The organism is Micromonospora sp. NPDC048894 (genome assembly GCF_040649765.1).
Classification (GTDB): domain Bacteria; phylum Actinomycetota; class Actinomycetes; order Mycobacteriales; family Micromonosporaceae; genus Micromonospora; species Micromonospora antibiotica.
Genome location: NZ_JBEZFY010000002.1, coordinates 628,056 through 685,726, shown reverse-complemented (window position 1 = coordinate 685,726; position 57,671 = coordinate 628,056). Strand labels below are relative to the sequence as shown.

At 74.5% G+C, this 57,671-nt stretch carries 40 protein-coding genes (2 of these 40 cut by a window edge); 27 read left to right on the top strand and 13 right to left on the bottom strand.

The window, feature by feature from the left end; translation table 11 throughout:
• Positions 1–416, bottom strand: the 5' portion of a protein-coding gene (locus AB0C22_RS06905) for an SDR family oxidoreductase (protein ID WP_219460842.1). Its footprint begins 328 nt before the window's first position; the window shows 416 of its 744 coding nt (coding positions 1–416); the start codon lies at positions 414–416; its stop codon lies beyond the left edge, outside the window.
• Positions 417–752: 336 nt separating this feature from the next.
• Here AB0C22_RS06905 and AB0C22_RS06900 point away from each other — a divergent pair, with 336 nt between their 5' ends.
• From AB0C22_RS06900 to AB0C22_RS06875, 6 genes are all read left to right on the top strand, one after another.
• The gene (locus tag AB0C22_RS06900; RefSeq protein ID WP_357533917.1) at positions 753–1,547 is read left to right on the top strand and encodes a dienelactone hydrolase family protein; all 795 of its coding nucleotides are present in this window, start codon (positions 753–755) and stop codon (positions 1,545–1,547) included.
• A 102-nt stretch (positions 1,548–1,649) separates the two neighbouring features.
• On the top strand, positions 1,650–1,919 hold the full coding sequence (locus AB0C22_RS06895; protein WP_357533916.1) for a GlsB/YeaQ/YmgE family stress response membrane protein: 270 nt from the start codon (positions 1,650–1,652) through the stop codon (positions 1,917–1,919).
• A 113-nt stretch (positions 1,920–2,032) separates the two neighbouring features.
• Positions 2,033–2,302 carry a metal-sensitive transcriptional regulator gene (locus AB0C22_RS06890; protein ID WP_204926517.1) on the top strand — a complete coding sequence of 90 codons (270 nt, stop codon included), beginning with the start codon at positions 2,033–2,035 and terminating at the stop codon, positions 2,300–2,302.
• Between the two features lie 126 nt (positions 2,303–2,428).
• The gene (locus tag AB0C22_RS06885) at positions 2,429–3,829 is read left to right on the top strand and encodes an MBL fold metallo-hydrolase (RefSeq protein ID WP_357533914.1); all 1,401 of its coding nucleotides are present in this window, start codon (positions 2,429–2,431) and stop codon (positions 3,827–3,829) included.
• A 28-nt stretch (positions 3,830–3,857) separates the two neighbouring features.
• Positions 3,858–4,457, top strand: a complete 600-nt coding sequence (locus tag AB0C22_RS06880; RefSeq protein ID WP_357017947.1) for a rhodanese-like domain-containing protein — start codon at positions 3,858–3,860, stop codon at positions 4,455–4,457.
• Entirely contained in the window at positions 4,454–5,350 is an 897-nt protein-coding gene (locus tag AB0C22_RS06875; protein ID WP_357533912.1) for a sulfite exporter TauE/SafE family protein, read from the top strand. The genes AB0C22_RS06880 and AB0C22_RS06875 overlap by 4 nt, the downstream gene beginning before the upstream one ends.
• A 25-nt stretch (positions 5,351–5,375) precedes the next feature.
• Here the strand turns inward: AB0C22_RS06875 and AB0C22_RS06870 are convergent, their stop codons facing one another.
• From AB0C22_RS06870 to AB0C22_RS06860, 3 genes are all read right to left on the bottom strand, one after another.
• Entirely contained in the window at positions 5,376–10,169 is a 4,794-nt protein-coding gene (locus AB0C22_RS06870; RefSeq protein ID WP_357533910.1) for a caspase family protein, read from the bottom strand.
• The gene (locus AB0C22_RS06865) at positions 10,166–10,525 is read right to left on the bottom strand and encodes a hypothetical protein (RefSeq protein ID WP_208566394.1); all 360 of its coding nucleotides are present in this window, start codon (positions 10,523–10,525) and stop codon (positions 10,166–10,168) included. The genes AB0C22_RS06870 and AB0C22_RS06865 overlap by 4 nt, the downstream gene beginning before the upstream one ends.
• Before the next feature lie 162 nt (positions 10,526–10,687).
• Positions 10,688–11,974 carry a helix-turn-helix domain-containing protein gene (locus AB0C22_RS06860; protein ID WP_357533908.1) on the bottom strand — a complete coding sequence of 429 codons (1,287 nt, stop codon included), beginning with the start codon at positions 11,972–11,974 and terminating at the stop codon, positions 10,688–10,690.
• An 83-nt stretch (positions 11,975–12,057) separates the two neighbouring features.
• Between AB0C22_RS06860 and AB0C22_RS06855 the strand changes: the two genes are divergently transcribed.
• On the top strand, positions 12,058–13,149 hold the full coding sequence (locus tag AB0C22_RS06855; RefSeq protein WP_357533906.1) for a ferredoxin reductase: 1,092 nt from the start codon (positions 12,058–12,060) through the stop codon (positions 13,147–13,149).
• Positions 13,150–13,163: 14 nt separating this feature from the next.
• Positions 13,164–14,309 (top strand): acyl-CoA desaturase, encoded by a 1,146-nt coding sequence (locus tag AB0C22_RS06850; protein WP_357533904.1) that lies wholly within the window; start codon positions 13,164–13,166, stop codon positions 14,307–14,309.
• A 211-nt stretch (positions 14,310–14,520) separates the two neighbouring features.
• On the opposite strand, the gene AB0C22_RS06845 is transcribed toward AB0C22_RS06850, so the two are convergent.
• Positions 14,521–15,537 carry a hypothetical protein gene (locus AB0C22_RS06845; RefSeq protein WP_357533902.1) on the bottom strand — a complete coding sequence of 339 codons (1,017 nt, stop codon included), beginning with the start codon at positions 15,535–15,537 and terminating at the stop codon, positions 14,521–14,523.
• A gap of 277 nt (positions 15,538–15,814) precedes the next feature.
• Here AB0C22_RS06845 and AB0C22_RS06840 point away from each other — a divergent pair, with 277 nt between their 5' ends.
• Positions 15,815–16,135 (top strand): multidrug efflux SMR transporter, encoded by a 321-nt coding sequence (locus AB0C22_RS06840; protein WP_208566389.1) that lies wholly within the window; start codon positions 15,815–15,817, stop codon positions 16,133–16,135.
• 208 nt (positions 16,136–16,343) lie between these two features.
• Here the strand turns inward: AB0C22_RS06840 and AB0C22_RS06835 are convergent, their stop codons facing one another.
• Both AB0C22_RS06835 and AB0C22_RS06830 read right to left on the bottom strand, forming a co-directional pair.
• A complete protein-coding gene (locus tag AB0C22_RS06835) occupies positions 16,344–16,523 on the bottom strand; it encodes a hypothetical protein (protein ID WP_208566388.1) in 180 nt (59 codons plus the stop codon).
• Between the two features lie 204 nt (positions 16,524–16,727).
• Positions 16,728–17,441: a spermidine synthase gene (locus tag AB0C22_RS06830; protein ID WP_357533900.1), complete on the bottom strand. Its 714-nt coding sequence runs from the start codon at positions 17,439–17,441 to the stop codon at positions 16,728–16,730.
• Positions 17,442–17,635: 194 nt separating this feature from the next.
• Between AB0C22_RS06830 and eccB the strand changes: the two genes are divergently transcribed.
• Positions 17,636–19,021 carry a type VII secretion protein EccB gene (gene eccB / locus AB0C22_RS06825; protein WP_357533898.1) on the top strand — a complete coding sequence of 462 codons (1,386 nt, stop codon included), beginning with the start codon at positions 17,636–17,638 and terminating at the stop codon, positions 19,019–19,021.
• A gap of 24 nt (positions 19,022–19,045) precedes the next feature.
• Here the strand turns inward: eccB and AB0C22_RS06820 are convergent, their stop codons facing one another.
• Both AB0C22_RS06820 and AB0C22_RS06815 read right to left on the bottom strand, forming a co-directional pair.
• Positions 19,046–19,651, bottom strand: coding sequence for a class I SAM-dependent methyltransferase (locus tag AB0C22_RS06820; protein ID WP_219460876.1), 606 nt, complete (start codon positions 19,649–19,651; stop codon positions 19,046–19,048).
• Positions 19,652–19,801: 150 nt separating this feature from the next.
• On the bottom strand, positions 19,802–20,416 hold the full coding sequence (locus AB0C22_RS06815) for a class I SAM-dependent methyltransferase (protein WP_091239114.1): 615 nt from the start codon (positions 20,414–20,416) through the stop codon (positions 19,802–19,804).
• A gap of 632 nt (positions 20,417–21,048) precedes the next feature.
• Between AB0C22_RS06815 and AB0C22_RS06810 the strand changes: the two genes are divergently transcribed.
• From AB0C22_RS06810 to AB0C22_RS06775, 8 genes are read left to right on the top strand one after another with little or no spacing between them, the layout of a single operon-like run.
• Entirely contained in the window at positions 21,049–24,567 is a 3,519-nt protein-coding gene (locus AB0C22_RS06810) for an AMP-binding protein (RefSeq protein WP_357533895.1), read from the top strand.
• Positions 24,564–27,734: a thioesterase domain-containing protein gene (locus tag AB0C22_RS06805; RefSeq protein WP_357533893.1), complete on the top strand. Its 3,171-nt coding sequence runs from the start codon at positions 24,564–24,566 to the stop codon at positions 27,732–27,734. Before AB0C22_RS06810 ends, AB0C22_RS06805 begins: the two co-directional genes overlap by 4 nt.
• A gap of 58 nt (positions 27,735–27,792) precedes the next feature.
• Positions 27,793–31,347, top strand: coding sequence for an amino acid adenylation domain-containing protein (locus AB0C22_RS06800; protein WP_357533891.1), 3,555 nt, complete (start codon positions 27,793–27,795; stop codon positions 31,345–31,347).
• A gap of 56 nt (positions 31,348–31,403) precedes the next feature.
• Positions 31,404–36,881 carry an SDR family NAD(P)-dependent oxidoreductase gene (locus AB0C22_RS06795; RefSeq protein ID WP_357533890.1) on the top strand — a complete coding sequence of 1,826 codons (5,478 nt, stop codon included), beginning with the start codon at positions 31,404–31,406 and terminating at the stop codon, positions 36,879–36,881.
• A gap of 24 nt (positions 36,882–36,905) precedes the next feature.
• Complete coding sequence (locus AB0C22_RS06790; protein WP_219460903.1) at positions 36,906–37,859, top strand: TauD/TfdA family dioxygenase; 954 nt, start codon at positions 36,906–36,908, stop codon at positions 37,857–37,859.
• Positions 37,859–38,047, top strand: a complete 189-nt coding sequence (locus tag AB0C22_RS06785) for an MbtH family protein (protein ID WP_208566379.1) — start codon at positions 37,859–37,861, stop codon at positions 38,045–38,047. The genes AB0C22_RS06790 and AB0C22_RS06785 overlap by 1 nt, the downstream gene beginning before the upstream one ends.
• Complete coding sequence (locus AB0C22_RS06780) at positions 38,044–41,205, top strand: amino acid adenylation domain-containing protein (RefSeq protein ID WP_357533887.1); 3,162 nt, start codon at positions 38,044–38,046, stop codon at positions 41,203–41,205. The genes AB0C22_RS06785 and AB0C22_RS06780 overlap by 4 nt, the downstream gene beginning before the upstream one ends.
• A complete protein-coding gene (locus AB0C22_RS06775; protein WP_357533885.1) occupies positions 41,202–46,718 on the top strand; it encodes an amino acid adenylation domain-containing protein in 5,517 nt (1,838 codons plus the stop codon). The genes AB0C22_RS06780 and AB0C22_RS06775 overlap by 4 nt, the downstream gene beginning before the upstream one ends.
• A 163-nt stretch (positions 46,719–46,881) precedes the next feature.
• On the opposite strand, the gene AB0C22_RS06770 is transcribed toward AB0C22_RS06775, so the two are convergent.
• Together AB0C22_RS06770 and AB0C22_RS06765 are read right to left on the bottom strand one after the other, a co-directional pair.
• The gene (locus tag AB0C22_RS06770; RefSeq protein ID WP_357533883.1) at positions 46,882–48,255 is read right to left on the bottom strand and encodes a hypothetical protein; all 1,374 of its coding nucleotides are present in this window, start codon (positions 48,253–48,255) and stop codon (positions 46,882–46,884) included.
• A 40-nt stretch (positions 48,256–48,295) separates the two neighbouring features.
• Positions 48,296–48,811, bottom strand: a complete 516-nt coding sequence (locus tag AB0C22_RS06765; protein WP_208566375.1) for an NUDIX domain-containing protein — start codon at positions 48,809–48,811, stop codon at positions 48,296–48,298.
• A gap of 54 nt (positions 48,812–48,865) precedes the next feature.
• Here AB0C22_RS06765 and AB0C22_RS06760 point away from each other — a divergent pair, with 54 nt between their 5' ends.
• The 4 genes from AB0C22_RS06760 to AB0C22_RS06745 all read left to right on the top strand — a co-directional run bounded on the left by AB0C22_RS06760 (position 48,866) and on the right by AB0C22_RS06745 (position 52,076).
• A complete protein-coding gene (locus AB0C22_RS06760; protein ID WP_219460919.1) occupies positions 48,866–49,753 on the top strand; it encodes a class I SAM-dependent methyltransferase in 888 nt (295 codons plus the stop codon).
• A gap of 98 nt (positions 49,754–49,851) precedes the next feature.
• On the top strand, positions 49,852–50,271 hold the full coding sequence (locus AB0C22_RS06755; protein ID WP_219460922.1) for a YciI family protein: 420 nt from the start codon (positions 49,852–49,854) through the stop codon (positions 50,269–50,271).
• A complete protein-coding gene (locus AB0C22_RS06750) occupies positions 50,244–51,551 on the top strand; it encodes an RNA polymerase sigma factor (RefSeq protein ID WP_308290691.1) in 1,308 nt (435 codons plus the stop codon). The genes AB0C22_RS06755 and AB0C22_RS06750 overlap by 28 nt, the downstream gene beginning before the upstream one ends.
• Positions 51,552–51,581: 30 nt before the next feature.
• Positions 51,582–52,076 carry a type II toxin-antitoxin system PemK/MazF family toxin gene (locus AB0C22_RS06745; protein ID WP_208566372.1) on the top strand — a complete coding sequence of 165 codons (495 nt, stop codon included), beginning with the start codon at positions 51,582–51,584 and terminating at the stop codon, positions 52,074–52,076.
• Positions 52,077–52,125: 49 nt separating this feature from the next.
• On the opposite strand, the gene AB0C22_RS06740 is transcribed toward AB0C22_RS06745, so the two are convergent.
• Positions 52,126–52,776: a GGDEF domain-containing protein gene (locus AB0C22_RS06740; protein ID WP_208566371.1), complete on the bottom strand. Its 651-nt coding sequence runs from the start codon at positions 52,774–52,776 to the stop codon at positions 52,126–52,128.
• A gap of 267 nt (positions 52,777–53,043) precedes the next feature.
• Here AB0C22_RS06740 and AB0C22_RS06735 point away from each other — a divergent pair, with 267 nt between their 5' ends.
• The 3 genes from AB0C22_RS06735 to AB0C22_RS06725 all read left to right on the top strand — a co-directional run bounded on the left by AB0C22_RS06735 (position 53,044) and on the right by AB0C22_RS06725 (position 55,258).
• Complete coding sequence (locus AB0C22_RS06735) at positions 53,044–53,283, top strand: DUF397 domain-containing protein (protein ID WP_208566370.1); 240 nt, start codon at positions 53,044–53,046, stop codon at positions 53,281–53,283.
• A gap of 138 nt (positions 53,284–53,421) precedes the next feature.
• Positions 53,422–54,309, top strand: a complete 888-nt coding sequence (locus AB0C22_RS06730) for a helix-turn-helix transcriptional regulator (protein WP_357533880.1) — start codon at positions 53,422–53,424, stop codon at positions 54,307–54,309.
• Positions 54,310–54,403: 94 nt separating this feature from the next.
• Entirely contained in the window at positions 54,404–55,258 is an 855-nt protein-coding gene (locus tag AB0C22_RS06725; RefSeq protein WP_208566368.1) for an SAM-dependent methyltransferase, read from the top strand.
• A gap of 104 nt (positions 55,259–55,362) precedes the next feature.
• On the opposite strand, the gene AB0C22_RS06720 is transcribed toward AB0C22_RS06725, so the two are convergent.
• Entirely contained in the window at positions 55,363–56,181 is an 819-nt protein-coding gene (locus tag AB0C22_RS06720; protein WP_357533878.1) for an MOSC domain-containing protein, read from the bottom strand.
• Positions 56,182–56,253: 72 nt separating this feature from the next.
• Here AB0C22_RS06720 and AB0C22_RS06715 point away from each other — a divergent pair, with 72 nt between their 5' ends.
• Positions 56,254–57,048, top strand: a complete 795-nt coding sequence (locus AB0C22_RS06715) for a DedA family protein (RefSeq protein WP_357533876.1) — start codon at positions 56,254–56,256, stop codon at positions 57,046–57,048.
• Positions 57,049–57,153: 105 nt separating this feature from the next.
• Positions 57,154–57,671, top strand: the 5' portion of a protein-coding gene (locus AB0C22_RS06710; RefSeq protein WP_357533874.1) for a hypothetical protein. 406 nt of this gene lie beyond the right edge of the window; 518 of the gene's 924 nt are visible here — the first part of the coding sequence; the start codon lies at positions 57,154–57,156; its stop codon lies off the right edge, out of view.

Genomic DNA, 57,671 nt, shown 5'->3' with positions numbered 1-57,671 from the left:
GCCGGCACGAACTCGAAGAACTGGGTGGCGCGCACCACCGTCCACGGGATGTCCGCCCCGGCGATCAGCGCCTCCTGCGCCACCTTGGCCCGCATGTAGCCGCTGTCCGGGATGCGGTCGGCGCCGACGATCGACAGCGCCACGTGGTGCCGTACGCCGGCCTTCGCCTCCGCCTCCAGCAGGGTGCGGGTGGACGTCTCGAAGAACGTCAGGACGGCGGTCTCCTCGAACGACGGCGAGTTCGACACGTCCACCACGACGTCGGCGCCGTCGAGCGCCTCGGCCACCCCCGCGCCGGTGAGCGTGTCCACCCCGGTACGGGGGGAGGCGGCCACCGTGTCGTGGCCCTGCTGCCCGAGCAGCGCCACCAGCCTGCTGCCGATCAGTCCGCTGCCCCCGATGACGACGATCTTCATGGTCGGTCCACTCCCTGTCTGCCCGTGGCGGTCCCACCGCCCCTGCACCACCAACGACCGGGCAGACCCCCGATCCGTGACAACTCCGGCCCGGCACGCCGTCCACCTGGCGGTTTGCCTACCGCAGCCGGGCCGCCGACGCCACCCACGCGGGTCGCTGGCCTGCGGTCACCCGTCCGTCGCCGGGCTGCTGCACCGGTCACCCCCGTCCGTCGCCGGGCCACCCCGCCGGGCATCCCGTCCGTCGCGGGGATGCCGTGCTGTGTTCCGTCGGCTGTTCGCGCACCGGGTAGCGTTCCCGCGGTGGGTGCGCCGGCACCCGGGTGAGGAGACACCATGGCGGGCACGACGACGGTGGAGGTTCCGACCAGTGACGGCGCGGCCGAGGCGTACCTGGCCCGGCCGGACGGGGACGGGCCGTTCCCGGCGGTGCTGTTCTTCATGGACGCCTTCGGGTTGCGTCCCCGGCTCGCCGAGATGGCCGAGCGGATCGCCGCGCAGGGGTACCTGGTGCTCGTGCCGAACCTGTTCCACCGCGCCGGTCCGATGCCGCGCGTCGACCTCGCCGACCTGGCCGATCCGCAGCGGCGCGGCGAGCTGTTCGGCCGGATCGTGCCGCTGATCACCGCGCTGACCCCGGAGCTGGTGGCCCGGGACGCCGGGGCCTACCTGGACTTCCTCGCCGCCCGCGACGACGTCGCGGCCGGGCCGGTGGCGATCGTGGGGTACTGCATGGGTGGTACCAACGCGTTGCGCGCGATCGAGGCGCATCCGGACCGGATCGCGGCGCTGGCCAGCTTCCATGCCGGCCGGGTCGTCACCGACGCGCCGGACAGCCCGCACCGGGGAGTCGGCACGGTCACCGGTGAGCTGTACTTCGCCCACGCCGACCGGGACGATTCGATGACCGCCGACGACATCGCGGCGTTGGAGGGGGCGCTCGACGCCGCCGGGGTCGCCTACCGCTCCGAGGTGTACGCCGGAGCCCCGCACGGCTTCACGATGGCCGACACCGCCATGTACGACGAACAGGCCGCCGAGCGGCACTGGACGGCGTTGTTCGACCTGTTGGAACGGACCTTCCGGGGATCGGCGCGGCGTTCGGATGACGGTCCCCACGCGAGCGCATGACAGTCGCGTGACATTTGGTTCGTGGCGTCCCGCCGTGGTTTCACCGCCCGCCCACCCGGGGCAGAGTCCAGGTCGACAGCGACTCGCGGAGGGACGACACACGTGGAAGTACAGGGCTTCTTCACCGCCATCATCATCGGTCTGATCATCGGTGCCCTGGGTCGCCTCGTGGTGCCCGGGAAGCAGAAGATCTCGATCCTGCTGACCCTGGCCATCGGCGTGGTGGCCGCGATCCTCGGCACCCTGCTCGCCGGCGCGCTCGGGGTGGACGACACCGGGGGCATCGACTGGATCGAGCTGTTCCTCCAGGTGGCCTTCGCGGCCGGCGGCGTCGCCGTTCTCGCCGGCACGTACGGCCGACGTCGGCACTGACCCGCACCCCCTCGCGTCGGCCCGCCCTCTCCCCGGGGCGGGCCGACGCGGCCGTTGCGGGCGGGTGGCGGTTCGGGTACCCCCGGGGGTATGTTGGTGGCAGGAGGTGCACCGTGAAACTGCGACCGGAGATGACCGGCGACGCGTTGACCCGGCTCAAGCGGGCCCGGGGTCAGCTCAACGCCGTGATCGAGATGATGGAGAACGGCGAGGACTGCCGGGAGGCGTTGACCCAGCTCGCGGCGGTCTCCAAGGCCATCGACCGGGCCGGTTTCAAGATCATCGCCTCCGGGATGCGGCACTGCGACGCGGCGCGTGGGCGCGGTGAGACTCCCGAGATGACCGAGGCCGAGCTGGAGAAGCTCTTCCTGGCGCTGGCCTGACCCACGAACGGCACCCCGCCCGGCCCGCCTGAGCGCGCTCCGGGCGGGTACTCCGTACCCCGGAACACGAACACCCGTCTGTCCGTTACATACCCCCAGGGGTATAAGTGAAAAGAGAGGTTTGTCATGACTGTTGAGGTGGCGGTGCTCAGCACGTCCTCCCTCGGCGACCGCAGCTACCTGGCCTCCGACGGCCAGGTGGCGGTCGTGGTCGACCCGCAGCGCGACGTCGACCGCATCCTGCGCCTGGCCGGCCAGCGCGACGTCCGGATCACCCACGTGGTGGAGACCCACCTGCACAACGACTACGTCTCCGGCGGCCGGGAACTCGCCCGGCTCACCGGGGCCGAATACCTGGTGGCCGCCGCCGACCAGGTCGGATTCCCCCGGACCCCGGTCGACGACGGCGACGAGGTGCCCGTGTCGGACACCCTGCGGCTGCGGGTGGTCGCCACCCCCGGCCACACCTTCCACCACCTGTCGTACGTCCTGGACACCGCCACCGACGACGGCTGGCAGCCGGTCGGCGTGTTCACCGGCGGCTCCCTGCTGTTCGGCACCACCGGCCGCACCGACCTGCTCGGCCAGCAGCACGCCCACGAACTCGCCCACCGCCAGCACACCTCCGCCCGACGGCTGGCCGACCTGCTGCCCGACGGCACCCAGGTCTGGCCCACCCACGGCTTCGGCAGCTTCTGCTCCGCCACCCAGGCCGACGCCCCCGACTCCACCATCGGCCGGGAACGGCAGGTCAACCCGGTGCTCCGGCTCGCCGCCGACGACTTCGTCACCGACATCCTGGCCGGCCTGGACGCCCACCCGGCGTACTACGCGCACATGGGGGCCATCAACGCCGCCGGTGCGCCGCCGATCGACCTCACCCCGGCGACCCGCGCCGACGCCGGGCAACTGCGCGAACGGATCGCCGCCGGGCAATGGGTGGTCGACCTGCGGCACCGCAAGGCGTACGCCGCCGCGCACCTGGCCGGCACGGTCAGCCTCGGCCTCGACGGGCCGATGTCCACCTGGCTCGGTTGGCTGATCGACTGGGGCACCCCGCTCACCCTGCTCGCCGAGACCCCGGAACAGGTCGCCGAGGCCCAGCGGGAACTGGCCCGCATCGGCATCGACCGGCCTGCCGCCCAGGCCACCGGTGGCCCCGAGCGGTGGGCCGCCGACCCCGGACAGCTCCGCGAGCAGCCCGTCGCCGACTTCGCGGCCCTGGCCGCCGCCCGCGTCGGGAACCCGCCCGCCGGGCTGCCCGCCCCGCAGGTCGTCCTGGACGTGCGGATGACCAACGAGTGGACGGCCGGGCACCTCACCGACGCCGTACACGTCCCGCTGCCCGAACTGTCGGCGCGGCTCGCCGAGATTCCCCCCGGCGTGATCTGGGTGCACTGCGGCTCCGGCTACCGGGCCAGTGCCGCCGCGTCCCTGCTGGCCAACGCCGGCCGGACGGTGGTCGTCGTCGACGACCGGTTCGACCGGGCCGCGCCGGCCGGCCTCACCCTCACCACCCCCGCCTGAGACCCCGGCGAACCCGAAACGAGGAGAGATGGACCCCACCGACCCCACCCGCGAGGCCACCGTCGACACCGACACCCTGCGTGCCCTGGTCGACTCCGGCCGGGCACCCCGGCTGCTGGACGTCCGCACCCCGGCCGAGTTCGAGACCGCGCACATTCCCGGCGCCTACAACGTTCCGCTCGACCTGCTCCGCGAGCACCGCGACGAACTGCGGCGACACCTCGACGAGGAGGTGGTGCTGGTCTGCCGCTCCGGCGCACGGGCCGGCCAGGCCGGTCAGGCGCTCGCCGCCGCCGGGCTACCCCACCTGCGGGTCCTCGACGGCGGCATGCTCGCCTGGGAGAAGACCTCCGCACCGGTCCGGCGGGGCACCCCGCGCTGGGACCTGGAACGGCAGGTACGCCTCGTCGCCGGGTCGATCGTGCTGGTCAGCGTCCTCGGTTCGGTGCTGGTGCCGGGCCTGAAGTGGGTCGCCGCGCTGATCGGCGGCGGGCTCACCGTCGCCGCCCTCACCGACACCTGTGCCATGGGCATGCTGCTGGGCCGGCTGCCGTACAACCGGGGTGCCGGATGCGACCTGGACGGTGTCGTCGCCCAGCTGCGCGGTGACACCGGACGGCAGGGGTGAGCGCCACCCTGCTGCTGACCGTCGGGTTGGCCGTGCTGATCGGGGTCAGCCTCGGCCTGCTGGGCGGCGGCGGCTCCATCCTGGCCGTGCCGCTGCTGGTCTACGTCGCCGACCTGCCCGTACGGGAGGCCATCGCCACCTCCCTGCTCGTCGTCGGTGTCACCAGCCTCGTCGGGGTGCTGCCGCACGCCCGGGCGCACCGGGTCCGCTGGCGTACCGGGCTGGTGTTCGGGCTCGCCGGCATGGCCGGGGCGTACGCCGGTGGGCGGCTTTCCGGTCACCTCCCGCCGACGCTCCTGCTCACCGGCTTCGCGGTGCTGATGCTGGCCACCGCCGCCGCCATGATCCGGGGTCGACGCACCACCGGGAAGACGGCCGGACCGCGCGAGCTGCCCCTGGCCCGGGTGCTCGCCGACGGGGCGGTGGTCGGGCTGGCCACCGGCCTCGTCGGGGCGGGCGGGGGATTCCTCGTGGTGCCCGCGCTGGCCCTGCTCGGCGGCCTGCCCGTGCCGGTCGCGATCGGCACCTCGCTGCTGGTCATCGCGATGAAGTCGTTCGCCGGCCTCGCCGGCTACCTCTGGACCGTCGACATCAACTGGCCGCTGGCGGCCGCCGTCACCGTGGCCGCCGTGCTCGGCAGCCTGCTCGGCGGGCTGCTCACCAGCCGGGTGCCGGCCGACGTGCTGCGCCGGTCGTTCGGCTGGTTCGTGCTGGTCATGGGCGGCTTCGTGCTGGTCCGGCAGATGCCCGGCGGGGTGCGGGCCGACCCGGCGCTCTGGACCGGGCTGGCCGGCCTCACGGTCGGTGCGGTGCTCGCCGCGCTGGCCTGTGCCCGCCGGTCGCCCGGCGCACCGGTCGGCGTCGACCGGGGGTCGACCCGACCCGCCGGCTGACCACCCCGTCCGGGGCGGGCACCGGTCACCGGGGGCGGCGCAGGTTGCGCATCTTCTCCATCCCCTGCCGGGACCGGATGCTCCGCAGCAGCTCCGTGGTCACCTTCCGGAAGTGGCTGCACTGCTTGCCGAACTCACCCACCGACTCGTCCTTGCACGACTGCAGGAGCCGGTCGGCGTACTCCAGCCAGCTCTTGCCCTCCCACGGGCACGGGCCCTCGATCGGGTCGGCGGACTGGGTCAGCTCCGCGGCCAGCAGGATCGCCCGGGCCATCAGGAACCGGGTGACCGGGGTGACCCGGCCGGCGAGGTGGACCTGCTGGAAGACCCGGCACCCGTCGAAGAAGTGGAAGGCCCGGCCGGCCTGCTCGGGCTGCCGGTGCAGCTCGGCCATCCGCAGGTAGACCGCACCGAGGCCGCGCAGGAGCTGGACCTCGGTGAAGTTCTCCCGCAGGAAGTCGGCAATCGTCGAGTGGGCCTCGTCGGTCACCTCCCGGTCGGCCAGCGGATGCACCCGGGGGGAGGTGTCGAAGAGCTGGTGCAGCTGGTCGGCGAACCGGCTGCCCTCGGCGATCCGCCACACCCCCGGATCGGCGAGGCTGGTGACCACGGCGTCGCCGCTCCACCGCCGGTTGAGCATCGCCGCGACACCGGCGGTGTAGCCGTCGCTGCTCATGATCTCGGCGGCGACCTTCTCGACGTCGGCCCAGTCGATCTCCCGGGCCAGCTCCAGGTCGACCCGGGTACGCAGGATCACCAGCTGCTCCAGGAACGGCCCCTCCCGTTCCTCGGCGGCGAGCAGGTCCCCCGCCTCGACCAGCAGCGGACGGGGGTCGGGATCGTTGCGGGGCCAGGAGAACTGGGCGTAACCGACCACCGCCTCCACCATGGCCAGCCCGTGCCGCAACCGTCCCCGACCGTCGGGGGCGGTGACGGTCAACCGTCGGTAGGCCTCGATCGCCCGCCGGTACTCCCAGATGTAGCGGTGGAACTCCGCCCGGACCTCCAGCACCCCCGGGTGGTCCGGCCAACGCTGCTCGGCGGCCCGGATGAGATCCCACACCGCGCTGTTGTCGACGTCGTTGCGTCGGGTCACCCCCTGCTCGTCCCGGTAGGTCTCCAGCACCCCCAGCCACCGCCGGTACTGCCGCTCCAGCCCCACCTCCATCTGCAACAGCTCGATGGAGTGGCTGAACCGCCGCAGGTGACCGTCGAGCTTGTCCCGGCGCACCCGGTAGAGCCGACCGATGTTGGTCAGCCGTTCCTGATGCGGGATGCTGCTGACGTCGCGCCCCTCCGGGGTGGAGGCGGCCAGCAGGTTGCCCTCGTTGCTCCACCGGGCCCGGTGGCACCACAGGTCGAGCACCGCGTGGTGCCAGGTGGTGTGCTCCTGGTCGGCCAGCCAGGACTGCACCTCCCGGATCCGACGCAACAGCTTCTGGTCCCGGACCCGGGTACGGGGTGCGTCGCCGCGTGCCGGCGTGTCCACCTCGGCCCGCCAACCCCCCAACTCGCGTTGGATGCGCAGCTCACGCAGCAGCGACTGGGCGCCCGGCTGGTCGCCGTGCGCCCGTCTGGCGCACTCCAGGGCGGTCTCGGCCTCGGTCGTCGCGTCCCCGAACCGGTTGTTGCGGCGCAGGCAGTGCGCGACGAACAGGTGCACCTCCGCCTCGATGCCCGGCAACAGCGCGAACTCCCCGGCGGTCAGCACCAGGGCCATCGTCTGCTTCGCGGCCTCCAGTTGGCTGACCACGTCCGGGTCGCCGCGGTGCACGGCGTGCAGCAGCCGCCACACGTACATCCGGGTGTCGCTCGGCCACCGGCCCGGCGAACCCCACGACGACGTCAGCGCCTCGACGACCCGCCGGCCCGTCGCCGACTGGTCGGCGAAGGTCGACTGCTCGGCGACCAGCAGCGTCGTCACCCCGCACAGCCGCATGCTCCACAGACCCCGGTCGCTGTCCGACGCGGACAGGGCCAACCCCTCCTCGACCGCGGCCGTCGCCTCGGACAGGGTCGTCACCCGGTCGGCCAGGCGGTGCTGCCCCCGGGCCCGGCCGCACAGCAACCGGTGGCGCATCTGCAACACCGCGAACCGGTCCCGCAGGGTCACCGGTTCGGGCATCAGGTCGAACAGGGCGAAGGCGGTGCCGAGCGCGGCCTGCGAGTCGGTGACCCGTCCCGAGGTCAGCTGGAGGTCGACGGTGTTGAGCAGCCAGGAGATGGCCACGTTGATCAGGTCGGGTCGGCTGCCGCCGGCCGCCCGGGCGCACTCGGCCAGCACCGGCGCGGCCCGCTCCCGGGCCGGCAGCAGGCTGGTCCCCGCCCGCAGCCGACGGCCACCGATGAACAGCGCGGTGTCGATCGACTTCAGCAACCGGTGTGACAACGCGTCCCGGTCGGCCTGCCCGATCGCCTCCGCGACGGCGTCGGCGGCGGCCACGAACGCTTCGCGTACCTGCTGGGTCTGCCCGGTGGCCCGCATCGCCTGGTTGAGCTGGGCGGCACCGGCGACCACCGGATAACCGGAGGCGCGCACCGGCCGCTCGGAGCGGGCCTCCCCGCCGTCCGACGGTGACTCGGCGTCGGCCGGCGTGCCGACCGGGTCGGCGGCGGACGGCGCGGTCGCGGCCTCCAGCAGCACCGGGCTGAACGCCGCGTCGCCGGAGTGCGCGGCAGCGAGCTTGGTCAGCGTCTCCCGCAGCCGGGGATACCCGCCCACGGTCTCGTCGAGGCAGCCGATCGCCCGGTCGATGCCTTTCATGACGTGCCGGTCGGAGTTGGCCGGGTGCCGCTGCCGCTGCGTCAGCACCGCCATGACCAGGGCGAACATCGCCTCGGCGACCGGTTCGTCGAGCTGGTCGGGGGTCAGTTCGGCGCCGTCGACGAGGGCCCGGCCGTAGACGTTGCCGCCGCCGGTGCCGCGCAGGGTGGCGGTCAGCGCGTTGCTCAACGCGTGCCGGGTCGACCGGCCCAGGTCGAGCCAGAGCGTGCCGTCGTGCTCCTGCTGGGTGAGGATGCGCGCCTCGACCAGGTGGTGGGTGGCCATCGCGGTGAGCCCGCACCCCATCGACTCGAGCAGCTCGGAGGACATCCACAGACCGTCGGTGACGGCCCAGGCGGTCAACACGGCCAGCGCGCCCGGTCGACCCCGTCCGCCGTCGGTGCCGGTCCACAGCGCGAAGCAGTCGACGTCCCGCAGACCCGCGCCGACCGTCGCGGCGGAGCGGCGCAGCAGCGCGTCGACCAGGTGCTCGACACCGGCCTGTTCGATCCGCTTGTTGAGTACGTCGTTGGCGAGCTCGTCGATCCCGTTGTGCAGCACCCCCGGCAGCCGGACCAGCTTGTCGTCCAGCTCCGTCCAGAGCCGCCCCTCGGCGAGCCCGGCGATGGTCAGACCGCCGCCGTACACCGGGTCGGAGAGCACCTGGTCGACCAGCGCGGTGGCCTCGTCCTCGCTGAGTTCCCGCAGCTGGATCACCGGCAGGTAACGCAGCCGGCCGTCGCCGCTGACGCTGACCGGTGCCCGGGTCGCCACGATGACCAGCGCCTGGTCGAACACCGGCAGCTCCAGCAGCCGCTCCAGCTCGGCCCGGACCACCTCCGGCGTGGTGCCCAGCCGGGACCCCTCCACGAACAGGATCAGCCGACGCCGGTGCAGCTGCTTCTGCAACTCGTCGACCAGGGTCAGCCGGACCGCCTCCGGGTAGTCCACGCCGTAGTCGGTGACGTCGTCGATGGTCACGTCGAGTTCCCGGGCGAGCACCCCGAGCACCGGCTCGGGCGCACTGCTGTTGGGAATGTCCAGCCGCAGCAGGGCCACGTCGGCGACCCGGTCGGCCTGCTCGGCGAAGCGGGCCAGCACCTCGTCGACGAAGTACCGCTTGCCCGCGTGCCGGGGCCCGACGACCGGCAGGACGGCACCCTGCTTCCCCAGGCTGGCCGCGCCCCGGGCCAGCTCCGGGACCCGGCCCTCGAACGGCACCTGACGCGTCGGCCAGGCACTCTCGAAACCGGCCCGGTCGCTGTGCTCACCGGACGCCCCCGGCGACCGGCGGGGGAACGGCACCGGCCGCTTCTCCGGCGGTCGCCAGGCCACGTTGCGCACCCAGCCCCGGTCGAACTCGGCCGGGCTGCGGGCCGGTCGGGGATAGCCCGCGCCGGCCAGCAGCTCCCCGGCCTCCCGCAGCACGTCCGCGGGCGTCAGCCACTGCGCCGCGTCCGCCCCGCCATGGGCGAGGACGTCCAGCAGCGCCCTGGTGAACGGGGTGTGCAGCTCCTCCGGGCCGGCGTCCAGCGCCGGCCCGCTGCGGACGGCCGCCAGCAACTGCCAGCCGCTGAGTTCCTCGTCCACCCGGAACGGCTCCGCCGGCAGGGCGGCGCTGGCGTTGCCCGCGTGACAACAGTCGAGAATCAGCAGCCGGTGCCGGGCACCGGCCCCCTGCGCGGCGGCCACGAAACCCTCCACCGGGAACTCGGTGCCGGGGTTGTCGGTGGCCTCCCGGGGCAGCAGCCGCATCGACCGGCCCACCCGGACGGCGTGGCCGGCGTAGTAGACCACCAGCACGCCGTCCTCGCCGACCAGTTGCGCCGCGTCCTCGACGTAGCCGGCCAGGTCGTCGGCCGACGGGTCGTGCACCACGTTGATCCGCCGCCTCGGCAGGCCCCACACGGCGGGGTCGGCGAACGCGGTGGCCAACGCCTCGATGTTGTCCCGCGCGGCAGGCACGGTCAGCGCCAGGTGGTCGTACCGGCTGACGCCCAGCAGGACGGCGCGGGACTTCGTCGGGTCGAACCGTGGTTGGTGCGCAGTGGTCACCGCAGGCCCTGCCGGAGCACCGCGATGACGTCCTCGGCCGAGCCGCTCGCCTCGATCTTCACCTCCCGGGTGCCGTCCGGGCTGTCGGTGAGGGTGACCGTGACGGTGGTCTCCGCACCCCGACGGGCGCCACGTCGGGCCTGGAACCAGTCGTACACCGCCTGGATCACCACGGGCAGCAGGACGTCCTGGCCGACGAACTCCAGCACCTCGGCCGCGCCCAGGGTGCCCGGTTCGGGGGCGGTGTGCAGCAGCCGGACCCGGGCGTCACGCAGCTCCGGATCGGCCGCCAACTCGTCGCGAAGGTCGTGCACCGGCGACTCGTCGGAGGCCGAGACGGAGAAAATCAGACGCATGCCGCCATCATGGCCCACGTCCTCGCGCGCTGTCAGCCGCCGGACGCGTTCCTGTCGTCCTGTCGACACAGTCACTCCGACCGTCCACTGCGGCCGGTCCCGGTGACCGAGGTGGTGGGACGCCGGACGGTCCGTAGTGGAGCGCGGTCGCGGCGTCCCGCCTCACGGCCGCCGGGCCTCGGACGAAGGCGGAGGCGCGGTGGCCGGTGGGTGCTCGGCGGGCCCGCCGTCGCCCTCGGCGGGCGGGAACGCCAGCGCCACCGTCAGGTCGAGCACCGTGCCGGGCTCGTTCAGCCGGTCGCCGTACAGCTCGCGCAGCCGACCCATCCGGTAGCGGACCGTCTGCGGGTGCACGAACAGGTCGGCGGCGACGTCGTCGCGGCGGCCCTGGTGCAGCAGCCAGGAGCGCATCGTCTCGGCCAGCCGCGCGGCGGTCGCCGGGGAGAGGTCGGCCAACGGCGCGAGCACCTGGGCGCGCAGGTCGGCCAGCGCCTCCGGGTCGGTGTGCAGCACCAACCGGGCGAGGTGCTGCTCGGTGTCCAGCGCGGTGCCGTCCGCCGGTCGCGGCACACCGAGCACGAGCGCCTTCAACACCCGCTGGTACGACCGGGCCACCGCGACCCAGGGGCGGGCCGGCCCGAGCACCGCGCGGTGCCCGTGCAGCACCGTGCCGAGCTGCCGACGCCGGCTGCCGTGCATGTCGGGTACGAGCAGCAGCGCCTCCTCCTCGGCCCGCTGCGCCCCGGGCAGGTCCTCGCCGCTCTCCAGGGTGTGCGGGGGCAGCACCGCGAGCACCCCGCGCAGGCTGCTGCGGGGCAGCACCACCACGGTCAGGGTCTGCGGCGGGGACCACTCGGCCCGTTCGGCGCTGCGCCGTAGTACCTCCTCCGGATCACCGGCGAGCAGGTGCTGGGTGAGCCGGTCCAGGTCGCGCCGCCGGGCCCGGCCGACGTTGGCCAACTCGTCGGAGTGGCCGGCGACACTGGCGGCGGAGAGTTCGTCGATGTAGGCGAACATCAGCTCGGCGAACTCGGCGACCGTCTCGGCGGACAACCCGCTGCGCACGGTGGTGGTGGAGACCTCCCGCCAGGCCACCCGGGCCCCCACCCGGTACGCGGCCAGCAGCGCGTCCATGCTCCGGCCGGCCCGCGCCTCCCCGGCGCCCAGCGCGTACGCGGCCTCCAGCGCCCGGCTCAGCGGGGTGCTCGGGTCGGCCGTCCCGGCCCGCTCGATGAGCTGGAGGAATGTGCCCAACGCCACCCGTACCGCGTTTTCGATCTTCTCGCGCATCTGGCCGGTGAGGGTGCCGGAGTAGGCGGACACCTCGGCGGTGATGGTGGTGACGGTGTGTGCGGCGACCATCGGCAGCCGGCCGCGTAACCGCTCGGCCACCTGGGCGTCGAGCTCCAGTCGACCGCCGAGCTGACCGGCTGCCCCTGATTCCGGCATGTTGTTCCCTCCGCACAAGTTACCGCATCGGATTCACCTTCCTTGGTCAAGATGTTATGCGGAATAGCGAGCACTCTGGGGTCATGACCACCACCGTCCCGCATCCCCCGGCGAAGACGTCCGTCCGGGACCGGCTCCTGCGGTTGGCCGAGACGGTCACCACCCCGCTGCTGCCGGCGGACTACCTCGACCTGGTCGCGCCGCTGCGCGCCGGGGCCGCCCTGCGCGGGCGGATCGTCGCCGTCGACCCGGAGACCCGGGACGCGGCGACCCTCACCATCCAACCCGGCCGCGACTGGCGTGGCCACCTCCCCGGCCAGTACGTCCGCCTCGGCGTCGACGTCGACGGGGTGCGACAGTGGCGGGCCTACTCGGTGACCTCCGCCCCGGACCGTCCCGACGGCCTGATCAGCGTCACCGTCAAGGCCATCCCCGACGGCCGGGTCAGCAACCACCTGGTCCACCGGACCCGGGTGGGCACCATCGTCCAGCTCGACCAGGCGACGGGCGACTTCGTCCTGCCCGACCCGATCCCGGCCCGGGTGCTCTTCCTCACCGCCGGCAGCGGCATCACCCCGGTGATGGGCATGCTGCGTTCCGGCGTGCCCACCCGGGCCGACGTGGTGGTGGTGCACTCCGCGCCGACCCCGGACGACGTCGTGTTCGGCGGGCAACTGCGTGCGCTGGCCGCCCAGGGCGGTATCCGGCTGGTCGAGCGGTACACCGACCGGGACGGCCTGCTCGGCGTCGACGAGCTGGCCGACCTGGTGCCCGACCACCTCGACCGGCAGACCTGGGCGTGCGGCCCGGTCGGGATGCTCGACGCGGTGCAGGAGCACTGGGCGGCGGCCGGCGTCGCCGACCGGCTGCACACCGAGCGGTTCCGGCCGACGGTCATCGCCCCCGGTGAGGGCGGCACCGTCACCTTCACCCGGGCCGGCCTCACCGTCGCCGCGGACGGCGGCACCCCCATCCTCGACGCCGGTGAGGCAGCCGGGGCGCTGATGCCGTCCGGTTGCCGGATGGGCATCTGCTACGGCTGCGTGCTGCCGCTGCGCCAGGGCGCGGTGCGCGACCTGCGCGACGGGACCCTCACCACCGCCCTGCCCGGCGACGGTGTGCTCATTCAGACCTGCGTGTCGGCGGCGGCCGGTACCTGCGACATCGATCTCTGACCAGGAGGCCGGACGTGACCGTCATCCAGCACAAGCCCGTCAACCCGATCGCCCACCTGAGTGCCGAGGACATCGAGATCCTCGGCAAGGAGCTCGACGCCATCCGGGACCGGGTGCTCGCCGAGCGCGGCGAGAGCGACGCCGCCTACATCCGCAAGGTGATCAAGACGCAGCGGACGCTGGAGATGAGCAGCCGCGCGGTGCTGCTCTTCTCGCTCTTCCCGCCGGCCTGGGTGGTCGGCACCGCCGGCCTGGCGGTGGCCAAGATCCTTGAGAACATGGAGATCGGCCACAACATCCTGCACGGCCAGTACGACTTCATGCGCGACCCGAAGATCCACTCCACCACCTGGGAGTGGGACCACGTCTCCCCGGCCGAGCAGTGGAAGCACTCGCACAACCAGCTGCACCACACGTACACCAACGTGCTGGGCAAGGACAACGACCTCGGGTACGGCATCATGCGGGTCGACGAGGACCAGAAGTGGTACCCGATGCACCTCGGCCAGCCGCTGTGGAACTTCCTCAACGCCTGCTTCTTCGAATACGGCATCGCCGCGTACGACCTGGAGCTGGGCCGCAACCTGCGCAAGGGCCGGCACAAGACCCCCGAGTTCCGGGCCCGGCTGCGCGGGGTCGGCCGCAAGATCCGCCGCCAGGTGCTCAAGGACTACGTCATCCATCCGCTGCTGTCCGGCCCGTCCTTCCTCAGCACCCTGGCCGCCACCTTCACCGCGAACCTGATCCGCAACCTGTGGAGCCACTCCGTGATCATGTGCGGGCACTTCCCCAACGGGGTGGAGACGTTCTCCAAGACCTCGATCGAGGGGGAGACCCGGGGTGAGTGGTACCTGCGGCAGATGCTCGGCTCGGCCAACATCAGCGGCAGCCGGCTGATGCACGTCATGACCGGCAACCTGTCCTTCCAGATCGAGCACCACCTCTTCCCCGACCTGCCCAGCAAGCGCTACCAGGAGATCGCCCCGCAGGTGCGGGCGCTGTTCGACAGGTACGGGCTGTCCTACACCACCGGCTCGCTGCCCAAACAGGTCGCCTCCGCCTGGTGGAAGGTCATCCGGCTGTCCCTGCCCAACCGTGGGGCGGCCCGGCCGACCACCGACGAGCGCCCGGCCCGCGCCCTCGCCACCTCCGGGGTCTGACCCCCGCAGGCGGCGGCCCGACGGCGGCCACGGTGTACACCGTGGCCGCCTGCCGGCACCGGTGCAGGTGGTCTCGAACGCGGCCTGTGGAGCCCCACCGGGCGGGTCCGAGCCGGCGCCGGCCGGGCCGGGCGGACCGTCAGTCGTCCCCGTCGGCCCGGCCCACGCCCCGGCCAGCCCCGCCGCCCGGCCAGCCCCGCCGCCCGGCCCGTCAGCAGCCGGTCCAGCGCACCGGGGTGAGCCGGTCACCCACGGTCCAGCCGACCACCATGCCGTTGTCCGCGATCGCGCCCGCCCGGACAAAGCGGATCTTGTTGGTCACCCCGGGCAGCGGCGTCACCCGGTCACCGTGCCCCACCGCCGACTCGCCGAGCACCACACCGCTGGCCGTCACACCGTAGATCCGCCACCCCACCGCCGGATGGACCGGCGTCGCCGCCCCGGTGCGCAGGTTCCACCGCTGGGGGGTCCCGTCGCCCTCCTCCGGGGTGTCGTCCACCCCACCGGCGGCCCAGTCACCCCGGCCCGCGCTCGCCCAGGCGCGGGGTTTGCCGGGCACGCTGAGCCAGCGGATGCCGCCGTCGGGGCGACGTACCCAGCCCGCGTAGCTCGGCGGTCCGGACGGCCCGACTGAGGTGCCGACGACGCTGCCGTCGTCCAGGACCGCGTTGGCGATCCCGTCGGTCAGCGGCGCGACAGTCTCGACCGCGTCCGGCCGGTCAGCCGGCCACCGCAGCGGGAGCTGGGTCTCGGTGGCCTCCACCGAGCCGTGTCCCACGATGTCGCCGCGTGCGTTGATCCCCTCGGCCCAGACGTTCGAGACGGTCCCCGGGACGGGTAGTTCGGTGAGCAGGCCGTCCTGGTAACGCCAGGGGCGGTACGTCGCGGACATGGACCCGTTGCCGATCACCACGCCGGCCGGGTTGATCCCGGTGACCTCTCCGGCCAGCGGGGTGTCCACGGCGGTGACCCGGTTGCCCTGCCAGATCAGCAGGACCTGCTCCCACACCCCGTCGGTGATCCGGGTGCCGATGCCGGCGACGAACCGGCCCGTCGGGTCCACCGCCTGGGCCTCGCCGTGCGTCACCCCCGCCGGCAGCGGCAGCGGATGCAGCGCGCAGTACCGCAGGCTGTCCCGGCGTGGGTCGGCAGCCGCCGTCCCGGGCAGGCCCAGTGCCGCGGTGAGCAGGCCGACCGCAGCCCCGGCGAATGCTCGTTGACCGATCATGGTGGCTCCTTCGGACGTGGTGGTCCCGGCACCCGCCCGGCCCGCCACGTCGGCCGGACCCGGCGCGACCGGCGCGGGTGGGTCCGGCGTACCGGCCCGTCCCGGTGTGTCGACCGGGCGGACCAGACGACGGTGCTGACTGTATGACGGTCGGGGTCGGGGCCGGGTTACGCGGTGTCCGATACGCGACCGGCCCCGCCGGGCCGTCCCGCGTCAGACCCCGCCGGGCCGTCCGGGGCGGTGCGCGATCATGGGGGTACGCAGCGGAGGGATTGAGATGGCCTACGTGTTCCTGCTGATCGCGATCAGCGCCGAGGTGGGCGGCACCAGCCTGCTCAAGGCGACGCAGGGGTTCACCCGGCTCTGGCCCACGGTGGGGCTGGCCGTCGCCTACCTGCTGGCCTTCGGGATGCTCGCGCTGGCCGTCCGGGACATCCCGGTCGGGGTGGCGTACGCGATGTGGTCGGGGCTGGGCACCGCGGCGATCGTCGCGATCGGCGCGGCCTTCCTCGGCGAGCCGTTGAGCGCGTCGAAGGTGATCGGGGTGGGCCTGATCATCGGGGGAGTGGTGGTACTCAACCTCGGCGGGGCGCACTGAGCCAGCCGCCTCGCCCCCGGCCCGCAGCCGGGGCCGCTGGCGGGGTGCGTGCGGGTGGGCACCGGATCGCCCGGGTCGGCACCTCCCGGTGCCGCCCGGTGGGCGCGGTGGCCGGTGGGCGCGGTGGCCGGTGCGACGCCACCGGGGAGGCGGCGGGACCCGGGCCCGCACGGCGGGACCCGGGTCCGTGCGTGGTTACCGGCGTCGGCTAGCGGCGGCCTGCGGAGTGCCGGTGCACCGCCTGCCGTCCCCGCAGGAACGCCAGCACGATCACCACCAGCAGCGCGACGAGACCGATGATCGCCAGCCAGCGGACCGCCTCCAGGAGCAGCCCGAGCAGGATGAGCGCGCCGCCGACGACACCGACGACGAAGAGCATGGCCCGCATGTCCACCTCCTCTGACAGCACTGACCGGGCGGCATTCCCGTTTGCCGCCGCCGTACGCCTCGACCGGCGTCGCGTCGCGTGCCCCGTGGGCGGTGCGCCACCTCCCGGTGGGCCGGCGTGGCCGGTGCCGGACCGGGCCCGAGCGGCCGGTGCCCCTGGGCCGGCCGCAGCGGTGGGACGGGCGTCGGGCGGGTCGCCGCAGGCTCAGCGCCGGGCGACGTAGACGGTGTTGGCGGACTCCCCGCCGGTCAGCGGGTTGGCGAACGGGACGACGTGCGCCTGCCAGGTGGGGAACACCTCGGCGAGGACCCGGCCGAACGCGTCGTCCGGCGGGTCGTCCGACCAGAGCGCGAACACCCCCTCGGGCAGCAGCAGGTCGGCCAGCCGGCGGAGGCCGTCGCGGGTGTAGAAGGCGGCGTGGCTGGGGTGCAGCACGTTGCGGGGGGAGTGGTCGACGTCGAGCAGCACCGCGTGGAAGCGGCGGCCGGGCTGGTCCGGGTCGAAGCCGACGCCGGCGGCGACGGTGGCGAAGAAGTCGGCCCGGACGAACCGGGTCCGCGGGTCCGGGGCGAGGCCGGCGGCGAAGGGGAGCAGTTGGCGGCGGTGCCAGTCGATGACGTCCTCGATCGTCTCCACCACCAGCACCGAGCGCACCCGGGCGTCCTCCAGGGCGGTACGCGCGGTGTAGCCGAGGCCGAGGCCGCCGACGACCACGTCGAGCGGCTCGTCGGCCAGCGGGGCCAGGCCCAGCCGGGCCAGTTCGATCTCGGCCACCGGAAAGAGGCTGGACATCAGGTACTCGTCGTCGAGCTTGACCTCGTACACGTCGACGTCGAGTGCGGGGTCGCGCCGTCGGCGCAGGCTGATGGCGCCGATCGGGGTCTCCCGCCAGGCCAGTTCCTCGAATCGCACGCCCACCCGGCCACCCTTCCACCGTCGTCGTGCCGGGATGCTACCGGGGCGACCGGTTCGGACCGGTGTCGGCTCGCGCACGCCCGCCGGCCGGGGTCCGCCCCGGCCGGCTCCCGGCCCCCGCCGGTCGGCGACGGAGGGTCAACGGGACATCGACACAGCGCATATCCTGTCCGCCGAGGACTCGCGGAAGGGACGCCATGCCGTCGCGGCAGGACCAGCTCCACTCCTACCAGTTCACCGTGCAGCGGGCCGTCGCCGCCCTGGTCATGCGGGAGACCGACCCGGCGCGGTCGCCGTTTCGCCGGTTGGCCGGCACCGGGTTGGCCAGTGTCCTGGTCGCGGCGATCGGGCTGGGCGGCTTCGCCCTCTACGGTCTGTTCGCCGGTGGCGGGTCGGCCTGGCGCGACACCGGGGCGGTGGTCGTGGAAAAGGAGTCCGGGGCCCGGTTCGTCTACCGCGACGGCAGGTTGCACCCGGTGCTCAACTACGCGTCGGCGCTGCTGATCGTCGGGGCGGACCGGTCCCGCACCGTGCTGGTGTCGCGTCGGTCCATCGAGGGGGTGCCGCGCGGCCTGCCACTGGGCATCGCCGACGCGCCGGATTCACTGCCCGCCCCCGGTCGGCTCTCCACCGCCCCGTGGACGGTGTGTTCGCTGGAGCCGACGGAGGCGGGTCGGGCGACCTCCCGGTCGGCCCTGCTGATCGGCCGGGAGGCGACCGGCGGGCGGCGGCTCACCGAGGAGGCGGTCCTGGTCCGGCACCCGGACGGCGGCCTGCACCTGATCTGGCACCAACGCCGGTACCTGCTGCGCGACACCGCCCGGGTGCTCGCGGCGCTGGCCGCCACCCGGGAGCGCGCGGTTCCGGCCGCCCCGGCGTTGCTCAACGCCCTGCCGGCGGGCGTCGACCTGGCCCCGCCCCCGGTGGCCGGTCTCGGCGAGCCCTCCGCCGAGGTCGCCGGAGCGACGATCGGGGACGTCTACCTGGTCCGCAACTCCGGCGGTGGCCGACAGTACGCGGTCGCCGAGCGGGCCGGCCTGGCCGGCATCACCGAACTCCAGGCCGCCCTGCTGATGGCCCGCACCGGCCAGGACGAACCGGCCCCGGTCAGCCTGGGTCGGTTCGCCGCGCTGCCCAAGCTGCCGGATCTGGTGCCCGCGGGCCCGGCCGCGCCGCCTCCGGCCCCGCCGCGCCTGGCCGGCGTGGACGACGGCGCGCTCTGTGCCCGGGTCGGCGTCGACGGCGTGGTCCGCGACATCAGGGTCGGCGCGACCGTGCCGGACCTCTCGGCCGCCGCCCGCACCGCCGACGGCTCGGGCGGGGTGCGCGTGGACCAGGTGCTGGTCGAGCCGGGCCGGGGCGCGGTGGTCGAGTCGGTGGCCGCGCCGGGTGCGGACGGCGGTGCGGTCTCCGTGGTCACCGACCTGGGCCGCCGCTACGTGCTCGCCGACGGTGAGGTGCTCGGGATGCTCGGCTACCAGGGGGTCACCCCGGTCCGGCTCCCCGCCGGCCTGGTCAGCCTGGTCCCCGCCGGCAGCCCTCTCGACCCGGCCGCCGCCCGGGCCGTCGCCGCCCCGTCCTGACCGATTCCGCCCACCCCGGGCGGTTCAGCCGGTCGGGCGGCGCAGCAGGCTGACCGCGAAGTCGGCGTCGTCCCGCCAGGGGCGCAGGTCCCAGGTGGCGAAGCGCTGGTCGAGGCGGAGGCCGGCGGCGGCCACGTCGGCGTCGAAGTGGTCGAGCCGGTAACCCCGGTCGAGACCGAAACCGACGAGCACCACCCCGTCGGGGCGCAGGTGGGCGGCGATCCGGGTCAGCACTGTCGGTTCGGTGCCGGCGGCGACGAAGGCCATCACGTTGCCGGCGACCACGGCGGCGTCGAAGGGCTCCCCCTCGCCGGAGCCGGCGAGATCCAACTCGGTGAGGTCGGCGACCAGCCAGCGGGGCCCGGGGTGGTCGGCGCGGGCCGCCTCGATCAGGGTGGGATCGGCGTCGACCCCGACCACCCGGTGCCCCCGCGCGGCGAGGGCGGCACCGACCCGGCCGGTGCCGCAGCCGGCGTCGAGGATCCGCGAACGGGGGGCCACCACCGCGTCGACCAGGCGGGCCTCACCCGCCAGGTCGGCACCCTCGGCGGCGAGCCGCCGGAACCGGTCGATGTACCACTGCGAGTGTTCGGGGCCGGTCTCGGTCGCCCACCGGGTCGGGTTGGTCATGTCGCCACGGTAACCGGCCTGCCGGGTGCCACGCGGCGGGCACGGACAGCTCGGGTCCCGGCCCGCGACACCGGCGGCCCCCGGTCGCAGGCCCGCAGGAGCCGCGCGGCGTCCGCCTGCCGCTGGCCCGTCACCTGCGGGTGACGCGGCTCAGGGCAGCTGGGCCACCGTGACGAACTCGTTGTAGGTGAAGACCTTGCCCATCGACCGGGGGAACGGGAAGGAGTACTGCTTGACCACCGTCATGCCGAGATCGCGGGCCGCCTGCGCCGCCTCGTCGAAGCCGACGAACCGGACATGGGTCGCGTCGCTGGCGTACCCCCGCTCCTGGGGGGTGATGAAGACGGCGGTGCCGCCGGACCGCAGGAACGGCAGGTAGCCGGAGATGACCTCCAGGGCCGCCTCGGCGGGCAGGTGCTCCAGCAGGTGGGCGGCGAGCAGCGCGTCGAACGCGCCGGGCCGGGCGTGCGGGGACTGGTGGAACTCCTCGATCGTGTACGCCTCCAGGCCGGCGGCCCGGGCGTGCGCCACCGACGTCGGGTTGTGGTCCACCCCGACCGCGCCCTCACCCAGGTTGGCCAGGTTGCGACCGAGGCCGCAGCCGACGTCGAGGGTACGCCCCAGCTCGAGCCGCTGGAGGTTCCACCGGTAGGGCGCCTGCACGTCGAGCACCTGCTTCCAGCGCGCGCCACCGAGACGCTGCAGCCGTTGGGTGTAGTCCTCGCCCTCGGTGCCCGCCGCGGTGTCCTGCTCTGCTCGACTCATCGCCGGCCTCTCTGCCCGTCGCGCAACGTCGCCACCCGGCGCGCGTGCGGAGGCACCCGGCCGGCCGTCGGATGCCCACCCCGACGCGGGCACCCCGACAGATGCTACGGACCCGGGCGGCCATCGTCAGCCCCCGTGAGCGGCGGTTTGGCACCGGGTCTTACCAGGTGACGCTCGGTGGCGTGGGGCCTCACCCTGGGTGTGCGCCGCCCCTGCTCCGGGCCGGCGGGGTCGGGCGACGGGCGGCGCGAACGGCGTCGGTCGGGCGGGACCGTCCAGCCCGTCGACCCTAGGATGGCGTGGGCCGGGCGGTCGTGGAAACCCGCCTGACCTGCCGTTAAGGTGCCGTCCACGGTGGAAAATCGCCGGTTTGCAGGGGCTTTTGCCGCAAATTTACTTGCCGGTAGGCGCTTAGGCTGAAACTCCTTTTCGCGCTAGGGGGATGATCGGCCGAATTTCGCCGTCCGATCTTCAGGTGCCGGTGGGCCCTTCGGTCCGACTCCGATCGATGATCTTTTCTCGGCCGCATCGAGCCCTATTCTGCTTCCATTGTGAAGTCCTGGGGGGGATCATGATCACAATCGACTGTTCCTGCGCGCCTGCCCACAGTGGAGCCGAGCCGGCCCGCTGACATGCCGCAACAGACGATCATCCAACAGTTCGCCGGGGTCGCGGCCACCCGTCCCGACCAGCCGGCGATCCTCGGCGAGACCCACGAGGTCAGCTACGCCGCCCTGGCCGCCACCGTCGGCGGGCACGCCACCGCGCTCACCACGGCCGGTGTCCGGCCCGGCGACCTGGTCGCCCTGCTCACCGGGCACGGCGTGGCCGCCGTCGCCGCGACCCTCGGCACCCTCGCCGCCGGTGGCGCGTACGTGCCGCTGGACCCCGGGTTCCCGGTCGACCGCCTCCGACGCCTGCTCGACGTCGCCGCCGACGTGCGGGTCGTCGCCTGCACCGCCGAGCACCGCGCGCTGGCCGACACGCTGTGCGCCGCACACCCCGGCACCGGCGTGCTGGTCCTCGACGACAGCGCGACCGCGCCGCTGAGGCCCACCCCCGTCGACCCCGACAGCCCGGCGTACGTGCTGTTCACCTCGGGCTCCACCGGCACGCCCAAGGCCGTCGCCCAGACCCACCGCAACCTGCGGCACGTCGTCGACAACCAGATCGACACCCTGGCGATCGGCCCGACCGACCGGCTCAGCCTGCTCGCCTCGTTCAGCGTCGACGCGGCCATCCCCGACCTCTACCCGGCGTTGCTCACCGGGGCCGCCCTCGTCCCGATCGACCTGCGCCGGCACGGCCTGGCGTACGCCGTCGAGCGGCTCGCCCGGCACCGGGTGACCGTCTACCACTCCACCCCGACCGTCTACCGGTTCCTGCTCGACACCCTCGGCGACCGGCGGCTGGACACCGTGCGGGTGGTGCTGCTCGGCGGTGAACAGGCCACCCACGCCGACGCCACCCGGGGCCGCGACCGGTTCGCCCCGGACTGTGTCCTGGTCAACGGGTACGGCGCCACCGAGATGACCTTCGCCGCCCGGTACGCGCTGCCGCTGGCCACCGCCGCCCCCGCCGCCACCGGCCCGCTGCCGATCGGCACGGCGTTGCCCGGCTACACACTGCGGCTGGCCGACTCCGGCGAGATCGTGGTGCGCAGCCGGCACCTCGCCCCCGGATACCTGGGCCAGTCGAGCGACCGGTTCGGTGTCGACCCCGACGGGATGCCCACGTACGCCACCGGTGACCTGGGGGCCAGGCTGCCCGGCGGTGAGCTGGTCTGCCTCGGCCGGCTCGACCGCCAGGTCAAGGTACGCGGGTTCCGGGTCGAGCTGACCGAGGTCGAGGCGGTCCTCGCCGACCAGCCCGGCGTCGCCGCCGTCCGCGCCATCGCCCGGGGCGGCGAACTGCTCGCGTACGCCGTGCCGGCCGAGGGTGGTCTCGACCCGGTGGCCCTGCGCGCCGCCCTCGCCCGGCGGCTGCCGGAACACGCGCTGCCCCGCGCCGTGCTGGTGCTCGACGCGTTCCCACTCACCGTCACCGGCAAGATCGACGAGCGGGCGTTGCCCGACCCGACCCCCGAGGTCCCCGCCGGGCAGGAGCCCACCACCGCCACCGAGCGCACCGTGCACGACATCTGGTGCGCGGTGCTGGGCCGCAGCGCCATCGGGCGGCAGGAGAACTTCTTCGACGCCGGCGGGCAGTCGCTGCTGCTCGGCCAGGTCCAGCAGCGCATCGCCGAGCGGTTCGGGGTGATGCCGCCCATGGTGCGGCTGTTCGCCCACCCGACGATCGCCACGCAGGCCCGCCTCCTCGACGGGGACCACCCGGCCGTCGGCCTGCACCCGCCCGAGGCGGCGGTACGCACCGCGGCGGCCCCCGCGCCGACCCTGCCCACCCCGGCCACCCCGCCGGTCGCCGCCCGCGAGTACACCGGCGACGAGATCGTGGTGGTGGGGCTCGCCGGTCGGTTCCCCGGCGCACCCGACGCGGCGACCTTCTGGTGGAACGTCTGCGCCGGCGTGGACTCGATGCACGACCACACCGACGCCGAACTGGACGCCCTCGGCATCGGGCCGCGACTGCGCGCCGACCCCCGGCACGTGCGGGCCGGCGGCCGGCTCGACGGGGTCACCGACTTCGACGCCGAGTTCTTCGCCATGGGCGACGAGGAGGCCGCCCGCACCGACCCCCAGCACCGGCTCTTCCTGGAGGCCGCGTGGGAGGCGCTGGAGGACGCCGGGCACGACCCGACCCGCTTCCCCGGCCTGGTGGGCGTCTACGCGGCCACCTCCGCCAACCGCTACTTCCTGTTCCACCTGATGGACAACCCGGCCGTGGTCGGCGACGTCGACCCGGACGACTGGGAGGCCCGGCTGATCGGCCGGCAGGCCACCGACCACCTGCCCGGCCAGGTCGCGTACCGGCTGGGGCTGACCGGGCCGGCGGTGGCGGTGCAGAGCGCCTGCTCCAGTTCGCTGGTCGCGGTCTGCCTCGCCGCCCAGAGCCTCGCCGACTACCAGTGCGACATCGCCCTCGCCGGCGGTGTCAGCGTCACCTGGCCCCGCTACCGGGCCACCCCCGGCGGGCTGGCCTCCCCGGACGGCCGCTGCCGCGCCTTCGACGAGGCCGCCGAGGGGTCCGGTTTCGGCTCCGGCGTCGGGGTGGTCGCGCTGCGTCGGCTCGCCGACGCCCAGGCCGACGGGGACCGCATCTACGCCGTCCTGCCCGGCTGGGCGGTCACCAACGACGGCCCCGACCGGGCCGGGTTCGCGGTGCCCGGCCCCGCCGGGCAGGCCGCCGCCGTCGCCAACGCCCTGGCCGCCGCCGAGGTCGCCCCCGGCGAGGTCCGCTTCATCGAAGCCCACGGCAGCGGTACGCCGCTGGGCGACGCCATCGAGGTCGCCGCCCTGCACGAGGTGTACGGCGGGGCGGCCCCCGCCGAGTCCTGCGCGCTCGGCTCGGTGAAGACCAACATCGGTCACCTCGACGCCGGGGCCGGCATCGCCGGTCTGATCAAGACGGTGCTCGCCGTCCAGCACGCGGTGATCCCGCCGAACCTGCACTTCACCCGACCCCACCCGGAGATCGACCTGGCCGGGGGCCCGTTCTACGTACCGACCAAGGCCCGGGACTGGCCGGATGCGCCGCGCCGGGTGGCCGGGGTCAGCTCGTTCGGCCTCGGCGGCACCAACGCGCACGTGGTGGTGGAACAGCCGCCCCCGGTCGCACCGGCCGAGCCGGCGGCCCCCCGGTCCTGGCTGCTGCCGGTGTCGGCGCGCACCCCGCAGGCGCTGCGCGCGGCGTTGACCCGGCTGCGTACCCACCTGGCCGGCACCGGGCCGGAACTGTCCGAGGTGGCCGCCACCCTGGCCCTGGGCCGGCGTTCCTTCGGCCGGCGGGCCGCCGTCGTCGCCGCCGACCTGACCGAGGCGATCGCCGGGCTGGACGAACTGCTCACCACCGGCGTCACCGTGGCCGGTGCGCCCGGCGCACTGCGGGACCTGGCCGCCGGGTGGGTGGCCGGCCGGGACGTCGACTGGGCCGCGCTGCACCCGGAGGGCGTCGTGCGGCGCACCGGGCTGCCCGGCTACCCCTTCCAGCGCCGGCGGCACTGGATCGATCCACCGCAGAGAGGCGCACGGTGAACTGGTTCGTCTCGCCCGGAAGCCGACCCCTGGCACCGGTGCAGTTGTTCTGCCTGCCGTATGCCGGGGGTGGGGCCAGCGCCTTCCGCCGCTGGCCGGCGGAGATCGGCCCCGACGTCGAGGTGCTGGCCGTGCAGCTGCCCGGCCGGGAGAACCGGATCAGCGAGGACGCCGCCTTCACCGTCGCGGAGGTGGCCACCGCCGTCGCCGACCGGGCCGACCGCCCGTACGCGATCTACGGGCACTCGATGGGCGGCCGGCTCGGCTTCGAGGTGGTCCGGGAACTGCGCCGCACCGGCCGTGAGCTGCCGCTACGGCTCTACGTCGGTGGTGCCCGCGCCCCGCACGTCACCGCCGCGAGTCTCTTCGACGGGCTGTCCCAGGTGGCCGACGACGAACTGCTGCGCCGGCTCGCCGACGGCGGCGGCCTGCCCGCCGGCCTGCTCGACCACCCGGAACTGGTGGAGCTGCTGCTGCCGTTGCTGCGCGCCGACTTCGGCCGGGTCGACAGTTACCGGTACGTCCCCGAGGCGCCGCTGCCGGTGCCGGTGGTGGCGTTCGGCGGCCGGGCCGACCGGGCGGTCAGCCGGGAGCACAGCGCCGGCTGGGCCGGGCACACCGCAGCCGGCTTCACCCTGCACGAACTCGACGGCGGGCACTTCTTCCTGCACGACCGGTTGCCCGACCTGCTCGGTCTGATCCGCGCCGACCTGACCGCCGCCCTCGGCTCCCCGCCGCCCACCACCCCCGGTGCCCCGCGTACCGAGACCGAGACCGGCCGGGTCGCCTCGGTCGGTGCCGGCCGCGCCCCGGGGTCCGTCGCGGCGGTGCCGGCACCCGGCACGGGTGGGCCAGCCGACCACCGGGTGCCGCTGGGCGACACCGGCTGGTCGGTGTGGCGCGACGCGATCCTGCGCAGCACCGGCTTCCCGGCCGACGGCCTCGTCCTGTTCGCCGCCCCGGCCGCCGCCGCGCTCGCCGACGAGCTGCTGGCCACCGGCAGCGGCGTCGAACGCTTCGACAAGGAGTTCGACGAGGCCGTCCGCGCCGCCGGGCAGCGGTTCACCGAACTCGCCGCCGACCCGCTGGTGCGCGAGGCGGTGACCTGGCAGAACCGGGGCGCGCTGGTGGCCTTCGACGGGCTGGTCCGGGGCGGTCCCGACGCGCCCCGCAACGTGCGCCGTCGCGACCGGGAACGGGCCCTGCTCAAGTACTGGCAGCGGTACTGCGGCAAAAACGAGACGGTCGGCTTCTTCGGCCCCAGCTGCTGGGTGACCGTCGACCCGGCGCAGCCGGAGACCGCCCGGCTGCGGGTCGGCCCGGAACTGACCCGGCGACGGTGGGTCCGGTTCGAGTCGTGGGCGCTCGACGAGTACGCCGAGTGCATCGGCGCCGAACTCGCCGTCCGGCGCTGGTGGCCGCCGGTGCTGGCCCCGCAGGTCGCGGTGCGCGACCGCAGCGTGCTGCGCCCCGGGCAACCACCGGTGGCGCTGTCCCCGGTGGAGGCCGCGCTGCTGGCCGCCGTCGACGGCCACCGCCCCGCCCACGAGCTGGTCGCCGACCCGGCCATCGGGCTGCGCCGGCCCGAGGACGGCTACACCCTGCTCGACCGGCTCGTCGAACGGGAGCTGCTCACCTGGGACGCGGCCCTGCCGGTCAGCCCGGCCGCGGAGGAGGTGCTGCGCGCCCGGATCGACGCCATCGGCGATCCGGCGGCCCGGCTGGCCGCCCGGTCCGGGCTGGACCGGCTGACGGCCGCCCGCGACGCCGTCGCCGCAGCCGCCGGTGACCCGCACCGCCTGGGCGACGCCCTCGACGCCCTCGACACCACCTTCACCGAACTGACCGGGCGGTCGCCCCGACGTCGGGAGGGCCGGATGTACGCCGGCCGCACCCTCTGCCACGAGGACACCGCCCGGGATCTCGACGTCACCCTCGGCGCCCCGTTCCTGGCCGACCTGGCCGCGCCGCTCGACGTGCTGCTGCGGGCCGCCCGGTGGATGGTGGCCGCCCTGGCGCAGGCGTACGACCGGGTGTTCCGTGAACTGTACGACGAACTGCGCGGCGAGACCGGGGACGCCCCCGTCTCCCTGGCCGACCTGTGGTACCTCGCCCAGGGACTGTTCTGGGGTGCCGGCGACCGCCCGGTCGACGCGGTCGCCGCCGACTTCGCCGCCCGCTGGGCGGGACTGTTCGGCTTCGCCGGGCTGCCACCGGGTACCCGGGAGGTGCGCCTCGCCGCCGCCGATCTCGCCGACCGCGTCGACGAGGTCTTCCCGGCCGCCCCGGCGCACTGGTCCAAGGCCGTCCTGCACAGCCCCGACCTGCAACTCTGCGCGTCCGACGCGGAGGCGTTGGCGCGCGGGGAGTACACCGTCGTGCTCGGCGAACTGCACGCCGCGTGGGCGTCCTTCGACTGCGAGGTGTTCATCCCGGCCCACCCCGACCCACAACGGCTGCGGGACGCCCTCACCACGGACCTGGGCGGGCGTCGGCTGCGGCTGCTGTACCCCACCGACTGGCCACGGCGGACCAGCCGCACCGCCGAAGCCCTCGCCGGGCCCAGCGACCGGCAGTTGGCCTTCGCGGCGGCGCCCGGGGCCGACCCGGCCCGGGTGCTGCCCACGGTGGCGCTCACCGTGTCCGAGCGGGACGGCCAGCTGGTCGCCACCGCCGCCGACGGCGAGAGCTGGCCGCTGACCGAGGTCTTCGGTGAACTGCTCAGCGCCCACGCGGTGGACGGGTTCAAGCTGGTCGCCGCCGCCCCGTACACCCCCCGGGTCACCATCGACCGGCTGGTGGTGGCCCGGCGGACCTGGCGCACCACGGTGGGGGAGAGCGGTCTGGCCGACGCCGCCGGGGAACGTGACCGGTTCCTCGCGGTGCGGGCCTGGCGACGCCGCCTCGACCTGCCCGAGCAGGTCTACGTCAAGCTCGGCAGCGAGACCAAACCCTGCTACGCCGACCTGAGCAGCCCGGCCTTCGCGAACATGTTCTGCGCCATGGTGCGGGCGGCCCGGATGGGCGACGGCCCCGGGGTCTCCCTGACGGTCAGCGAGATGCTGCCCGGCCCGGACGACGCCTGGGTGCCCGACGCGGCCGGCCGCCGGTACCTCAGCGAACTGCGCCTGCACGTGGTCGACGACACCGCCCGGGACGACCGGTGAACCGGCACACCGTCCGCCCGGTGGGGCGTACCGCACCAGCAACCGTACGGGGAGCGACGTGACCGACATCCTGTCCATCAGTGCCGTCACCGGGGAAGCACTGCCCTGGCCGGACGGGACGCTGGCCGAGCTGATCGCCGAACGGGCGGCCCGCTGCCCGGACGCGGTGGCGGTGCGCCAGTGGGACGACCGGCTCACCTACCGGGAGCTGGTCGGTCGGGCGGCGGGCCTGGCCGCCGCGCTGCGGGCCCGGGGGGTGGGCCGGCAGACCCGGGTGGGGATCTGCGCCCACCGCCGGCCCGACCTGGTGGTCGACGTGCTGGGCGTGCTGCTCGCCGGGGGCTGCTACGTGCCGTTGGAGCCCGGTGGCCCCCGGCAGCGGCTGCGGGAGATCGCCGCCGACGCCGGGGTGACGCTGGTGGTGGGGGACGCGGCGGCGGTCGAGTTCGCCGACACCCCCGGCGTCGAGGTGGTCACCGCCACCGGCCCGGCCCCGTCGGCACCCTGCCCGGCGCGGGCCGGCGACCCGGCGTACGTGCTGTTCACCTCGGGTTCCACCGGCCGACCCAAGGGGGTGCTGACCACCCACCGCAACGTGGTCGAGTTCGTCACCGGCTGCGCCGCGCTCAGCGCCGCCGACGCCGGGGTGCGCAGCCTCGGCATCGCCTCGCTCGGCTTCGACGCGGCCAGCATCGACCTGTTCGTCCCGCTGCTGCTCGGCGGCAGCGTGCAGCTGCTCGGCGTGGACGACCGCTCCGACCCGGACCGGCTGGCCCGGTTCATCGTCGCCCACGACGTGAACTGGGGTTTCATCACCCCGACCGTGTTGTCCATGCTGGACCCGGCCCGGGTGCCGGGCTGGCGGACGGTGCTCTGCGGCGGCGAGGCCGTCCCCGCCGAGCTGGCCGCCCGCTGGGCGCCGGGACGACTGCTGCTCAACGGCTACGGCCCCACCGAGACCACCGTGCTGGCGGTCAGCGGTGAGCTGACCGCCGCCGACACCGACCCGGTGCCGATCGGGCTGCCCCTGCCCAACCACCGGGCGTACGTGGTGGACGACGCGCTGCGGGCGGTGCCGCCGGGGCAGACCGGTGAGCTGCTGATCGGCGGGCCGGGGCTGGCCGACGGCTACCTCAACCGGCCCGGCCTGACCGCCGACCGGTTCGTCCCCGACCCGTTCTCCGGGCTGCCCGGCGAGCGGCTCTACCGCACGGGCGACCTGGTCCGGCAGGCCGAGGACGGGCGGATCGTCTATCTCGGCCGGGCCGACCGGCAGGTCAAGATCCGGGGCCAGCGCATCGAGTTGGGCGAGGTGGAGGCCGTGCTCGCCGGGGTGCCCGGCGTCGACCGGGTGGCCGTGGAGGCGGTGCCCGGCCCGGCCGGGACCGAACTGGTCGCATTCCTCACCCCGGCCACCGCGCCCGACGACGACACCGTCCGGGCGTACGCCGGGGGGCGGTTGACCGCCGCGATGCTGCCGGCGCGGCTGCTGCGCCGCGACGACCTGCCGGTCAGCGCCATCACCGGCAAGCTGGACCGGCCGGCGCTGCGGGCGCTGGCCGACGCCGCCCTGACCGTCGTCCCCGCCGACGGGCCGACCGACGAGCCGACCGACCCGGTCGAGCGGGTCGTGCGGCGGGTCTGGACCCGGCTGCTCGGCGCGGCACCCGCCCCGGACACCGACTTCCTCGCCGCCGGTGGCAACTCCGTCGCCGCGATGCGGCTGGTCGCGGCGTTGCGCGCCGAGCTGGGCCGGCACGTCGACACCCGGGACGTGCTGGCCGGGCGCACCCCGGCCGCGTTGGCCGCCCGGCTGCGGGCCGCCGCGCCCGCCGACGCCGACGGGCTGACCACCGGCAACCCGCCGACGTTGTCCCCGCCGCAGCGCCGACTGTGGTTCGTCGACCAGCTCGCCCCCTCCAGCGCCCCCTACAACATCGCGGTCGCGCACCGGTTGCGTGGCCCGCTGGACACCGGGGCGCTCGGGGCGGCGCTGCGGGCCGTGGCCACCCGGCACGACGTGCTGCGCTGGCGCATCCCGCAGAACGCCGGGGTGCCCTACGCGGTCTGCGAGGAACCGACCGACGTGGCGGTGCCGGTGGTCGACCTGACCGGTCGCGCCGACGCCGGGACCGAGCTGGCCGGGATGCTCGCCGCCGGTGCCGCGCACGCCTTCGACCTGGCCACCGGGCCGCCCTGGCAGGTGACCGTCTACCGGCTCGGCCCCGACGAGCACGTGCTGGCGATGACCATGCACCACGCGGTCTTCGACGGCTGGTCCGAGGCGGTCCTCTACGCCGACCTGGCCACCGGGTACGCGCAGGCCGTCGCCGGTGCGTCGCCGGCCCTGCCGCCGCTGTCCGCCTCGTACGCCGACTACGCGGTGTGGCGCGACGCGCGGGACCGCCGGCAGGGCCCCGCCGACCTCACCTGGTGGACGGAGCACCTGCGGGGCGTGCCGACCGTGCTGGATCTGCCCCGCGACCGCCCCCGCCCGGCGGTGCAGACGTACGCCGGGGCGGAGGCGGCGGTGACCCTGTCCGCCACCGCCGACCGGGCGGTGCGGGACCTGGCCGAGCGGCGCGGCAGCACCGTCGCGGCGGTGCTGCTGGCCGGCTTCGCCGAGCTGCTGCGCCGGCTCACCGGCGGCGACGACCACGTGGTCGGGGCGATCGTCGCCGACCGTCGGCTGGCCGCCTTCGACGACGTGGTCGGCTTCTTCATCGACACCGTCCCGGTGCGGTTGCGCACCGGCCGGGCCGACGGTGCCGGCGGTCCGGGCGCGGCCGGTGGGGTGGGTTTCGGTGAACTGGTCGACCGGTGCGCCGCCGAGCTGCACGAGGCGACCGCCCACCCGGGCGCACCGCTGGAGAAGCTCGTCGAGACCCTCGGGGTGGGGCGGGACACCTCCCGGGCCCCGCTGGTGCAGGTGCTGTTCAACGTGCTCAACTTCGCCCCGCCCCGGCTGGCGCTGACCGGCCTGACCGGCGAGGTGGTCCCGGTGCCCAAGCCGGGCTCCCCGTTCGACGTCACCGTCTACGTGGTGCAGCGCGACGGCCGGTGCGGGGTGGACGTCGTCTACAACCCGGACCTGTTCGACGCCGACCGGATCGACGCGCTCCTGGCCGACCTGGTCGACCTGGTCGGCGCGCTCGCCGCCGACCCGCACAGCCCGGCCGACACGGTCGCCGTGGCGCTGCCCCGGCCCACCGTACGGGTGGCGGCGCTCGGCGCGATGACGGTGGCCGCCACCGCACCGGCCCCGGTCGCGCCGGTGCCGACCGGTCCGGACGAGCTGACCGGAACCGAGGAGCTGATCGCCGGCATCTGGCGGGAGGTGCTGGACCGCGACCGGGTCGGGGTCGCCGACAACTTCTTCGACATCGGCGGGCACTCCCTGGCCCTGGCCGCGGTGCATGCCCGGCTCACCGCCGCGACCGGCCGGTCGATCACCATGCTCGACCTGTTCCGGCACCCCACCGTCCGGGCGCTCGCCGCCAGCCTCGACGGGGCCGCCGACCGACCCGAGCTGGCCCGCGCCGCGCTGCGCGCCGCCGCCCGGCGTGGCCGGACCCGTCGTACCCCACCGCCTCGCCGACCGCACCAGCCGTGACGCCGCATTCCTCCCCACCGCCTGCGGGCGGCACCTTGCGACAAAGGACTACCCCGATGCAGAACGAGATCGACACCGCGCCGCCCTCCGACGACGGCATCGAACCCATCGCCATCGTCGGGCTCGCCGCCCGGCTGCCGGGTGCCGCCGACGTCGGCGAGTTCTGGCGCAACCTGGTCGACGGCGTCGAGTCGGTCACCGAGCTGAGCCGCGACGAGCAGCTCGCCCGGGGCGCGACCACCGACGAGGTCGACGACCCGGGCTGGGTGAGCCGGGCCCCGCTGATCGACGGGTACGACACCTTCGACGCCGGGCTGTTCGGGATGACCAGCCGCGAGGCGGAGGTGACCGATCCGCAGCACCGGCTGTTCCTGGAGAGCTGCTACACCGCGTTGCAGGACGCCGGCTACGACCCGGCCCGCTATCCCGGGGCGGTCGGCGTGTACGCCGGCACCGGCGGCAACACCTACCTGCACCGGTACGTGCTGCGCAACAAGCGGGTCGGCGGCAACCCGCACGGGGCGGTCTCGCTGGCCACGGGCAACTCGCCGAACTACGTGGCGACCAACGTGTCGTACCGGTTGGACCTGCGGGGGCCGGGCCTGACCGTGCACACCGCCTGCTCCACCTCGCTTGTCGCCTTCCACCTGGCCTGCGAGGCGCTGCGCAACCACGAGTGCGACATGGCGTTGGCCGGTGGCGTCAACGTGGAGCTGCCGCACGTCGGCTACCTGGGCATGGACGGTTTCACCTCGCCCGACGGCCGGTGCCGCCCCTTCGACGCCGGGGCCAACGGCACGGTCTGGGGCAGCGGTGTCGGGGTGACCCTGCTCAAGCGGCTCTCCGACGCGATCGCCGACGGCGACGCGATCCGTGCGGTGGTGCTGGGCAACGCCATCAACAACGACGGCGCCGGCAAGGTCGGTTTCACCGCCCCCAGCGTCGACGGGCAGGTGGAGGCGATCGCCCAGGCGGTCGGGATGGCCGGGATCGACCCGCGCACCATCAGCTACGTCGAGGCGCACGGCACCGGCACCGCGCTGGGTGACCCGATCGAGGTGGCCGCGCTGTCGGCGGTGTTCACCCGGGACACCGCCGAGCGGGGCTGGTGCGGCATCGGCTCGGTCAAGTCCAACATCGGGCACCTCAGCCAGCCGTCCGGCATCGTCAGCGTGATCAAGACGGTGCTGGCGATGGAACACGGGCTGATCCCGCCGACGATCAACTACGAGACGCCCAACCCGGGCATCGACTTCGCCGACACCCCGTTCTACGTGGCGAACACCCTGACCAAGTGGGACACCGACGGCGGACCCCGCCGGGCGGGGGTCAGCTCGTTCGGCATCGGCGGCACCAACGCGCACGTGGTGCTCGAGGAGGCGCCGGCGGCGTACCGGACGGACCGGCGGGTCCGGCCGGCGCAGCTGCTGCACGTGTCGGCGAAGACGGCGTCGGCCCTGGACAGCGCCGTCACCCGGCTCGCCGACCACCTGGCGGCGACCAGCGACGGCGGGCCGGAGCTGCTGGCCGACGTGGCGCACACGCTGCGGGTGGGCCGGCAGGAGTACCCGCACCGGGTGGCCGTGGTCGCCACCGACCTGCCCGAGGCGGTGACCGCGCTGCGTACCCCGCGCCGCCGCCAGTCCGGGGTGGTCGACGGTGCCGCGCCCCGCACCGCGTTCCTCTTCTCCGGCCAGGGCGCCCAGTACGCCGGGATGGGCGCGCAGCTCTACGCCGAGGAGCCGGCCTTCGCGGCCACCGTCGACGAGTGCGCGACGCTGCTCCACCCGGAGCTGGGCCTGGACCTGCGGGAGCTGATCCTGGGCCGCGACCCGCAGGCGGCGGAGAAGCTCACCGAGACCCGCTACACCCAGCCGGCCCTGTTCGTCGTCGAGTACGCCCTGGCGCTGCTCTGGCAGCGGGCCGGGGTCCGCCCGGCGGCGATGATCGGCCACTCGATCGGCGAGTACGTCGCCGCCACCGTCGCCGGGGTGCTGAGCCTGCCCGACGCGCTGCGGGTGGTCGCCGCCCGGGGTCGGCTGATGCAGTCGATGCCGGCCGGGGCGATGCTGGCCGTCTCGCTCGACGAGGCGCAGGTCGCTGCCCGGCTGCCCGAGGGGCTGGCCATCGCCACCGTCAACGGCCCCGGCACCTGCGTGGTGGCCGGCGAGAGCGCCGCCGTCGCCGCGTTCGCCGACAGCCTCGGCGGCAAGAACAAGAGCAAGCAGCTGCGCACCTCGCACGCGTTCCACTCGCCGATGATGGACCCCATCCTGGCGGAGTTCACCGCGTTGATGGCGACGGTGCCGCTGCGCGCGCCGGCCATCCCGTTCCTGTCCAACGTGACGGGCACCTGGATCACCGCCGAGCAGGCCACCGACCCGGCGTACTGGGCGGCGCACCTGCGTCAGCCGGTGCGCTTCGGCGACTGCGTGGCGACCCTGCTCGGCGCGGGCACCTGGGCGCTGCTGGAGTGCGGGCCGGGCCGGCAACTGGCCAACCTGGCCCGGATGCAGGTCGCCAAGGGTTCCCCGCAGCAGCGGGCGTTGACCCCGCTGGGCAGCCTGCCGGGCCCCGGTGAGCCGGCCGGTGACCTGGCCGCCCTGCTCACCAGCGCCGCCGCGCTGTGGTGCGCCGGGGTCGGGGTGCGCCTCGACGCCGACCCGGCCGCCCGGCGGGTGCCGCTGCCGACGTACCCGTTCGAGCGCCGGCGTTACTGGGTCGACCCGGACCCGGTGGTGGCGGTGGCCGACGTGCCGGCGGAGACCGGTCCGCGTGCGCTGCCGCAGTGGTTCGCGGTGCCGGTGTGGCGGCAGGCCGCCGCCGACCCGGCGACCGTGCCGGCGGGCCGCTGCCTGGTGTTCGCCGCCGGTCCGCGCGCGGACGCCCTGGTCGCCGCGTTGCGGACCGCCGGTGACGACCCGGTCGTGGTACGCCCCGGCGCGGCGTTCACGGCGTCCGACGACGGGTACCGGCTGCGCCCCGGCCACCGCGAGGACCACGACGCGCTGGTCGCGGCGTTGACCGCAGGCGGGGTGCCGGACCGGTTGGTGCACGCCTTCGCCCTGGACGGCCCGCCGGCCGGGCTCGACGCGACGGCCGCCTGGGACGCCCAGCAGCGTGGCTTCTTCGACGCCCTGCACCTGGTGCAGGCGCTCGCCGGGGCGGGGGCGACCGCAGGGGAGCAGCCGCTCACCCTCGACCTGGTCACCGCGGGCGTCGGCGACGCCACCGGTGCCGACCTGGTCCGGCCCGAGCACGCCACCCTCGCCGGTCTGGCCCGGGTGCTGCCGGCCGAACTGCCCGGCCTGGCCGTGCGGCTGGTCGACGCCGACCCGGCCGACCCCGGGGTCGAGACGCTCGCCGCCGAACTGCGCCGCCCGGTGGACCCGCAGCGGGCGGAGCTGACGTTGCGCGGCACCCGCCGCTGGGTGACCGGGTACGAGCAGGTCACCGTGGCCGCCGAGGGCGAGCCGGGGGCACTGCGCGACGGCGGCCGCTACCTGGTCACCGGTGGCCTGGGTGGCATCGGCGTCACCCTCGCCGAGGACTTCGCCCGGCGGGCCGGGGTGAAGCTGGTGCTGCTGGCCCGGTCCGGGTTGCCGCAGCGTGAGCGGTGGGACGACCACCTGGCGGTGCACGGCGGCGCGGACCGGGCCGGCCGGGCGATCGCGGCGATCCGCCGGATGGAGGCGGCCGGCGCGACGGTGCGGGTGCTCGCCGCCGACGTCACCGACCCGGCCGACCTGCGTCGGGTCCGGGCCACCGTGGAGGCCGAGTTCGGTGGGTTGGACGGCATCGTGCACGCCGCCGGTCTGCCCGGCGGCGGCATGGCCGAGGTGAAGGAGCGGGCCGAGGCGGAGCGGGTGCTCGCCCCGAAGCTCACCGGCACCCTCGCCCTGGCCGAGGTCTTCGGTGACCTGCCGCTGGACTTCGTGGTGCTCTGCTCGTCGATCACCTCGGTGATCGGCGGGTTCGGCCAGGTCGACTACTGCGCGGCGAACGCCTTCCTCGACGCGTTCGCCCGCTCCGGCGTCGGTTTCCGGGCCCCCGTGCTGTCGCAGAACTGGGGTGGTTGGGCGGAGGTCGGCATGGCGGTGGAGACCGCCGCGCCGGCCGCGTTCCGGGCCGCCGGCCGGGACACCGTCACCACGCCGGTGGACCACCCGGTGCTCACCACGAAGGTGACCGGCCCGGAGTCGACGGTGCTGCACGGGCTGGTCTCCGCCGGCACCCACTGGCTGCTCGACGAGCACCGCATCGGCGGGGTGCCGGTGGTGCCCGGCACCGCCCACCTGGAGTCGGTGCGGGCCGCGGTGGCCGCCGGGGTGCCCACCCACGACCCGCAGGCCGTGGTGGAGCTGCGCGACGTGGTGTTCCTGGAGCCGTTCGCGGTGCCCGAGGGCACCGTCGCGCAGTACCGGGTCGAGCTGACCCCGGCCGAGGAGGGCGTCGACTTCGCGGTCCGCAGCCTCGCCGCCGGCCAGCTCCGCACCCATGTGCGCGGGTCGGCGGGCTGGGTCGTCGAGGCCGCCCCGGCGGCCCGGGTGCCGGTGGTCGACGGCCGGCGGGTCGACGACGACGCCTCGTTCGGTCGGGGCCGTACCAGCATGCTGACCTTCGGCCCGCGCTGGGCCTCGCTGACCGAGCACCGCCTCGGCGACGGCGAGGAACTGGCCCGGATCGAGGCCCCGGAGCCGGTCCGGGCCGACCTGCCGGCGTGGGGGCTGCACCCGGCGCTGCTGGACGTGGCCACCGCGTTCGGCCGGGGCCAGGGCGACGGCACCTACCTGCCGCTGTCGTACGGGCGGATCGTGGTGCGCGGGCCGCTGCCGGCGGTGTTCCACAGCCACCTGCGGCACCGGGCCAGCGCCACCGACGAGGTGGTCGCCGCCGACCTGTCGCTGACCGACACCGAGGGCCGGGAACTCGTCGCGATCGGCGACTTCGTGCTGCGCCGCGTCGACCAGGGCGCGGTCACCGGCGGGTTGACCGGCACCGCCGACGCGGGCCCGGTCGAGCCGGCGGCCGGGGCGCTCACCGAGGACATCCGCCCGGTCGACGGCGCGGAGGCGTTCCGGCGCAGCCTCACCGCCGGTCTCGGCGCGCAGGTGGTGATCGCCACCCGCCCGGTCGAGGAGATCCGACGGCGGGCCTCCCGGGTCACCACGGACAGCCTGGAGCAGGACCCGGAGCCGTCGGCGGCCGCTCCGGCGGCGACCGGGGGCGGCTCGGCGGCCCCGCGTACCGAACTGGAGATCACCATTGCCGGGGTGTGGCGGGACGGGCTGGGGGTGGCCGAGGTCGGGGTGGACGACGACTTCTTCGCCCTCGGCGGCAACTCGCTGGTCGCGGTGCAGCTGATCGCCGCGATGCGCAAGGCGACCGGGGTCCGGCTGCCGATGCGCAGCCTCTTCGAGACCCCCACCGTGGCCGGCCTGGCCGAGCGCATCGCCCAGCTGCGGGCCGCCGCCGCCGACGAACCGGCCGCGCCGGCCACCATCCCCGCCATCCCGCGGCTACCCCGCGCCTGACGTCGAGAAACAGGAGACCACGCCATGAGCGACACGATCGCCACGCTGCCGGTGGTCGTCGAGAACGACGGCACACCCCTGACCGAGCTGATCGGCCGACGCCGGGCCGAGCTGCGCGCCGACCTCGTCGCGCACGGCGGGCTGCTGTTCCGCGGCTTCGACGTGGGCGGGGTGGACGGCTTCGACGCGGTGGTGCGGGCGTTCTCCGGCGAGCCGCTGACCTACACCGAGCGGTCCTCGCCCCGGCACGCCATCAAGGGGAAGGTCTACACCTCGACCGACTACCCGCCGGACGAGGAGATCTTCCTGCACAACGAGAACTCCTACCAGGCGCGTTGGCCGCTGACGCTGTTCTTCTACTGCCTGACCGCGCCGCAGACCCTCGGCGCGACCCCGCTGGCCGACGTGCGCCGGGTGTACGCCGAGATCGACCCGGCGGTCCGTGCGGAGTTCGTCAGTCGGCGCTGGCTGCTGGTGCGTAACTTCCACGCCGACTTCGGCACCCGCTGGCAGGACGTCTTCGGCACCGACGACCGCGCCCAGGTGCAGGCGTACGCGGCGGCGAACCGGATCGAGCTGGAGTGGGTGGGCAAGGACGGGCTGCGGACCCGGGCGGTACGGGACGTGGTGCACCACCGGCCCGGCTCGGACACCCCGCGCTGGTTCAACCACGCCACCTTCTTCCACCTGAGCACCCTGCCGAAGGACTACCAGGAGGGGCTGCTGGCGATGTTCGGCCCCGAGGGGCTGCCGGCGAACACCTACTACGGCGACGGCGGCGAGATCCCCGCCGACGTGCTGGACCACCTGCGGGCCGCGTACCGGGCGGCCAGCGTCCGCTTCGACTACCAGCGCGACGACGTGCTGGTGGTCGACAACATGACCGCCGCGCACGGGCGGGAGCCGTTCACCGGACCCCGCAAGATCGCCGTCGCGATGGCCGAACCGCACACCCCCGACACCGCTGGAGCGAACTGATGGCCGACACCCGATTCCTGGTCGTGCGCAACGACGAGGAGCAGTACTCGATCTGGGCGGCCGACCGCGACCTGCCCGCCGGGTGGCACGACGCGGGCTTCGCCGGCAGCCGTGAGGAATGCCTGGCCCACGTCGACGAGGTCTGGACCGACATGCGTCCGCGTTCGGTACGGGAGCAGACGGCATGACCCGCGAGTGGACCTTCCCCGCCTCGTTCGCCCAGGAGCGGGTCTGGATCGCCAACCAGCTCGACCCGGCGTCGCCGGTCTACAACGTCTCGATGCCGTGCCGCTTCCCGGCGGGGCTGGACGTCGACGCGGTGACCGGCGTGTTCGACCAGGTCGTCGCCCGGCACGAGGCGCTGCGGACCTACCTGCGGGTCGACGACGGCAACCTGGTGCAGGTGGTCCGGGAGCACCAGCCGACCCGGCTGCCCACCGACGACCTGCGGGAACTGCCCGAGGAGGAACGCGCGCAACGCTACGCGGCGCTCTGCGTCGAGCTGGCCCGCACGCCGATCCCGCTGGACGCGCCGCCGCTGTGGCGGGCCCGGTTGGTGCGTCTCGGTGAGGCGTGGACGCTGCTGCTGGTGGTGCACCACGCGGTCTTCGACAGCCACTCGGCGGTGCTGTTCGACGCCGAGATCGCCGCGTTCGCGCAGGCCGCGTCGACCGGTGCGCCGGCCGCCGTGCCGGAGCTGCCCATCCAGTACGCCGACTTCGCGGCCTGGCAGCGCGACCAGCTCACCGGCGCGGAGCTGGCGCGGCAGCTCGCCTTCTGGACCGGTCACCTGGCCGGGGCACCGGCGGTCACCGGCCTGCCGCTGGACCGGCCCCGCCCGGCACAGCTCGGCTTCGCCGGGGACGAGGTGCGTTTCGACCTGCCCGACGGGCTGCTCGACCGGGTCGGCCGGCTGGCCGGCGGATCGGCGGCCACCCCGTACATGGTGCTGCTGGCGGGTTTCGCGGCGCTGCTGTCGCGGATCTCCGGCGACACCGACGTGGTGGTCGGGGTCTCCACCGCGGGCCGGGACACCGCCGAGTTGACCTCGCTGATCGGCATGTTCGTCAACCCGGTGGCGTTGCGCTGCGACGTGGGCGGTGACCCGTCCTTCGTCGACCTGCTGGGGCGGGTCCGCGACGCGATGGTCGACGCCCTCGACCACGGGCAGACCCCGTTCCAGCGGATCGTCGAGGCGGTCGCCCCGGAGCGGGACCCGTCGGTGCAGCCGGTCTTCCAGACCGCGCTGAACTTCATCCCCGGTTCCGGGCTGGACCTGGTGCAGCTGGGCACCACCAAGGACGACCTGGCCTTCGACATCACCACCGGGGAGAGCCGGCTGGTCTACCGTACCGACCTGTTCGACCGGTCCACCGCCGAGACGGTCGTGGCCCGTTACGTCCGGCTGCTCGACGCGGCGGTCACCGACCCGCAGCAGCCGGTGTCCGCGCTGCCGCTGCTCGCCGACGCGGAACGCGACCTGGTGCTCGGCGACTGGGCGGGGACCGGGGTGGCCGGTGCGTCGTCCACCGTGGTCGACGAGGTGCAGCGGCAGGTGGCGGCCACCCCGGACGCCACCGCGCTGGTCTGCGACGACGTCTGCCTCACCTACGCCCGGCTCAACGCCGCCGCGAACCGGCTGGCCCGGGTGCTGGCGGGCCGGGGCGTCGGCCCGGAGACCCGGGTGGCGCTGGCCCTGCCGCGCGGCCCGCAGCTGCTGGTGGCGATCCTCGCCGTACTCAAGGCCGGGGGCGCGTACGTGCCGGTGGACACCGGTTACCCGGCGGGCCGGATCGGTTACCTGCTCGCCGACGCCGCACCCGCGCTGGTGCTGGCCGTGGCGGAGACCGCCCCCCTGGTGTCGGCGGACGCGCTGCTGCTCGACGGGGTGCTCGACGTCGACCCGGCCCTCGCCGACGCCGTTGTGGCCGGTGCCGACCCGGCCCGGGGCGAGGCCGACCTCACCGACACCGACCGGGTCGCGCCGTTGCGCCCGGAGCACCCCGGTTACGTGCTCTACACCTCCGGTTCGACCGGCCGGCCCAAGGGTGTGGTGGTGGAGCACCGGGCGATCACGGCGTACCTGGCCTGGGCCCGGGACACCTACCCGGGGCTGTCCGGCACCGCGCTGCTGCACTCGCCGGTCTCGTTCGACCTGACGGTGACGGGGCTGCTCGGCCCGCTCACCGCCGGGGGCACCGTCCGGCTGGCCGGGATCGACTCCCCGGCGGCCCGCACGGGTGGGCGGCCGACCTTCCTCAAGGTCACCCCGAGCCACCTGCCGCTGCTGGAGGAGGCCCTGTCGCCCACCACCGACCTGGTGATCGGCGGTGAGGCGCTCACCGGTGAGCAGCTCGCCGACTGGCGGGCCGCGCACCCGGACGTGGCGGTGGTCAACGAGTACGGCCCCACCGAGGCGACCGTCGGCTGTGTCGCCGCCCGGATCGCCCCCGGGCAGCCGGTGCCCGCCGGCCCCGTGTCGATCGGCCGGCCCACCGCCACCAGCCGGGTGTACCTGCTCGACGCCGCGGGGCAGCCGGTCCCGCCGGGGGTGGTCGGTGAGCTGTACGTCGCCGGTGACCAGCTCGCCCGGGGCTACCTGGGCCGGCCCGGCCTGACCGCCGAACGGTTCCTGCCCTGCCCGTACGGCCCGCCGGGGCAGCGGATGTACCGCACCGGTGACCTGGCCCGGTGGCGGGCCGACGGCTCCCTCGACTACCTGGGCCGCCGCGACGACCAGGTCAAGGTGCGCGGGATGCGCATCGAGCTGGGCGAGATCGAGGCGGCGATGCGGGAGCACCCGGAGGTCCGGGAGGCGGCGGTGGCCGTGCGCACCGACTCGGGGGAGCCGACCCTGGTCGGTTACCACGTCGGCACCGCCGAGGAGGCGCACCTCGCCGCCGAGCTGGCCCGGGAGCTGCCGGCGCACCTGGTGCCGGCCGCGTTCGTCCGGCTCGACGCGTTGCCGTTGACCCCGAACGGCAAGCTGGACCGGGCGGCGCTGCCCGCCCCGCCGGAGTCCGTGGCCGGCGACGGCTACGTGCCGCCGCGCACCGACGCCGAGACCCTGGTCGCCGAGGTGTACGCCGACATCCTCCAGGTGGAGAAGGTCGGCGCGCTCGACGACTTCTTCGCCCTCGGCGGCAACTCGCTGCGCGGCATGCGGGCGATGGCCCGCATCCGGGCCGAGGTGGACGTCGACCTGCCGATGCGGGCGCTGTTCGGCAGCCCCGTGGTGGCCGATCTGGCCGCCCAGATCGAGGCGCAGATCGCCGCCGAACTGGACGACCTTTCCGAGACCGAGGTCGCCGCGCTGTTGGCGGCGGATAAGGACACTTCCGCATGACGGACCTGAAGGATTCCCGGGACGCCGCCCGGGCGGCACTGATCGCCCAACGGTTACGCCGACGGCAGGCCACCCCCGCCGCCCGCGTCACGCCGCGCCCCGAGGGTGTCGAGGTGCCGCTGTCGTACGCCCAGGAGCGGGTCTGGTTCATGGACCAGCTCGCCCCCGGCGAGGCGGCGTACCACATCGCGGTGCCGTTGCGGGTGCGTGGCCCGCTCGACGTCACGGCGCTGCGCGCCGCCCTCGCCGCGCTGACCGCCCGGCACGAGTCGCTGCGCAGCCGGTTCCCCGCCGACGCCGACGGCAAGCCGACCGTGGTGGTCGCCGACACCGTCGAGGTGCCGTTGACGGTGGTCGACGCCCCCGACGAGCGGGCCGCGCGGGAGTTGGTGGAGGCGGCCTCGCTCGCGCCGTTCGACCTGGCGGCCGGGCCGCTGCTGCGGGCGCTGCTGATCCGGCTGGCCGCCGACGACCACGTGCTGTTCCTCAGCAAGCACCACATCGTCGGTGACGGCTGGTCGGTCGACGTGCTGCTGCGCGATCTGATCACCGCCTACCGGGGCGGTGAGCTGCCCACCCTGCCGGTGCAGTACGGCGACTTCGCCGTCTGGGAGGCGCAGGAGCTGGCCGGCCCGGCGGCCCGGTCGCACCTGGACTACTGGAAGTCCCGGCTGGCCGGGATCACCCCGTTGGAGCTGCCGCTGGACCGGCCCCGCCCGGCCACCCAGACCTACCGGGGCGACTTCGTCGAGTTCCGGCTGACCCCGGCGGAGACCGAGCGGCTGACCACCCTCACCCGGGTGGCCGGCGGCACCCTGTTCATGACGCTGCTCGCCGCCTACCAGGTCTTCCTGGCCCGGCACGCCGGTCAGGAGGACTTCGCGGTCGGCGCGTCGGTGGCCGGCCGGTCCGCCCCGGAGCTGGAGGACCTCGTCGGCATGTTCATCAACATGCTGCCGCTGCGGGCCGAGTTGGGCGGTGACCCGACCTTCTCCGAGCTGCTGGAACGCACCCGGCGCAGCGTGCTCGACGGTTTCGAGCACGCCGAGGTGCCGTTCGCGCGGGTGGTCCACGAGCTGGGCCTACCCCGCGACGTCAGCCGCTCACCGGTGTTCCAGGCCATGTTCGTGTTGCAGAACTACGAGATGGGCCGGTTCACCGAGGTCTCCGACGCCACCGACGTGACGTTCGACTGGACCCCGATGGAGCTGCGGGCCACCCGGTTCGACTTCGAGCTGCACGCCGTGGAGACCGTCAACGGGCTCTGGGGCAAGCTGGTCTTCAACACCGACCTGTTCGACCGGGCCACCGTGACCCGGATGGCCGACCGCTGGGGCGCCCTGTTGCGCGCGGTGGCGGCCACCCCGGACGTGCCGGTCTCGGCGTTGGACCTGCTCCCCGCCGACGAGCGGGCGTTGCTGGCGTCGTGGAACGACACCACCGCCGACTTCCCGGCTGCCGAGACGCTGCACGGCCCGATCGAGGCGGCAGCGGCGGCGACCCCGGACGCGGTGGCCGTCACCATCGAGGGCGTCTCGACGACGTATGCGCAGCTCAACGCCGCCGCGAACCGGGTGGCGCACCGGCTGCGGGCGGCCGGCGTCGGCCCGGAGACCCTGGTCGGGGTCTGCGCGGAACGCTCCGTCGAGCTGGTCGCGGGCCTGCTCGGCGTGCTCAAGGCCGGTGGGGCGTACCTGCCGCTGGACCCGGAGTACCCGGCCGACCGGTTGGCCTTCATGCTGACCGACGCCGCCGCGCCGGTGGTGCTGGTGCAGGAGCAGCTGCGCGACGTGCTGCCCACCGTCGACGCGACGGTGCTGGCCCTGGACGATCCGACCCTCTGGGCCGACCAGCCGCAGACCGACCCGGCCCCGCTGGCCGGCCCGGAACACCTGGCGTACGTGATCTACACGTCGGGGTCGACGGGTCGCCCGAAGGGGGTGCCGAACACCCACCGGGGCATCGTCAACCGGCTCGACTGGATGCAGAAGACCTACCGGCTCGACGCCGACGACGCGGTGTTGCAGAAGACCCCGGCCAGCTTCGACGTGTCGGTGTGGGAGTTCTTCTGGCCGCTGCGGACCGGGGCCCGGCTGGTGCTGGCCAAGCCCGGCGGTCACAAGGACGCCGGTTACCTGCGTGACGTGCTGGTGGCCGAGCGGGTCACCACCGCCCACTTCGTCCCGTCGATGCTGACGGTGTTCCTGGCCGAGGAGGGGGTGGAGGCGGCCACCGCGCTGCGGCGGGTGATCTGCTCCGGTGAGGAGCTGCCGCTGGCCTCGGCGGTCGACTTCACCGCCCGGTTGCCGCACTGCGCACTGCACAACCTGTACGGCCCGACCGAGGCGGCGATCGACGTCAGCGCCTGGCACTGCGACCCGGCGCTGCTGGCCGGGTTGACCGGTGTGCCGATCGGTGGGCCCATCGCCAACCTGCGGCTGCACGTGCTCGACCCGGCCGGTCGGGAGTGCCCGGTCGGGGTGGCCGGTGAGCTGCACATCGGCGGGGTGGGGCTGGCCCGTGGTTACCACCTGCGGCCGGCGCTGACCGCCGAACGTTTCGTGCCGGACCCGTTCTCCGGTGAGCCGGGCGCCCGGCTGTACCGCACCGGTGACCTGGCCCGCTGGGTGCCCGACCCGGCGGGGCCGACGACCGGGGCCGAACCGGCCGGTGTGATCGAGTTCCTGGGCCGCATCGACCACCAGGTCAAGCTGCGCGGCCTGCGCATCGAGCTGGGCGAGATCGAGAGCGCCCTGCGCGAGCAGGCCGGGGTGGCCGAGGCGGCGGTGATCGTCCGCGAGGACAGCCCGGGCGACAAGCGGCTCACCGCCTACCTGGTGGGCGGGGCCGAGCATGCCGCGCTGAAGTCGGCCCTGAAGGAGACGCTGCCGGAGTACATGGTGCCGGCCGCGTTCGTCACCCTGGACGCGTTGCCGCTGACCCCGAACGGCAAGCTCGACCGCAAGGCGTTGCCCGCGCCGGTGGTCACCCGCGAGGCGTCGGTGGCCCTGGTCGAGCCGCGCGACGACACCGAGCGGCTGCTCGCCGGGATCTGGTCGGAGGTGCTGGGCGTGCCGACGCTCGGCATCGACGACGACTTCTTCGACCTGGGCGGGCACTCGATGCTCGCCACCCAGGTGGTGGCGAAGATCCGCCGGGCCGAGCACGGCGGCCGGGCGGTCGGCGTGATGGACCTGTTCCAGCAGCGCACCATCCGGGAACTGGCCGCGTTCATGACCGGTGACGCCGAGGCGGCCGGCCCGCGTCGGCTGCTCTACGAGCTGACCAAGCCGATCCCGGCCGGCAAGCGGGTGCTCAGCTACGTCTGCGTCCCGTACGGCGGCGGCAGCGCCATCGTCTACCAGCCGCTGGCCGACGCATTGCCCGCCGGGCACGCCCTGTGGTCGTTGGCCATCCCCGGCCACGACGTCGGGTTGACCGAGGACGCCCTGCCGTTCGACGAGCTGACCAGCCGGGTGGCCGCCGAGATCGTGGAGCGGATCGACGGTCCGTTGGCCCTCTACGGTCACTGCGGGGTGGGCAGCGCCATCGTCGCCGAGGTGGCCCGCAAGGTGGAGGCCGCCGGGCGGGAGCTGGAGGTGGTCTACATCGGGGCGATGTTCCCGTTCGCCCGTCCGAAGGGCGCCTTCGCGGCGTTGCGCAACCGGCTGGAGCAGCTCAGCAGCAACCGGCACTACGCGAGCTGGCTCAAGAGCATGGGCGTGGACACCGACGAGCTGGAGCCGGAGCAGGCCGACCGGATCATCAGCAACATGCGGGCCGACTCCCGCGCGTCGGAGGAGTACTTCACCGGGCTGCTCGACCGGGGCGCGGAGAAGCTGCGTGCGCCGATCGTCTCGGTGGTCGGCTCCGAGGACCCGGTGACCGACTACCACGCCGAGCGGTACGCGGAGTGGCAGTTCCTCAGCGACACCCTCGGTCTGGTGGTGCTCGACCAGGCCGGGCACTTCTTCCTCAAGTACCGGGCCGACGAGCTGGCCGAGATCGTCACCCAGGTGCACCCGGCGGTGCGGGCCGGGGACGTGACGGCGCTCGGCCCGGCGGCCCGGGGTGAGGACGCCGGCTGGGTGGTCGCCGACCACCAGCGTGTCGGCGACGCCGGCGGGCCCGCCCCGGCGGTGGTGAAGCCCAGCATGGCCCGGTTCGTCGCGGTCACCGCCGGGCAGCTGGTCTCCACCACCGGTTCGGCGTTGACCGCGTTCGCCCTGCCGATCTGGTTGTTCACCCGGACCGGATCGGTGGCCGACCTGGGTCTGTTGTGGGCGTTGGCGCTGATCTGCGGGGTGCTGATGCTGCCGGTGGCCGGCGCGCTCACCGACCGGATCAGCCGGCGACGGATCATGATGATCGCCAGCTGCGTCTCCGGCACCATCCAGCTGGTGCTGGCCGCCCTGCTCTGGACCGACAACCTCGCCCTGTGGCACATCTACGGGCTGGTGGCGTTGAGTCAGGTGGCCGGATCGTTCCAGCGGATCGCCTTCCAGTCGGCGGTGCCGCAGCTGGTGCCGAAGCGCTACCTGGGGCACGCGATGGGCATCACCCAGCTCTCCAGCGGTTTCGCGATGCTGCTGATGCCGGTCTTCGCGGCCGGCCTGCTCGCCGCGATCGGCCTCAAGGGCATCCTGCTGATCGACGTGGCGAGCTACCTGGTGGCGGTGCTGACGCTGGCCGTGGTCCGCTTCCCCGACCTGCTCGGCTGGCGGCCCCGGGAACGGCTGCTGGTGGCGATCGCCAACGGTCTGCGCTACTCGTGGCGGCACAAGGGTTTCCGGCTGATGCTCGGCTACTTCGCGCTGGGCAACGTCTTCCTCGCCCCGGCGCTGGTGCTCACCACCCCGCTGGTGCTGTCGTTCGGCACCGCCACCCAGGTGGCGCAGGTGGCGCTGGCCGAGGCGATCGGCGCGGTGGCCGGCGGGGTGCTGATGTCGCTGTGGGGTGGGCCCCGGCAGCGGCGCATGATCGGGGTGCTGATCGGCAACCTGGGCACCGCCGTCGGGTGCCTGCTGATCGGCCTCGACGCCTCCGTCGTCATGATCGCCTTCGGGGCGTTCTGGCTGGCCATGGCGATGACCACCGCCCAGTCGATCTACGCCACGATCGTGCAGGTCAAGGTGCCGCAGCGGTTCCACGGCCGGGTGTTCAGCCTGAACCAGACGATCTCCTGGTCGACCCTGCCGATCGGCTTCGCGTTGCTCGCCCCGGGCGCGACGGCCCTGTTCGAGCCGATGCTCGCCGACGGCGGCACGCTCGCCGGTTCGGTGGGCGCGGTGATCGGCACCGGTCCGGGTCGGGGCATCGGCTTCGCGTACGTCTGCTTCGGGTTGGCCCTGGTGCTGATCACGCTCGGTGGGTTCGCGATCCGGATGCTGCGCCGCTTCGACATCGAGGTGCCCGACTCGCTCCCCGACGACCTGATCGGGGCGCAGGAGCGGCAGCGGCGGCTCGCCGAGCGGGCGAAGACCCGCCCGGAACCGGCGTCGGTAGCCGGCTGACCGGTCCGCGCGGGTACGACGGCATCGAGGCGTCGTACCCGCGCGGCAGGGACACCCGGCCGCGACGGGTCCCCGGGGACGGTGCCGCCTCGGGGACGCTCGTCGCGGTCGGGGCCGGGCGGCGTCCGCCCCTCCACGGGCGGGCAGGCCGGCCCGGGCCTGGTCAGAAGGGTTCGGCCGGATCGGCGAGGTCGGTGTCCGACGGCTCCCGGGGCTCGGCCACCCAGGCGGAGAAGACCGGCACCCCGTGCCACGGCCCGGTCCCGCCGTCGCGGTGGTCGGTGGCCACCGCCAGCACCGCGTACGGGTGCCCGAAACGCAGCTCGGCGGTCCGACGGACCCCCTCCGGTGGGAGGCTGGTCAGGGCGAACGCACCGGTCACCGCGGCGGCCTCGAAGCCGTACCGGCCGTAGTGGGCAACCGCCACCTGCCGGGCCTCGACGTCCGCCTCGGTGCCGAGCAGCCCGCCGAGCGCCCGGCCCACCGCCGTGAACCCCAGCCCGGGGGCGGTCAGGTCGTGTTCGTCCCGCGCCGACCAGCAGGGCAGCACCGCGTGCCGGCGTTCCTCCCGACCGTCGCGGGCGGACGTGCGGACCCGCTCCTCGCGCAGCGTCCCGAGCGGTCCCACCCCCAGCGGCAGGTCGAACAGCGACCGCCGGCCCGGTTCCCCGTCCACCGCCGCGCCGGCCAGCGCGTAGCCGGCGGCGAGCACGTCGGCCGGGGGGACCGCCGGGTCGGCGAGCACCGAGAGCACCAGCAGCCCGGCCCCGTCGCGTTCCACCGCCGCAGCGGCGTGCACGGCGACGTCACCGGCCGGTCCGGTCGCCGCGATCCAGACCCGGTGCCCGTGTTCCGGGCTGCGCAGCGCCCGGGCCAGCCGCCCGGCCCACCCGCTGTCCGGGGCACCCCGGTCGGCGGACCCCGCCGGCCCGTGCCCGGGGCCGGCGTCGCCCCCCGGCCCGGCCGGCCCGTGCGCCTGGTCGGGGCGGGGTCCCGCGCCCGGTCGGCGTTCGTCGCCGGGCAGGTCCGCCGCGCCCGGGCCGAGCATCGCGCCGGGCACCAGGTCGAACGGGGTGGCCCAGGAGATCCGGGTGGCGAGGGCGCCGGCCAGCGCCAGCAGCACCCGGGGGGAGACGGTCAGCGGGAACCGGTCGATCAGCCCCAGGGTGTGCTCGCGGGCCCAGGCGTCCAGGCCCGCCTGGTCGGGCAGCGGCCCGCTGGCGGTGGCCCGGGGCAGTCCGTCGGTCCAGCCGGCGAGCTTCGCGGTGTCCGCGCCGGGTCGGTGCCAGAGCGCGGTGGCCGACGGCACCAGCGGGTGCGGGTGGTCCAACAGGGCGGCGGCCGTCGCCGCGGCGGCCTCCCCGTCGACGCCCAACACCTCGGCCAGCTCGGCCCGGACCGCGCCGGTGGCGGCCGGCGCGGCGAGCGCCAGCAGCAGCCAGGCACCGAGCGGGGAGGCGACGTGGTGCCGGTCGCCGAGTTCGGCGTGCAGCCGGGCGGCGTACCGGGCCAGTGGGGTGTACGGGATCGTCGTCATGCCCCCACTGTGCCCACCGTTCGCGCTCGCGGCACCCCGGTCAGGACCACAGTTCGAACGGTTCGTCGATCTGCTCGCCGGCCAGGAAACCGGTGAGCAGCTCGGGCAGCCGGCCCGGATAGAACCGGGCGGTGCTGGTGACGATCTCGTCGGGCGGCCACCAGCGGAACCCGAAGTAGTCCTCCACCTCGTAGTCGAGCCGGTCGGCGCCGTCGATGTCCGGGGCGGCGGCGTCGAGGCGTACCGTCAGCACCACCTCGTCCTGGACGTGGCGCAACCGGCGGTGGATGAAACTGGCCCGCCGCCGCCAGGTGGGCGGGCCGAGCTGCGCGGCGGCGACGACGAACCCGGTCTCCTCCCGCAGTTCGCGCAGGGCGGTCTCGGGGTACGTCTCGCCGGGGTCGACGCCCCCGCCGGGCAGCTCCCACCAGGTGCCCAGCCGGGGGTGTTCCGGGTCGCGGGTGTGGAACAGCAGGATCAGGCCGTCGAGGTCGCGGACCACCAGCCGGACGGCGGTGCGTTCGATGACCGGCAGGTCCCGGGGCAGTTCGGTCATGGGCCTCCCTCGACGGGGCACCGTCGGGGCGGCGGCGGTGCGACGATGGCGATCATGGCGGAGCTCTTCGGTGAGGTGGCGGGCGACTACGACGAGATCCGGCCGGGCTACCCGGCCGCCCTCGCCGCCACCATCCTCGCCTATCACGGCGGACCACCCACCCGGCTGGTCGAGGTCGGCGCGGGCACCGGCCTGGCCACCGCGCTGCTGCGCGACCTCGCCGCCGCTGCCGGCCCGGCCCGGCCGGCGTCGGGCGTCGTGGGGTCGGGCGTCGTGGGGTCGGGCGTCGTGGGGTCGGGATCGACCGGACCGTCGCGCCCCGGCCCGGTCGGCGCCGGCCGGACCGACGTGGACCGGGCCGCGCCGGGGCGGACCCGGGTGACCTGTGTCGAGCCGGACGCGCGGATGGCGGCGGTGCTGGCCGCCCGGTTCCCCGACGTCGAGGTGGTGGTGGCCCGGTTCGAGCAGTGGTCGCCGCCCCCGGCCGGCGTGCCCCTGTTGTCGTGCGCGTTGGCCTGGCACTGGCTCGACCCGGCCACCCGCAACCGGCGGGCCCACGACGCGCTGACCCCCGGCGGCACCCTGGCCGTCTTCGCCCACCGCTACGACTACGTCGACCCGGCCCAGTCGGCGGCGATCCGGGCGGCGTTCGAGTCGGTCGACCCGGTGCCGCACCACGACCAGCCGGAGGACTGGTTCCACGCCGACATCACCGGCAGTGGACTGTTCACCGACGTCCGGTCGACCGCGTTCCGCCGGGCGGTGCCGCTGACCACGGCGCAGTACCAGCGTCTCGTCGGCACCTTCTCGCCGCAGCTGCGCCGCCCACCGCGGCAGCGGGAGCGGGTCCTCGCGGCGATCGGTGCCGCCGTCGACGGCTTCGGCGGCACCGTCACCCTCGACCTGCGGACCACCCTGGTGCTGGCCCGGCGGCCGGCCTGACGAAAATTGACCGGACGGTCGTGTCGATCCGGCCCGGTCCCCGTTCGACCTGAGGGTGAGCGGGTCGAACGGCGACCCGACGACGAGGAGCGACGACGATGGCCAAGTACATGCTGATCATGCGGAACACCGACGAGTCCCTGGCGACGATGATGAAGATCCCCTTCGAGGAGATGCTGGAGACGATGGGACGGTTCAACGATGAGTTGATCCGCGCGGGCGTGCTGGTGGCCGCCGAGGGCCTGGAGGACCCGGCGCAGGGCGTGGTGGTCGACTACAGCGGGGAGACCCCGGTCGTCACCGACGGCCCGTACGGCGAGACGAAGGAGCTGTTCGGCGGCTTCTACCTGCTCGACGTGGCGTCGAAGGAGGAAGCCGTCGAGTGGGCCCGGCGGATGCCGGCGGTCAGCGGCAGCAGGTGCGAGGTGCGCCGGGTCCCCGGCATCGACGAGTTCCCGCAGGACAACGAGTTCATCGTCAGGGAGCGGGCGTGGCGCGAGCGGACCGGCCAGCTCTGAGCACGGTGCCCACCGACGACCCGCCGGGCGCCGAGGCGGCCCGGCGGGCTGTCGAGACGCTCTGGCGCATCGAGTCGGCCCGGATCGTCGGCGCGCTGGCCCGCTACACCGGCGACTTCGCGCTCGCCGAGGACGTCGCCCAGGAGGCGGTGGCGCAGGCGCTGGTCGGTTGGGCGCGCGACGGGGTGCCGGCGAACCCGGTGGGCTGGCTGCTCACCGCCGCCCGGCGGCGGGCGGTCGACGCGTTCCGCCGCCGGGCGGCGCTGGACGACCGGTACGCGGTGCTCGCCGGCCAGCTCGCCGACCCCGCCTCCGGGCACGGGGAACTGCCGTGGGACCCGGACCGGGTCGACGACGACGTCCTCGCGCTGATGTTCGTGGCGTGTCATCCGGTGCTGGCCCCCGAGGCCCGGCTGGCGCTGACGCTACGGGTGGTCGGTGGCCTGTCGAGCGAGGAGATCGCCCGGGCGCTGCTGGTGCCGGTGCCCACCGTGCAGGCGCGGATCACCCGGGCGAAGAAGACGATCGCCGCCGCACGGGTGCCGTTCGCCCTGCCCGAGCCGCCGCAGCGGCGGGAACGCCTCGGCGGGGTCCTGGGCGTGCTCTATGTGATCTTCACCGAGGGGTCGACGGCGACGACCGGCGACGAGCTGCTCCGCCCCGACCTGGCGTACGAGGCGATCCGGTTGGCCCGGACGCTCGCCGCGTTGCTGCCCGCCGAGCCGGAGGTGCACGGACTGCTCGCCCTGTGCGAGCTGACCGCCGCCCGGTTCCCGGCCCGGGTCGACGCCGACGGTGCGGCGGTGCTGCTGGCGGACCAGGACCGGCGGCGGTGGGACCGGTCGGCGATCCGGCGGGGGACGGCGGCGCTCGGCCGGGTGGTGGCGCTGGGGCGAGGCCTCGGCCCGTACGGCCTGCAGGCGTCGATCGCCGCCTGCCACGCCGGTGCCCCCTCGGTGGAGCGCACCGACTGGGCCCGGGTGGTGCTGCTCTACGAGGCGCTCGGCCGGGTGGCGCCGTCGCCGGTCGTCGAGCTGAACCGGGCCGTGGCCGTGGCGATGGCCGACGGCCCGCAGCAGGCGTTGTCCCTGGTGGACGAGGTGGCCGCCGGGGGGCGACTGGCCGGGTCACACCTGTTGCCGAGCGTGCGGGGCGAGCTGCTCGCCCGGCTCGGCCGCAGCGCCGAGGCCCGGGCGGAGCTGGAGTTCGCCGCCCGGTTGTGCCGCAACGTCCGGGAGCGGGCGGTGCTGCTGCGCAAGGTCGACGCCCTCGGCGGGTGACCCGGGCGCGACGGCGGTAGGCTGCCCGCCGTGGCAGGTCTGTTGAGGAACGTGGCGACCCGGCTCGGCCGGGTGACCGGCGTGGTCGGCGCGCGGCGGGGCACCCCGGCTGCGATCCCGGCGCAGGTGGCGCGGCGGCGGCAGGTCAGCGCCCTGCAACGGCGGGAGCTGTCGTACGCCCCCGAGCCGGACGGGCAGGCCGACCCGGGGGAGATCGTCTGGACCTGGGTCCCCTACGAGGACGACCCGAAGCAGGGCAAGGACCGTCCGGTGCTGGTGGTCGGCCGGTCCAGCCGCACCCTGTTCGGGTTGATGCTCTCCAGCCAGAGTGAGCGCGACGGTCAGCGGCACTGGCTGGCGTTGGGCCCGGGGGAGTGGGACCGCGACGCCCGGCCCAGCTGGGTTCGCCTGGACCGGGTGCTCACCATGCGGGAGGACGGCATCCGCCGGGAGGGCGCGGTGCTGGACCGGGGCCGTTTCGACCGGGTCGGACAGGCGTTGCGGGCCGGCTACGGCTGGCGTTGAGCGCTGCCGGTGTGGCTGCGGCCGGGGCCGTCCCGGCCGGTGGTGGGTTTCAGCACTCGGCGAGGCGGGCCACGTCGAGTAGTTGCCGGGGTGACTGACGGCTGGTGACACCCTTCGCCCGGTACATGGCGGCGTCGGCCCGGCACAGCGCGTCGGCGAGTTGGGTGGGGCCGGTGACGGGGGCTAGCCCGACCGAGGCGGTGACCCGGACGCTGCACGGGCCCAGCGGGATGGGGGCGGCCAGCGCCTCGCAGAGCCGACGGGTGGCGTGGTCGATCCAGCGTCGGTCGACCGACGGGCTGGCCAGCAGGCCGGCGAACTCGTCGCCGCCGAGCCGCGCGACCAGGTTGTCGCCGGCGAAGGCGGCCAGCCGTTGGGCGACGCTGATCAGCACCTGGTCGCCGGCGGCGTGCCCGTAGCGGTCGTTGACCTGCTTGAAGTCGTTGAGGTCGAGGACGACCGCGATGAGGGGCTGCCCGCCGGCATCGGTGAGCAGCGCGGCGGCCAGCCGGTAGAAGGCCCGCCGGTTGGGCAGCCCGGTGAGCGGGTCGTGACTGGCGGCGTGCCGTTCGGCGGCCAGTTCGGCCTGGAGGTGCTCCAGTTCCGCCTCGGCCGCAAGCGCCCGGCGGCGTAGCTGCCACACCGAGACCAGGGCCCCGGCTGCGGAGACGCCGGACGCGACGGTCAACGGATCCGGCACGGGTCCTCCCTCGCAGTGTCGGCGTACGACCCGGGCGGCGGCGGCCGTCGTGCCGCGCAGGGTCGCCGTTTTCCCAGGTGAATGCCCTGGGGCTGGTCACTCAAAGTGAACGGATAAGTACCGCGCACGTGCGTTATCATGCTCGCTGTCTGGTGCAGATGCAATAGCAGATGCACGTGCAGCACGGCCGGATCTGATGTCGCACCACCCTCGAACCCGCACCATCCCCTTGCGACAGTGGGTCCGAACCCCGACAGAAAGACATCCATGCAGCAGCCTCAAAACGGCGTCCCCACCACCGAGTTGCCCCCCCTGAGGTGGGAGAAGAGCCGGCGGAGCAACCCCAGCGGCAACTGTGTCGAGTTGGCCGAACTCCCCGGCGGGGCGGGCATCGCCATGCGCAACTCGCGCCACCCCGAGGGGCCGGCCCTGATCTACACGGTGGACGAGATAGCGGCATTCGTCCTCGGCGCGCGCGACGGCGACTTCGACCATCTGATCGACTGACACCTGGTGGTCCCGCTCATGGGACCGTGTCCGTCCGGAGGATGTTCATCTCACGGACGGTCCATGGCATGCTTACTCGTCGGTCGGGCGGGGGCCCGGGGACCGTGAACGGATGGGCATGCGCGGAGGGGCGGGCACGTGACGATGGTTGCCGCCGAGGGGGGACCGGCCACCGGCCCCACGGTGTTGCGGATGCTGCTCGGCGCGCAGCTGCGCCGGCTGCGGGAGGCCAGCGGTGTCACGCGGGAGGGTGCCGGTTGGGAGATCCGCTCCTCGGAGTCGAAGATCAGCCGGATGGAGCTGGGCCGGGTCGGCTTCAAGGAGCGGGACGTCGCCGACCTGCTCACCCTCTACGGGGTCACCGCCGCCGCCGACCGCGACGCGCTGCTCAAGCTGGCCCGCGACGCCAACAGCCCCGGCTGGTGGCACCGCTACGGCGACGTGCTGCCCACCTGGTTCCAGTCCTACCTGGGCCTGGAGGCCGCCGCCGCGTTGATCCGCAGCTACGAGGTGCAGTTCGTCCCCGGCCTGCTCCAGACCCCGGAGTACGCCCGCGCGGTGGTCCTGCTCGGCCACCGGGGCGCGGCGGTCGAGGAGGTCGACCGCCGGGTGGAGCTGCGTGTCCAGCGTCAGCAGGTGCTGCACCGCCCCGACCCGCCGCAGCTCTGGGCGGTGATCGACGAGGCCGCCCTGCGCCGGCCGATCGGCGGCCCGCAGGTGATGCGGGGGCAGCTGACCGCGTTGATCGAGGCGACCCGGTCGCCGCACGTCCGGTTGCAGGTCATCCCGTTCGACGCCGGTGGCCACGCGGCGGCCGGCGGGGCGTTCACGATCCTGCGGTTCGGCGACGACGACCTGCCCGACATCGTCTACATCGAGCAGCTGACCAGTGCGCTCTACCTCGACAAGCGGGAAGACCTGGACTACTACGCGGCGGCGATGGAACGCCTCTGCGTCGAGGCCACCCCGCCGGAGCGCACACCTGAGGTCCTCGCCCGACTGCGTGACGAGCTGTACCCGCAGTGACCACCGCACCGGCCCGCCACCCCGGCGGGGCGGCCTCTACGATGATCAGAACCGCAGACAGTGGACGGACGCCATCGACCGGTGGCGCGCAGTCATGGAGGACCCGGTGACCACCGATGCCCCGACGGGCGCCGCCCAGCATCCCAGCGACCGGATCGACACCTCGGTCGCGCATCCGGCCCGCCGCTACAACTACTGGCTCGGTGGCAAGGACAACTTCCAGGCCGACCGCGACTCCGGCGACGCCATGGCCGCGGCCTTCCCGACCATCCGCACCGCCGCCCTGGAGAACCGTCGCTTCCTGCAACGGGCCGTGGCCCACCTGGCCCGTGAGGCGGGCATCCGACAGTTCCTCGACATCGGCACCGGCATCCCGACGGCGAACAACACCCACGAGGTGGCCCAGTCCGTCGCCCCGCAGTCCCGGGTGGTCTACGTCGACAACGACCCGATCGTGCTGGCCCACGCCCGCGCCCTGCTGACCAGCTCGCCCGAGGGCGCCACCGCCTACATCGACGCCGACCTGCGTGAACCCGAGAAGATCCTGCACCACCCCGAGCTGCGGCGCACCCTCGACCTGGGGCAGCCGGTCGCCCTGATGCTGGTGGCCATCCTGCACTTCGTGGGGGAGGCCGAGGACCCGTACGCCGTGGTCCGCCGGTTGCTCGCGGAACTACCGCCGGGCAGTTACCTGGCCGCCTCGCACGCCACCTACGACCACCTTCCTCCGGACGTCGCCGAGGCCGCCCGGGAGACGACCCGGGCGGGCAACCCACCGGGCGGGATCAACCTGCGCAGCCGGGACGACTTCGCCAGGTTCTTCGACGGCCTGGAGGTGGTCGAGCCCGGCTTCGTCTCGGTCGCCCGCTGGCGGGCCGAGGCCGAACCACAGCCCCGCCCCACGGTGGACGAGGTGAGTATGTACTGCGCACTCGGCCGCAAGCCCTGACCCGTCCCGTCGACCGGCCGGGCCGACGCCGGAGGGCTCCCCGCACGGGCGACCCGACGCTCCGCTCACCCCGCGTGGACTCCTACGCGGCGGGCTGCCTACGGTCAGGCCGGCCCGACCCGGTCCCCGGCGGTGACCCGACCGCCCCGCACCACCACCGCGTACGCCCCGACGCAGGGCTGCGCCCCCAGGTCGGGCACGGGGACCACCCGGTTGCGTCGGGCCGGCCGCCGCAGCGCCTCCGGATCCCCGGGTAGCTCGCCGTGTGCCAGGGTGGGCACCGCGCACCGGGGGGTCGGCGCGACCACCCGCAGCACCACCTCCGCACCGACGCGCAGCTCCCGACCCACCCAGGAGTTCTCCACGAAACCCGTCGCGTCGGTGGCGACGACCAGGTTGGGCCGGTAGCGCGGAGCCGCCTCCCAGGGCAGGTCGAGCGCGTCCAGGCTGGCCGTGGTGAGCAGGTGCAGCGGTGCGAAGTCGACCAGGCTGCCGGCCGGGGCGACGCCATCCAACGGGTTCCCGGTGACCGGCACGTCGGCATCGGCTCCCTCGGCCAGCACCGCGTCCGGGTCGGCCCGGTCCAGCAGGGCGTCGGCGGGCACCGTGCCGGTCAGCGTGACCGACCGGCCGAGCAGCCGGGACAGCGCGGTGTCCAGGCCGTCGTCGGGGTGGGCGTAGCCGGTGCCGTCGGGGAGGGTGAGGCGTACCCGGTCGGGGGCGGCACCGGTCGCGCGGACCCCGAGCAGGGCCGACCACCGGCGGGGCCGCTTCGCGCTGCCGACCCGCCCGGTGTCGCGGTCCAGCACGGCGAGCCGGCGGTCCCCGGCCAGCCCCCGACCGTCCACCATGGCGCCGTGTAGCGGTTCGCCCAGCATCGACTTGACCGGATACCGCCACACCTGAGTCAACACTCCGCCCACCGGCCCAGCGTAAACGGTCAGGTACGCACGGTCCGCGTGGTCGATTCGTCGACCGGCTCGTAACTTTGTCGGATGATCCCACGCTCCCTGGCGCTCAACTCCCGTACGGTCGTGTCCACCGCCGAGCCGTCGTCCGAGGGACCGGTGGGTTTCGTCACCGGCCTGGTGGAGCGGCTCGGCGGCCCCGGCGCGGGGTTGGCGGTGGCGCTGGAGAACCTGTTTCCGCCGATCCCCAGCGAGGTGATCCTGCCGCTGGCCGGCTTTGCCGCCGCCCAGGGGCGGATCAGCCTGGTCTCGGCGATCCTCTGGACCACCCTCGGGTCCGTGGTCGGCGCGTGGGTGCTCTACGGCATCGGCGCGGCGCTGGGGCGCGACCGGATGCGTGCCGTCGCGGCCCGGCTGCCGCTGGTCAAGCTGAGCGACGTGGACCGCACCGAGGCGTGGTTCCTCAAGCACGGGGTCAAGGCGGTGTTCTTCGGGCGGATGATCCCGATCTTCCGTAGCCTCATCTCCATCCCGGCGGGGGTGGAGCGGATGCCGATCCTGACGTTCCTGCTCTACACCACGCTGGGCAGCCTGATCTGGAACACCACCTTCGTGATGGCCGGCTTCCTGCTCGGCGACAACTGGCACGTCGTCGAGGAGTACGTCGGGTCGTTCCAGAAGGTCGTCATCGTGGTCTGCGTCGCCGCCGCCGGCTGGTTCGTGGTCAACCGGGTCCGCCGGGCCCGCGCCGCCCGCGCCGACACCCCGGCCGGCGGCGTCCCGCCCGGCGATGCCGCCGCCGGGCCGGCGGAGCCCGGCGGGGACACGACCTACCGGGGTACCGTCTACCGGGGTGGCGTCTGGGGACGCGACACCGACTGATCCGGCCCCGGCCCCGGCGACGTCCGCCACCGTACGCCGACCGGACTGATCCGTTGCGGCTGCGCGTCCGTACTGCTGTGCGGGGACCGGGACAGGGGAGGCACGATGGCGGAGCCGGATCAGGAGCACCGTCCGACGGCGGGGCAGCAGCAACCGGTCTTCGAGCCGGTGATCGAGGTGACGGGTGAGCCGGTCGAGGTGACCGACGGCGACCGGGCGGACCGGTCGCCGTGGCCCCGGGGGGCGCGGCTGCTGGCCGCCGCGGCGGTGCTGGTGGTCGCGCTCGGCGCGCTCGCGGTGGTGGTGACGATGGCCAACCCGGACCGGCTGGGGATGGTCATCTCCGGTGGCCGCGACGGGGCGCCGCCGGTGGCGGCGACCGCCGAGCCGGGTGGTGCCGGTGCCGCCGAGGCCGCCTCCGGGCGGACCGCGACCGCACCCGTGGGTGAGCTGCGCCGGGCGACCTTCGAGCTGCTGGACGGGGTGACCTCGTTCCGGCTGCGCACCGACGATCTCGGTGCCGACCTGTACCGGATCAGCAGCCCGGCCGACGCCGGCCTGACCCCCCGGCCCGAGGTCTCCGGCGACCGGGTGCAGCTGCGGGTGACCCGCCGGGACCGGCC

What these genes read in the sequence shown, in the direction of transcription:
- AB0C22_RS06900 (WP_357533917.1), top strand. Translation starts at nt 753, where the DNA reads ATGGCGGGCACGACGACGGTGGAGGTTCCGACCAGTGACGGCGCGGCC.
- AB0C22_RS06885 (WP_357533914.1), top strand. Translation starts at nt 2,429, where the DNA reads ATGACTGTTGAGGTGGCGGTGCTCAGCACGTCCTCCCTCGGCGACCGC.
- AB0C22_RS06880 (WP_357017947.1), top strand. Translation starts at nt 3,858, where the DNA reads ATGGACCCCACCGACCCCACCCGCGAGGCCACCGTCGACACCGACACC.
- AB0C22_RS06865 (WP_208566394.1), bottom strand. Translation starts at nt 10,525, where the DNA reads ATGCGTCTGATTTTCTCCGTCTCGGCCTCCGACGAGTCGCCGGTGCAC.
- AB0C22_RS06860 (WP_357533908.1), bottom strand. Translation starts at nt 11,974, where the DNA reads ATGCCGGAATCAGGGGCAGCCGGTCAGCTCGGCGGTCGACTGGAGCTC.
- AB0C22_RS06855 (WP_357533906.1), top strand. Translation starts at nt 12,058, where the DNA reads ATGACCACCACCGTCCCGCATCCCCCGGCGAAGACGTCCGTCCGGGAC.
- AB0C22_RS06845 (WP_357533902.1), bottom strand. Translation starts at nt 15,537, where the DNA reads ATGATCGGTCAACGAGCATTCGCCGGGGCTGCGGTCGGCCTGCTCACC.
- AB0C22_RS06840 (WP_208566389.1), top strand. Translation starts at nt 15,815, where the DNA reads ATGGCCTACGTGTTCCTGCTGATCGCGATCAGCGCCGAGGTGGGCGGC.
- AB0C22_RS06835 (WP_208566388.1), bottom strand. Translation starts at nt 16,523, where the DNA reads ATGCGGGCCATGCTCTTCGTCGTCGGTGTCGTCGGCGGCGCGCTCATC.
- eccB (WP_357533898.1), top strand. Translation starts at nt 17,636, where the DNA reads ATGCCGTCGCGGCAGGACCAGCTCCACTCCTACCAGTTCACCGTGCAG.
- AB0C22_RS06820 (WP_219460876.1), bottom strand. Translation starts at nt 19,651, where the DNA reads ATGACCAACCCGACCCGGTGGGCGACCGAGACCGGCCCCGAACACTCG.
- AB0C22_RS06815 (WP_091239114.1), bottom strand. Translation starts at nt 20,416, where the DNA reads ATGAGTCGAGCAGAGCAGGACACCGCGGCGGGCACCGAGGGCGAGGAC.
- AB0C22_RS06810 (WP_357533895.1), top strand. Translation starts at nt 21,049, where the DNA reads ATGCCGCAACAGACGATCATCCAACAGTTCGCCGGGGTCGCGGCCACC.
- AB0C22_RS06795 (WP_357533890.1), top strand. Translation starts at nt 31,404, where the DNA reads ATGCAGAACGAGATCGACACCGCGCCGCCCTCCGACGACGGCATCGAA.
- AB0C22_RS06790 (WP_219460903.1), top strand. Translation starts at nt 36,906, where the DNA reads ATGAGCGACACGATCGCCACGCTGCCGGTGGTCGTCGAGAACGACGGC.
- AB0C22_RS06785 (WP_208566379.1), top strand. Translation starts at nt 37,859, where the DNA reads ATGGCCGACACCCGATTCCTGGTCGTGCGCAACGACGAGGAGCAGTAC.
- AB0C22_RS06780 (WP_357533887.1), top strand. Translation starts at nt 38,044, where the DNA reads ATGACCCGCGAGTGGACCTTCCCCGCCTCGTTCGCCCAGGAGCGGGTC.
- AB0C22_RS06775 (WP_357533885.1), top strand. Translation starts at nt 41,202, where the DNA reads ATGACGGACCTGAAGGATTCCCGGGACGCCGCCCGGGCGGCACTGATC.
- AB0C22_RS06770 (WP_357533883.1), bottom strand. Translation starts at nt 48,255, where the DNA reads ATGACGACGATCCCGTACACCCCACTGGCCCGGTACGCCGCCCGGCTG.
- AB0C22_RS06765 (WP_208566375.1), bottom strand. Translation starts at nt 48,811, where the DNA reads ATGACCGAACTGCCCCGGGACCTGCCGGTCATCGAACGCACCGCCGTC.
- AB0C22_RS06760 (WP_219460919.1), top strand. Translation starts at nt 48,866, where the DNA reads ATGGCGGAGCTCTTCGGTGAGGTGGCGGGCGACTACGACGAGATCCGG.
- AB0C22_RS06755 (WP_219460922.1), top strand. Translation starts at nt 49,852, where the DNA reads ATGGCCAAGTACATGCTGATCATGCGGAACACCGACGAGTCCCTGGCG.
- AB0C22_RS06735 (WP_208566370.1), top strand. Translation starts at nt 53,044, where the DNA reads ATGCAGCAGCCTCAAAACGGCGTCCCCACCACCGAGTTGCCCCCCCTG.
- AB0C22_RS06725 (WP_208566368.1), top strand. Translation starts at nt 54,404, where the DNA reads ATGGAGGACCCGGTGACCACCGATGCCCCGACGGGCGCCGCCCAGCAT.
- AB0C22_RS06715 (WP_357533876.1), top strand. Translation starts at nt 56,254, where the DNA reads ATGATCCCACGCTCCCTGGCGCTCAACTCCCGTACGGTCGTGTCCACC.